This window comes from Chloroflexus sp., assembly GCF_034434295.1.
Classification (GTDB): domain Bacteria; phylum Chloroflexota; class Chloroflexia; order Chloroflexales; family Chloroflexaceae; genus Chloroflexus.
Window position 1 is genome coordinate 1 of the sequence record NZ_DAOTZQ010000125.1, and the last position, 57671, is coordinate 57671.

The 57671-nt window shown below is 56.4% G+C and carries 47 protein-coding genes, 1 tRNA gene and 1 riboswitch (1 of these 49 running past the window's edge); of the genes, 25 read left to right on the forward strand and 23 right to left on the reverse strand.

Annotation, left to right across the window (positions count from 1 at the left end; all coding sequences use genetic code 11):
- Positions 1 to 152: 152 nt before the first annotated feature.
- From murI to radA, 9 genes are all read right to left on the reverse strand, one after another.
- Positions 153 to 941, reverse strand: coding sequence for a glutamate racemase (murI, locus tag VAE57_RS16415; protein WP_322822936.1), 789 nt, complete (start codon positions 939 to 941; stop codon positions 153 to 155).
- 33 nt (positions 942 to 974) lie between these two features.
- A complete protein-coding gene (locus tag VAE57_RS16420; protein ID WP_322822937.1) occupies positions 975 to 1742 on the reverse strand; it encodes a gamma-glutamyl-gamma-aminobutyrate hydrolase family protein in 768 nt (255 codons plus the stop codon).
- 15 nt (positions 1743 to 1757) lie between these two features.
- Positions 1758 to 2510, reverse strand: a complete 753-nt coding sequence (locus VAE57_RS16425; RefSeq protein WP_322822938.1) for a gamma-glutamyl-gamma-aminobutyrate hydrolase family protein — start codon at positions 2508 to 2510, stop codon at positions 1758 to 1760.
- An 89-nt stretch (positions 2511 to 2599) separates the two neighbouring features.
- Positions 2600 to 5236 carry a GAF domain-containing protein gene (locus tag VAE57_RS16430; RefSeq protein ID WP_322822939.1) on the reverse strand — a complete coding sequence of 879 codons (2637 nt, stop codon included), beginning with the start codon at positions 5234 to 5236 and terminating at the stop codon, positions 2600 to 2602.
- A 21-nt stretch (positions 5237 to 5257) separates the two neighbouring features.
- Positions 5258 to 5836 (reverse strand): SpoIIE family protein phosphatase, encoded by a 579-nt coding sequence (locus tag VAE57_RS16435; protein ID WP_322822940.1) that lies wholly within the window; start codon positions 5834 to 5836, stop codon positions 5258 to 5260.
- 9 nt (positions 5837 to 5845) lie between these two features.
- Positions 5846 to 6256 (reverse strand): anti-sigma regulatory factor, encoded by a 411-nt coding sequence (locus tag VAE57_RS16440; protein ID WP_322822941.1) that lies wholly within the window; start codon positions 6254 to 6256, stop codon positions 5846 to 5848.
- Between the two features lie 74 nt (positions 6257 to 6330).
- Complete coding sequence (dtd, locus tag VAE57_RS16445) at positions 6331 to 6813, reverse strand: D-aminoacyl-tRNA deacylase (protein WP_322822942.1); 483 nt, start codon at positions 6811 to 6813, stop codon at positions 6331 to 6333.
- Positions 6813 to 7907, reverse strand: coding sequence for a PIN/TRAM domain-containing protein (locus VAE57_RS16450; protein WP_322822943.1), 1095 nt, complete (start codon positions 7905 to 7907; stop codon positions 6813 to 6815). Before VAE57_RS16450 ends, dtd begins: the two co-directional genes overlap by 1 nt.
- Positions 7908 to 7910: 3 nt before the next feature.
- A complete protein-coding gene (gene radA, locus VAE57_RS16455) occupies positions 7911 to 9314 on the reverse strand; it encodes a DNA repair protein RadA (RefSeq protein WP_322822944.1) in 1404 nt (467 codons plus the stop codon).
- Between the two features lie 492 nt (positions 9315 to 9806).
- Here radA and VAE57_RS16460 point away from each other — a divergent pair, with 492 nt between their 5' ends.
- The 11 genes from VAE57_RS16460 (at position 9807) to VAE57_RS16510 (ending at position 21337) form a co-directional block, all read left to right on the forward strand.
- Positions 9807 to 10559 (forward strand): sulfite exporter TauE/SafE family protein, encoded by a 753-nt coding sequence (locus VAE57_RS16460; RefSeq protein ID WP_322822945.1) that lies wholly within the window; start codon positions 9807 to 9809, stop codon positions 10557 to 10559.
- 172 nt (positions 10560 to 10731) lie between these two features.
- Entirely contained in the window at positions 10732 to 11211 is a 480-nt protein-coding gene (locus VAE57_RS16465) for an NUDIX domain-containing protein (protein ID WP_322822946.1), read from the forward strand.
- A 20-nt stretch (positions 11212 to 11231) separates the two neighbouring features.
- Positions 11232 to 11729, forward strand: coding sequence for an NUDIX hydrolase (locus VAE57_RS16470; RefSeq protein ID WP_416208469.1), 498 nt, complete (start codon positions 11232 to 11234; stop codon positions 11727 to 11729).
- Positions 11730 to 11806: 77 nt separating this feature from the next.
- A complete protein-coding gene (gene serS, locus VAE57_RS16475) occupies positions 11807 to 13078 on the forward strand; it encodes a serine--tRNA ligase (RefSeq protein ID WP_322822948.1) in 1272 nt (423 codons plus the stop codon).
- A gap of 33 nt (positions 13079 to 13111) precedes the next feature.
- The gene (locus VAE57_RS16480; RefSeq protein WP_012256349.1) at positions 13112 to 13474 is read left to right on the forward strand and encodes a hypothetical protein; all 363 of its coding nucleotides are present in this window, start codon (positions 13112 to 13114) and stop codon (positions 13472 to 13474) included.
- 2 nt (positions 13475 to 13476) lie between these two features.
- A complete protein-coding gene (locus VAE57_RS16485; RefSeq protein WP_322822949.1) occupies positions 13477 to 14286 on the forward strand; it encodes an alpha/beta hydrolase in 810 nt (269 codons plus the stop codon).
- Between the two features lie 281 nt (positions 14287 to 14567).
- Positions 14568 to 15014 (forward strand): hypothetical protein, encoded by a 447-nt coding sequence (locus tag VAE57_RS16490; protein ID WP_322822950.1) that lies wholly within the window; start codon positions 14568 to 14570, stop codon positions 15012 to 15014.
- Positions 15015 to 15671: 657 nt separating this feature from the next.
- Positions 15672 to 17165 (forward strand): cryptochrome/photolyase family protein, encoded by a 1494-nt coding sequence (locus VAE57_RS16495; RefSeq protein WP_322822951.1) that lies wholly within the window; start codon positions 15672 to 15674, stop codon positions 17163 to 17165.
- 503 nt (positions 17166 to 17668) lie between these two features.
- Positions 17669 to 17971, forward strand: a complete 303-nt coding sequence (locus VAE57_RS16500; protein WP_322822952.1) for a hypothetical protein — start codon at positions 17669 to 17671, stop codon at positions 17969 to 17971.
- Positions 17972 to 19082: 1111 nt separating this feature from the next.
- Positions 19083 to 20420: a GTPase HflX gene (gene hflX, locus VAE57_RS16505; RefSeq protein WP_416208468.1), complete on the forward strand. Its 1338-nt coding sequence runs from the start codon at positions 19083 to 19085 to the stop codon at positions 20418 to 20420.
- Positions 20421 to 20548: 128 nt separating this feature from the next.
- Positions 20549 to 21337 (forward strand): ABC transporter permease, encoded by a 789-nt coding sequence (locus tag VAE57_RS16510; protein WP_322822953.1) that lies wholly within the window; start codon positions 20549 to 20551, stop codon positions 21335 to 21337.
- A gap of 48 nt (positions 21338 to 21385) precedes the next feature.
- On the opposite strand, the gene VAE57_RS16515 is transcribed toward VAE57_RS16510, so the two are convergent.
- On the reverse strand, positions 21386 to 22702 hold the full coding sequence (locus VAE57_RS16515; protein WP_322822954.1) for a folylpolyglutamate synthase/dihydrofolate synthase family protein: 1317 nt from the start codon (positions 22700 to 22702) through the stop codon (positions 21386 to 21388).
- A 307-nt stretch (positions 22703 to 23009) separates the two neighbouring features.
- On the opposite strand from VAE57_RS16515, the gene VAE57_RS16520 reads away from it, so the two are divergent.
- The 6 genes from VAE57_RS16520 to VAE57_RS16545 all read left to right on the forward strand — a co-directional run bounded on the left by VAE57_RS16520 (position 23010) and on the right by VAE57_RS16545 (position 30017).
- Positions 23010 to 24221, forward strand: coding sequence for a DNA double-strand break repair nuclease NurA (locus VAE57_RS16520; RefSeq protein WP_322822955.1), 1212 nt, complete (start codon positions 23010 to 23012; stop codon positions 24219 to 24221).
- Between the two features lie 3 nt (positions 24222 to 24224).
- Positions 24225 to 24842, forward strand: a complete 618-nt coding sequence (locus VAE57_RS16525) for an HAS-barrel domain-containing protein (protein WP_322822956.1) — start codon at positions 24225 to 24227, stop codon at positions 24840 to 24842.
- A gap of 63 nt (positions 24843 to 24905) precedes the next feature.
- Positions 24906 to 25934, forward strand: a complete 1029-nt coding sequence (locus VAE57_RS16530) for an LLM class F420-dependent oxidoreductase (RefSeq protein ID WP_322822957.1) — start codon at positions 24906 to 24908, stop codon at positions 25932 to 25934.
- A 3-nt stretch (positions 25935 to 25937) separates the two neighbouring features.
- A complete protein-coding gene (locus VAE57_RS16535; RefSeq protein WP_322822958.1) occupies positions 25938 to 27080 on the forward strand; it encodes a pyridoxal phosphate-dependent aminotransferase in 1143 nt (380 codons plus the stop codon).
- Positions 27081 to 27218: 138 nt separating this feature from the next.
- Positions 27219 to 28115, forward strand: a complete 897-nt coding sequence (locus tag VAE57_RS16540) for a sortase (RefSeq protein ID WP_322822959.1) — start codon at positions 27219 to 27221, stop codon at positions 28113 to 28115.
- A 15-nt stretch (positions 28116 to 28130) separates the two neighbouring features.
- A complete protein-coding gene (locus tag VAE57_RS16545) occupies positions 28131 to 30017 on the forward strand; it encodes a hypothetical protein (protein WP_322822960.1) in 1887 nt (628 codons plus the stop codon).
- Between the two features lie 1190 nt (positions 30018 to 31207).
- On the opposite strand, the gene VAE57_RS16550 is transcribed toward VAE57_RS16545, so the two are convergent.
- Positions 31208 to 31645, reverse strand: coding sequence for a phage holin family protein (locus VAE57_RS16550; protein WP_322822961.1), 438 nt, complete (start codon positions 31643 to 31645; stop codon positions 31208 to 31210).
- A 101-nt stretch (positions 31646 to 31746) separates the two neighbouring features.
- Here VAE57_RS16550 and VAE57_RS16555 point away from each other — a divergent pair, with 101 nt between their 5' ends.
- The 6 genes from VAE57_RS16555 (at position 31747) to VAE57_RS16580 (ending at position 36364) form a co-directional block, all read left to right on the forward strand.
- Positions 31747 to 32553, forward strand: coding sequence for a methyltransferase domain-containing protein (locus tag VAE57_RS16555; RefSeq protein WP_416208470.1), 807 nt, complete (start codon positions 31747 to 31749; stop codon positions 32551 to 32553).
- Between the two features lie 35 nt (positions 32554 to 32588).
- Positions 32589 to 32663: transfer RNA gene (locus VAE57_RS16560), tRNA-Ile, on the forward strand.
- A 266-nt stretch (positions 32664 to 32929) separates the two neighbouring features.
- Positions 32930 to 33045: riboswitch (TPP riboswitch) on the forward strand.
- An 81-nt stretch (positions 33046 to 33126) separates the two neighbouring features.
- The gene (locus tag VAE57_RS16565; protein ID WP_012256333.1) at positions 33127 to 33420 is read left to right on the forward strand and encodes a thiamine-binding protein; all 294 of its coding nucleotides are present in this window, start codon (positions 33127 to 33129) and stop codon (positions 33418 to 33420) included.
- Positions 33413 to 34231, forward strand: coding sequence for an ABC transporter permease (locus tag VAE57_RS16570; RefSeq protein WP_322822963.1), 819 nt, complete (start codon positions 33413 to 33415; stop codon positions 34229 to 34231). The genes VAE57_RS16565 and VAE57_RS16570 overlap by 8 nt, the downstream gene beginning before the upstream one ends.
- A complete protein-coding gene (locus VAE57_RS16575) occupies positions 34231 to 35220 on the forward strand; it encodes an ABC transporter substrate-binding protein (protein ID WP_322822964.1) in 990 nt (329 codons plus the stop codon). The genes VAE57_RS16570 and VAE57_RS16575 overlap by 1 nt, the downstream gene beginning before the upstream one ends.
- A gap of 376 nt (positions 35221 to 35596) precedes the next feature.
- Positions 35597 to 36364, forward strand: a complete 768-nt coding sequence (locus VAE57_RS16580; protein ID WP_416208471.1) for an ABC transporter ATP-binding protein — start codon at positions 35597 to 35599, stop codon at positions 36362 to 36364.
- 445 nt (positions 36365 to 36809) lie between these two features.
- Here VAE57_RS16580 and VAE57_RS16585 read toward each other — a convergent pair whose 3' ends face one another.
- The 12 genes from VAE57_RS16585 to VAE57_RS16640 all read right to left on the reverse strand — a co-directional run bounded on the left by VAE57_RS16585 (position 36810) and on the right by VAE57_RS16640 (position 50356).
- Positions 36810 to 37055, reverse strand: coding sequence for a hypothetical protein (locus VAE57_RS16585; protein WP_322822966.1), 246 nt, complete (start codon positions 37053 to 37055; stop codon positions 36810 to 36812).
- Positions 37056 to 37069: 14 nt separating this feature from the next.
- Entirely contained in the window at positions 37070 to 38227 is a 1158-nt protein-coding gene (locus VAE57_RS16590; protein WP_322822967.1) for an FAD-binding oxidoreductase, read from the reverse strand.
- A 76-nt stretch (positions 38228 to 38303) separates the two neighbouring features.
- Positions 38304 to 39797 carry a replication-associated recombination protein A gene (locus VAE57_RS16595; RefSeq protein WP_322822968.1) on the reverse strand — a complete coding sequence of 498 codons (1494 nt, stop codon included), beginning with the start codon at positions 39795 to 39797 and terminating at the stop codon, positions 38304 to 38306.
- A gap of 1154 nt (positions 39798 to 40951) precedes the next feature.
- Positions 40952 to 42856: a magnesium chelatase ATPase subunit D gene (bchD, locus tag VAE57_RS16600; protein WP_322822969.1), complete on the reverse strand. Its 1905-nt coding sequence runs from the start codon at positions 42854 to 42856 to the stop codon at positions 40952 to 40954.
- Positions 42857 to 42910: 54 nt separating this feature from the next.
- Complete coding sequence (bchI, locus tag VAE57_RS16605) at positions 42911 to 44023, reverse strand: magnesium chelatase ATPase subunit I (protein WP_322822970.1); 1113 nt, start codon at positions 44021 to 44023, stop codon at positions 42911 to 42913.
- A 138-nt stretch (positions 44024 to 44161) separates the two neighbouring features.
- On the reverse strand, positions 44162 to 44356 hold the full coding sequence (locus tag VAE57_RS16610; protein ID WP_012660441.1) for a hypothetical protein: 195 nt from the start codon (positions 44354 to 44356) through the stop codon (positions 44162 to 44164).
- Between the two features lie 4 nt (positions 44357 to 44360).
- Entirely contained in the window at positions 44361 to 45113 is a 753-nt protein-coding gene (locus tag VAE57_RS16615) for a DUF169 domain-containing protein (protein ID WP_322822971.1), read from the reverse strand.
- 206 nt (positions 45114 to 45319) lie between these two features.
- On the reverse strand, positions 45320 to 46555 hold the full coding sequence (locus VAE57_RS16620) for a chlorophyllide a reductase iron protein subunit X (RefSeq protein ID WP_322822972.1): 1236 nt from the start codon (positions 46553 to 46555) through the stop codon (positions 45320 to 45322).
- Between the two features lie 52 nt (positions 46556 to 46607).
- Positions 46608 to 47597 (reverse strand): zinc-binding dehydrogenase, encoded by a 990-nt coding sequence (locus tag VAE57_RS16625; protein ID WP_322822973.1) that lies wholly within the window; start codon positions 47595 to 47597, stop codon positions 46608 to 46610.
- Between the two features lie 60 nt (positions 47598 to 47657).
- Entirely contained in the window at positions 47658 to 48149 is a 492-nt protein-coding gene (gene bchF / locus VAE57_RS16630; RefSeq protein ID WP_322822974.1) for a 2-vinyl bacteriochlorophyllide hydratase, read from the reverse strand.
- Positions 48146 to 48967, reverse strand: a complete 822-nt coding sequence (locus VAE57_RS16635) for a class I SAM-dependent methyltransferase (RefSeq protein ID WP_322822975.1) — start codon at positions 48965 to 48967, stop codon at positions 48146 to 48148. The genes bchF and VAE57_RS16635 overlap by 4 nt, the downstream gene beginning before the upstream one ends.
- Positions 48968 to 48997: 30 nt before the next feature.
- On the reverse strand, positions 48998 to 50356 hold the full coding sequence (locus VAE57_RS16640; RefSeq protein WP_322822976.1) for a BCD family MFS transporter: 1359 nt from the start codon (positions 50354 to 50356) through the stop codon (positions 48998 to 49000).
- Between the two features lie 1431 nt (positions 50357 to 51787).
- On the opposite strand from VAE57_RS16640, the gene VAE57_RS16645 reads away from it, so the two are divergent.
- Both VAE57_RS16645 and VAE57_RS16650 read left to right on the forward strand, forming a co-directional pair.
- Positions 51788 to 53707, forward strand: coding sequence for a hypothetical protein (locus VAE57_RS16645; protein ID WP_322822977.1), 1920 nt, complete (start codon positions 51788 to 51790; stop codon positions 53705 to 53707).
- A 38-nt stretch (positions 53708 to 53745) separates the two neighbouring features.
- Positions 53746 to 57671: part of an SdrD B-like domain-containing protein coding region (locus tag VAE57_RS16650; protein WP_322822978.1), annotated on the forward strand (this coding region is incomplete at its 3' end). 6335 nt of the annotated region lie beyond the right edge of the window; the window shows 3926 of its 10261 annotated nt.

A 57671-nucleotide genomic window follows, 5' to 3' on the forward strand; every position in this document is an offset into this window, starting at 1 on the left:
TTGCCAACGCCGACACCGCCACCAGCAGAACCGTTACCGGTGGAACAGCCACCGGTCGAACCGCCAACAGATGCGACGGGGTAAATTGTGTGGGGTAGGCTAGCAGCCTGCCCCAGTTTATTCCTGTACACGTTCACCGATAATTATAATTATTATTCGTGTACTACCACCGCTGAGTCGACCTGCACCCCTACTAGCGGTAGCGGAGCACCCCAGACATTGTACAACGCTGGTGCTACGAGTTGTGGATCGCCAGTTGTCGCACAACGGATGGTACCGCTCCCGGTGGGCAGATTGATCTGGCGGGCAATCCGCTCAGTCTGAGCGGCAACTGCCGGGCCGGTATCGATAACCGTCACGTGCGATCCGGCACATGCCTCTATCAACGGCTTGAGCGGGGGAAAGTGCGTACATCCTAACACGATCACATCAACCTCTGGCACTGTCGCCAGATGCTGCGCGATCAGACGCCGGGTTTGATCACTCTGCAATTCGCCGGCTTCAACCTGTGCTACGAGATCGGGACAGGCCAGAGGATACACTGCAACCCCAGCCGCATAGGCCTGCACGAGTGAACGAAAACGATCACTGGCGAGGGTGCCGCTGGTGGCCAGAACTGCTACTTTTCCATTTCGGGTCGCAGCTACTGCCGGCTTGACCCCCGGCTCCATGCCGACCACCGGCACCGGTAGCTCACGCCGGAGCAATTCAATGGCTGCCGCCGTTGCCGTATTACAGGCCACCACAACAATCCGGGCACCCTGATCGACCAGCCAGCGCCCACACGCCAGTGCCCGGTCGCGAATTTCCGATAATGGACGTGGGCCATACGGACAGTAGGCACTGTCGGCCAGGTAGAGCAGGTCGGTGTCGGGCAATCGTTCGTGAATAGCACGCATAACCGATAGCCCGCCTAATCCAGAATCGAAGATGCCAATCATAGCAAGGGGCGATGCTGCATGTAACGACTCATATCAGGAAGCCTGATGGGCATTCGTCGCTCGTTCACGGCACGTGTTGACGAAATCGGCAAACAGTGCCTGCCAGCGTGGTTCACTGCTATCCCAAAGATGTTCCGGATGGCATTGTACGGCCAGCAAGTAGTGGTCATCGAGCGCTTCAAATGCCTCAATAATGCCATCAGGTGCGCTGGCAACCGCACGCAGACCGGGCGCGAGCTGCTTGATTGCTTGATGGTGCATTGTATTACAGCCGATGTCGGTTGTGTGCAGAATGGTGGCCAGTCGCGAGTCGGCGCGAATGTGTAAGGAATGGGTCAATTCAGTCCAGGCTCTGGTACGGGTATTCGCCCGATGATCGATGGTTGTTGCAAGCTGCGCAGGTATATCCTGGTAGAGTGATCCTCCCAGGGCCACGTTGATCACTTGCAGCCCACGACAAATGCCCAGTAACGGTTTGCGTTCGGCATGTGCCCAACGCGCCAGAGCAATCTCGACCGCATCACGCTGGCGATCTACCGTACCGAGATTTGGATGGGGCGGCTCGTCATAATAAGCTGGATCAACATCATCACCACCGGGGAGCAGAATGCCGTCGCATTGGTCGTACAATCGCCGCACTGCACTCCTATCATCGGTCAAATAGATAATGAGGGGGATGCCGCCAGCCGCCTCGATAGCCCGCAGATAGGTCGGACGCACCGCCTGCAACTCGCGGCCATCGGCACTGGTACCGCTGTGCATGGTTGTAATACCGATAAGCGGACGGTATTGATGATTCATACAGCCTCACGGTGTTCAGGCAGCACGACTCTGCCGGTGGGTATCACTGCAACTTTGGACAAATGCCGTAAAAAGACCTTGCCAGCGTGGATCAACCGTAGCCTGAAGGGCTTCAGGATGGCACTGTACGCCAACAATAAAGTGCTGGCTATCACCCTCTAGCGCCTCAATCACCCCATCCGGTGCCCAGGCAACGGCACGCAAGCCCGGAGCAACCCGCCGCACCGCTTGATGATGCAGCGAATTGATCATCAGATTCGTTGTCCCCAGTGCCTGTGCCAGCCGAGAGTCGGCGGCTATGGTAATAGCGTGGGCCATATATGTCCAGTCTTCACGCGCATACGAGAGGTTATGATCGATGGTCGTATCGAGTTGTGAAGGAATGTCCTGGTAGAGTGAACCACCGAGGGCTACATTAATCAACTGCACACCCCGACAGATACCGAGCAGAGGCTTACCATCAGCAGCCGCCCAGCGTGCCAGCCGTAATTCCATCAGATCACGCGGGGGATCAATCGCGCCGAGGCGCTCGTGCGGTTGATCACCATAATGATTCGGCGAAATATCGCCACCACCGGCGAGGAGCAATCCATCCAGGCGTTCGTAGATTGTTCGTAGTGTTGCACTATCGAGGAGTGGTGGGATCAAGATCGGCGCTCCACCTGCCTGTAACACGGCGTCAACGTAGGTTTGGCGATGTCCGTAAGATGGTGGGCACCAGTCGCGATCACGGAAGGTACCACATGATATTCCAATCAGAGGCGTCATTTGGGCTTCCTCCGTAGTTGCGGTTATGTCGATGTTATAGGTGCGCATTATAGCATACTCTGCCATAATGCCCTCAGTCAGGAGACGGATCAGGCATGTTCGCCAGCAATCGGCATAATGATCGAGAAGGTGCTACCGACACCGACCGTACTCTCGACCCAGATCCGACCACCGAGCAATTCAACGAGGGGTTTAACGATAGACAGGCCAAGGCCGGTACCGCCAGCTTCTACCTTGAGCGAGTTTTCACCGCGGAAGAACCGATCAAAGATACGAGGCAGGTCTTCGGGGCGAATACCGACACCGGTATCGCTAATGCTGAGCAAAAGATAGCGACGATTGTCGCTCAGGGTACTGCGAGTCGGTTCTGGAATATCAATGTTCATCACTTCACGGGCAGCAATCGTGATCGAGCCACCAGCTGGTGTGTATTTCACTGCATTCAGCAACACATGGTACAGAATCTGATGCAACCGCATCGCATCTGCTCTAATCAAGGGCAATCCCGGCGGGATTGAGATCGTGAGTTGATGGCGGTGCTGGGTAATTTGCGGTTGCAACTCAGCAATCACTCCGCTCAACGCCTCAGCGAGATGTAGTGAACGCCATTCGAGATCAATACTGCCTGACTCGATCTTGGTGATCTCCAGTACATCATTGATCAGGTTAATCATACGCTCGGTATTACTGTAGATGGTGTTCACGAACTCGCGTTGCGTGTCGTTGAGCTGGCCGAGGCCACCCATGGCCAGGAGCTGGGTGAATCCCTTGATGGCCGTCATCGGTGTACGTAGTTCGTGCGACATTGTGCCGATAAACTCGTTCTTCATCCGGTCAGCTTCCACTTCACGCGTAATATCGCGCAACACCAGTAGTGCACCGAGCAGCTCATCATTTTCCTTGAGTACCGGACTGAGTGAGAAGTTGACCGTTTTGCCGCCGACGATAGCCGTTGTCGTGAAGGTACGTGCTTCACCATTGACAGACAAAGGCCGCCGCAGTAAATCGTCCAGTGGTAGTTCAGCCGCGTGACTGCCGAGGTAGCGTTGAATCACATCGCGCAGATTCCAGAGCAGTAACTCTTCGAGTGGTCGGTGCAGAATACGGCTGGCTGCCGGATTAATGCTAATTACACCACCGTACAGATCGCACACGATCACGCCATCGAGCAGGCTTTGCAAGATAGCCGCAATCTGGCTGGTCTCTTTTTGCTGACGATCAAGTAGCTCATAACGACGTTCAGCTTCGGTGCTAATCATGCGGAAGAGATTGGCATTGTTGATCCCAATCGCAATCGCACCGGCACAGGCATTGAGCAGGCGTACATGGCCTTCATTGAAAAAATGGGTCTGGGAATGGGAGAGGGTCATCACTCCGATCACCTCACCCTGCACGAAGAGCGGTACGGCGATCATCGATCCCTCACGCTTACGGCTGCTGCCGGGAATCGCGACCCAGCGCTCATCCCTGGAAAGATCAGCGGCGAGCACGGTCTGGCCGTGTTGAGCTGCCCAACCGGCAATGCCCTGCCCAATCGCAAAGCGTACCGTATTGTCGGGTGAGACCTTCGTTCCCAAAATAGCGCGTGTAACCAACAGACTGGGATTATCCTCTTCAGTGAGTAGAATTGATGCATGTTCGGCCTGCACAATACGGGCCAGCATCGTCAACGAGTTATTGAGGATTTGATCCAGATCGAGGGTCTGGTTTACCTGGGCCGCAATCGCGTGCAGGGTGGCCAGCCGATCCTTCTCTTCTTCAAGCTCACGGGTGCGCTCGATGACACGCTGTTCAAGATCGGCATTGAGCGTGCGAATGGTATGATAGAGTTCGGCATTTTGCAGCGCAATCGCTGCCTGGCTGGCGATGCTTTGGGCCAGGTCTTGCATAAAACGTAGATCGAGCGGATTATGAAGTTCCTGCAGGGTTACGGCGCCAATCAAACGTTCGCCGCCAGTCATCGGAATAATCAGCACGCTGCAACCGGCGATCATCCACTCCTGCATATTGTCGGCAGAAATAGCAGGCCAGAAAATACCTTTATGAAATGCAGCCTGAACAGTTGGATTAGCGTCCGGCAAAATGTAACCAACTGGCGGGCCATCATCACTCCCACGACCGGCAACAACCCTGATCTGCTGTTTATCATCGACCAGCCAGAGTGCGACGTGATGCGCTTCAGTGAGGCGATGAAGGCTATCGATGACAATTTCAATCAAGGTGTCGCGGTCGAGTGTCGCGGAGAGACGTTGAGAAATATCGTTGAGTGCCTTCAGTTGCAGTGCTCGTTGATCGGCTGCTGCTGAAGCAGCATCGAGACTGGCGGCGATAAATTCACGTTCGTGAATGAGCTGACTGGTGTGTTCAGTCCAGATTTCAACCAGTATCGCAATCGCCTGATCAAACAGATCGGCCAGCTCATCGATAAGAGTTAGACCGGATGTGTCCTGGATAAGTGAGGCCCGAATAGTACGGTGCAGGTTTTGGAAGTTCCGCACCATAACTGGTAGGCCAACGTCCGCTTCAGCTGCAATCCACTCACTGAACAGGTCACGCAGTGGCAACTCATTCCCCTCAGCCGCAGCAATCAGGGCCGATACCAGGCGTTGCGTTTCCAGACGTGGTTGGATAACCACGTTCCCTGTCATGGCTTCGTTTCGATCTGGCCAGTTGTCGAGGATCGCTGTCTGCCGGGTGTGCAGCCATTGACTGAGTGTGGGATTCATAGGCTGAGTCGGTAATTTCCGTTATTCACTGCGTACCACAACCACAGTTGCGTCATCATTATCCTTCCCAAAACGGTGTAGAATCTCATCGGCAATGTGTTGTGGTGACTGATGTAAATCAGGCGGCATCTCGGTAGCAAAGCGACTCGATATACCGTCACTGTATAAAACGAAGGTGTCGCCAGAATTGTAGGTATAACTCAGGCGCAGGAGTTGTGGCAGGCGATAACCGACAATCCCGTTTTTCGAGATAGGTTTTATCAGCAGATCGCTATACACTTGTGCGCCGATATTCCCAACACCCACAAATTCAGCAGTGTGTTGATCGGCATTGAGGCGAAGTAGCGCCATCACTGCGCCACGGCTACCGACAAGCGCCCGGTCGGCCTGACGCATCAACTCAGTTAATTCAAGCTCTGGATAGCGTTCCAAAATGGCAACAGCGCGCCGGGCTGCTTCCGCAGCCGCCTCACCACCGCCAAGTCCATCAATAACGGCAGCTAACAGTTGATTGTCGGCATAGGGTAAGACCAGATAAGCGTCGCCGCTGATGTGTTGGCCTGCTTTCGGTCGTAGCGCTGCTCCCCATGAAAGTTTCATAGTTCCTCATTACCGGCGTGTTGTCCGCCACTTCACTGCATGTACTGTTGTTCCGAGACCTGGTGTTGATTGGATGTGAAAATCATCCATTAATCGACGCACACCGGGTAGACCGGCACCGAGCGAATGGGTCGTGCTGTAACCATCCTGTAGGGCCAGCTCAATATCAGAAATACCGGGGCCGTTATCGCGTGCTTCGATTGCGATCCCTGTTGTCTGATCGTCGCGTCGCAGCACAGAGATCGTCATCTCGCCGCCTCCGGCGTGTCGTATTAGATTGTGAGCCAGTTCGAGAATACAGATCTCGATGCGGGTGCGGTCGGTTTCGCTAAATTGTAATTCGGTGGCCAGGCGACGACCACTGCTCAGCGCAACGTAGACATCTGCTTCTCGCTGGATGCGAAACGTAGTCGATTCCATACTCTCACATTATACTTGAAGGACATTAATTCGGATGTGACCGGGTTGTATATCAGGCTGTGAGAGTTGAACGACTAGCTATCAGCCCTGCTACCGGCCCGCCGCGGCAGGCGTAGTTCGGTGCTGTCGATGACCAGAGTGACGGGGCCGTCGTTGATCAGAGCGACCTGCATCATAGCGCCGAAGACGCCGGTGGCAACCGGGATGTGACGTGCCCGGAGTGCAGCGACAAAGGCATCAACCAGCGGTGCGGCCATCTCAGGCCGGGCAGCCGCCGTGAAGCTTGGACGACGCCCCTTGCGCGTGTCGGCATAGAGGGTAAACTGCGATACGACTAGCACGGCCCCACCAACATCGAGCAGAGAGAGGTTGAATTTCCCTTCGTGATCGCTGAAAATCCGAAGCTGAGCAATCTTCTCTGCCAGCAACTCCACATCTTCCGCTGTATCGGTATGGCACACGCCGAGCAAGATCAACAGGCCGTTGCCAATTGCTCCTACCGCTTCGCCTGCGACGGTGACGGATGCTTCGCGAACACGTTGAATGACTGCGCGCATCAAGTTTCCTCTGCCGGAATTGCAAAGACTAAACGTCCAGTTTGGGTTTGATGGATACGAGTGACCACAACCTCAATGGTGTGGCCAATGAGATGTCGGGCATTTTCAACGATCACTGGTGTGCCATCGTCAAGATAGCCGACCCCTTGCTGGCGGGTATTGCCTTCGTTACGAATCAACACCTGGAGTCGTTGATCCTGCATGACCGGTGGACGGAGGGCGTCGCTCAACTGATTGATGCTCAAGACCGTTACGCCCTGCAAACCGGCAACCCGATTGAGATTATAGTCGTTGGTAATGATTGGGCAGTGATACTGTCGGGCTAATTCGATTAACTTGTCATCCACACGCAGAGAGTCGGGAACATCGTGACTCACAATTTCAATTGGCAAAGGCGATGATTGTTGCATCTGATTAAGCAACTCAAGGCCGCGACGACCCTTCTGTCGCCGTAAGTCATCGTTTGAGTCGGCCAGCATTTGCAATTCGGTCAACACAAACGAGGGGATCAGGAGCGATCCTTCCATAAATCCGGTGCGCACCACGGCTGCAATCCGGCCATCAATAATCGCGCTGGTATCGATCAGGTAGCGACGCCCCGATGGGAGCGTAGAGGAGGTTTCTGGTGGCGAAGACTGGAGAGGAGTCGGCGGTTGTGAGCGTGGCTGTCGCCAGTGGTTCACCAGATCAACAAACTCACGTTTGCGTAAGTAAAGGATCGCAGCGCCAAAGTAGACGAGGATCGCCGTCACAATGCCCGGCAACAGATTGCCATACGGTGCCGGTAGCATAGCCAGCGGCACCGTGAACAATGCACCGAGAACGCCGCCAATGCCAATCCCTATCGTGATCAGAACAACTTCGTGCAACGGTATAGTACGTGCCTGACGAAAGAGGGAACGAAGTGGGTCGGCGATGATGCGAGGGGCCAGAATCAGGCCAAGGCCACCACCGGCAAGGGTGAGGAGCAGGGTAGCAAGTACTTGATCGGAAGTTGGTGTGGGGCCGGAGAGTGAATGGCCAACCCAAAACCCCAGATAGGCCATCCAACTAAAACCGAATAGGCGCACGATAAAATCGAGACTTAGTCTCATAGCTCACCCTTGTTCGATGGCTGGCGAGGATGAAGAAGCTATTCCTTTGCGGGTGAGGAGTTCGACCGCTTCGGATAGTGAGCGCACCGGTGTGATGGTGAGACCGTCTGCCCAGTCAAGTGTAGAATGTGCGGGTACAATTGCTCGCCGAAATCCTAGCTTCGCTGCTTCACTCAGGCGACGCTCAAGCTGACTGACACTGCGTAATTCGCCAGACAACCCGATTTCACCAAGACAGACAAGATCGGGATCAATCCGCTGGTTGCGGTATGAGGACGCAATCGCCAGAGCAACTGCCAGATCGGCTGCCGGTTCACCGATACGCAGACCACCGACAATGTTAACATAAAGGTCTTGATTGAATAACGGCAGCCCTACTCGTTTTGAGAGCACGGCTGTCAGCATGAGCAGGCGATTGAGATCAAAGCCATTGGTGGTACGACGAGGCTGGGCATTACCGGTATGGGATGTCAGCGCCTGCACTTCCACCAGTAACGGACGGGTTCCCTCTAGCGTCGCGGTCACCGTCGATCCAGGGCTTTGCGTATTCCGTTCGGCGAGAAAGACCTGCGATGGATTACGCACCTCACGCAAACCATCGCCGGTCATTTCAAAGACGCCCACTTCATTCGTGCTACCGAAGCGATTTTTGACCCCGCGTAACAGGCGAAACTGGTGAAACCGGTCGCCTTCGAGGTAGAGCACGACATCAACGATGTGTTCGAGGACACGTGGGCCGGCGATGGCTCCCTCTTTTGTTACGTGACCAACCAGCACAATCGGAATGGCAGTCTCTTTCGCCAGTTGCATCAGGCGAAGGGCACCCTCGCGTACCTGCGAGACACTACCGGCTGCGCTGGTTAATTCGGGGAGATAGACCGTCTGGATCGAGTCGACGATCACCAGTCGTGGCCGTAAATGACGGATATGTTCAATAATTAGATCAAGTGATGTTTCGGCCAGAAGGAAGAGATCGTCTGCGGTTAATCCCAACCGTTCGGCGCGTAACCGAATTTGTTGCGCCGACTCTTCGGCACTCACATAAAGTGCCGGCCCCACGCTGGTCGCAAAATGAGCCGCTACCTGACCGAGCAGTGTTGATTTTCCTACTCCAGGGTCGCCACCGATCAACACCACCGAGCCGGGTACCAGGCCACCACCGAGTACACGGGCAAACTCGTCGGCATAGACAGGCAGCCGCTGAAAGTCGGTCAGGGGAACATCGCGTAGTCGAACCGGTTGATTCTGACCGGCAGTAGCCGCTCGCTGACCGCCTGTTCCACGGGCAGGTGAAACAATCTGTTCAACCAGACTATCCCATGCACCGCATTCAGGACACTTCCCCATCCAGCGACTCTGCTGAGCACCACATTGTTGACAAACGAAGATAGTACGTATTTTCGCCATAGCTGCATTATACCACCGCATACGTAGGCCACGAATCGGTGCGAGGTGTTGCTGTTGAGAAGTCTCATAACGTATGCCAATTTGTATGAGGCACGCTGCACAACCAGATGAGGTTCAACAGGCTGAAGCGAAGCGACATCTGAACTGGCGGGTTTGTATACTGCACCGTGTGGTAGGAAGACACCGCACAGCTTTCCCCTATCGGCAGAATGACCGGCGCAGCACCTACCGGGCAGCGAGCACGGTGGGCGCGGCAGCATGGCTGCCGCACGCCAAACTACGCACTACGTGTGGATTGGCGGACGGGGAAAGGTTCGATCCGGAGCGTGATTTCTACGTAGATTTACGAAACAGGCTTTAGTATATATTGTAAGTTTTCAGTTGCGCATTGTTTATAAAACATTATGAAATATACACGTTTATTTGCAATATTATTGGATTAAACTGAAGAAGGTTGTTTGAGTTGCACGGTACTGAAATGGTAGGTACATTATGTATACAAATGAAACTATCCTGATTATTGGTCTTCTCATCCTTTCCATTGCTTCTGGTATGCTTGGATTGGGAGTAGCATTTGCAGCCGTGCCATTCCTTGGTCTATTTATGACCGATTTGGTGCATGAAGTTCAACCGTTATCACTGTTTCTCAATGGGATCACGGCAATGTTTGCCTTGTTCGGTTTTGCCCGTAGTGGTCTGGTTGAGTGGCGTCCGGCAATACTCTTAGCGATTGTCACGACGGTATTCGCACCAGTCGGTTCGTGGCTTGCGCAGCAGATAGATGCTCGCTGGCTGTGGATTTTCTATTTTGCTGCTGTAGCTTTTCTGGCATGGCGGATGTTTATGCCAGACAAATCAGCCGGTGGAACGAGATCAGTTGAGCCAAATCTGGTTCTTGCGCTGCTACTCGCCGCTCCAATTTCTGTATTGGCTGGCATGCTCGGTGTTGGTCCGGGATTTCTGCTATTGCCAACCCTGATTTTGCTGCACTACGAGCCAAAGCACGCAGCCGCAATTAATGCACTCGCGGTAACACCGCCTTCCTTCTCGGCATTGATCCCTCATATGACAACCGCAACCATTAATTGGACGCTTGGAGCTATTCTGGTGGTTGTCGGGGCAGCGGGTTCATTTTTTGGTGCACGCCTGACCAGTCTGTATGTGCCCGGTCAGCGGCTCAAGCAGGCTTTTGGGGTACTCATCGTTGTGATGACTCTGTATAAACTCTTTCAAATTTTAGGATAAATGTCGTGACCTGGTTATGTCTGGCAACAATCAGATACAGGTTGCCTCCATCGCTCGCACGTGTTATCATGTAAATTAGCATATTGAAAAGGCAGCAATCTGACGAAACGTATAATAGTACCCCTGTCCTGTTACAGGATAGGGGTGTTTGTATCACGAACGAGCGTATCTCATGCGCGAATGGTTGCTTTCAACGACCTACCAGTTTCTGATAAACTTGCGGTTTGTTGCCTGGCGTGTACTTCGTCCGCGTGCAATTGGGGTGCGGGTGATTGTACAACAGGGAGATTCATTTTTGCTGGTGCGGCATCGCGGAGGGGCAACGCCGTGGGGATTGCCCGGCGGCGCCATTGACCGGGGTGAGACGCCTGCCGATGCTGCTCGTCGTGAAGCGCTGGAAGAGAGTGGTTGTCCGGTCACTATCACGGCGCTGCATGGCGTCTTTCACTATCTGACAGACGGTCTTAGCGATTATATTATTGTATTTACGGCAGCAGCCGAGGGGCCACCGGTACCGCCAGCCGGTGATCTAGAGATTTGTGATGCGCGCTTCTTTCATCCTGATCAGTTGCCCGCAGGTGTGGAAGCCGGTAGTGCACGGCGCATCGCCGAGGCGCGGCGTGGCGAGCGCGGAATCTTTGCATCATGGTAGTTGTCATTGTTGAGGTGGTTATGCCCTACACACCAATTCTGGCCACACTTGGTTATGTGCTATCACCCGATCGGCAATCGGTATTGATGGTTCATCGCAATGCCCGTGCCGGTGATCAACATTTAGGTAAGTACAACGGCCTGGGTGGTAAGCTCGAACGCGATGAAGAGATTGTGGCCGGTATTCAGCGCGAATTGTATGAAGAAGCTGGTATTACTGCGCTCGAATTGACGTTGCGGGGTACGGTAAGCTGGCCGGGGTTCGGCAAACATGGTGAGGACTGGTTTGCATTTATCTTCTTAATTACTCGTTTCGCCGGCGAGCCACCGCCTTCCAATGAGGAAGGTACCCTTGAATGGGTACCGCTCCAGCGTGTCATGCACCTTCCCCTGTGGCCGGGTGATCGCTTTTTTCTCCCGCTGGTCTTCGACGACGATCCGCGTCCATTCCATGGCGTGATGCCTTATGCGAACGGTCAACCGGTGGCCTGGAACTTCTCACGGATCGGTACAGGCTGACGCATCGTGGTATAATTGCTCTCATCCTATCGTAGTGCGCTGTTATGCGACAGCGTCGTGGATTGCGGCAGAAGCCTATGCTTGACATTAAACTCATTCGTGAACAACCCGATGAAGTAAAACGCCGGCTCGCTCGTTGTGGGGTTGATGGGGCAGTCGTCGATCAGGTGTTGGCTTTTGATGAACAACGCCGGCGCTTGATTTATGAGGTGGAGACGCGCAAAGCTGAGCGGAACACTGTCTCGAAGCAGATTGGTGCGATGAAAGACCCGGTTGAGCGGCAGGCAAAGATAGATGCTATGCGCCAGTTGGGTGATGAAATCGCCGCACTCGACCGGCAACTGGCCGAGGTGGAAGAGCAACAGCGGGCAGTGATGCTCGAAATTCGCAATCTGCCCCATCCTGATGTTCCCGATGGAGTTGATGATCGCGATAATGTGGTGATTTATCAAGAGGGTGAAGAGCGGCAGTTGCCCTTTCCGGCCCGTCCGCACTGGGAATTGGGTGAGGCGTTAGGCATTATCGATTTTGAGCGTGGGGTGAAGCTGGCCGGTTCCCGTTTCTACGTGATGCGTGGGGCAGGCGCCCGCCTCCAGCGCGCTGTCATTCAGTGGTTGATCGATCTGCACCTGGAACAGGGTTACCAGGAAGTGTATACACCCTTTGTGGTCAAAGAATCGGTGTTGTGGGCATCAGGTCAGTTGCCAAAATTCCGCGATAACCTTTACCGCGACGAAGAGTCGGGTTTATGGCTGGTGCCAACCGCAGAAGTTCCGTTGACCAGTCTCTACGCCGATGAAATCCTCGACGCGAGTCAGTTGCCGATCTATCACGTTGCCTATACGCCCTGTTTCCGCAAAGAGCAGCTTAGTGCCGGGCGTGATGTGCGTGGTATCAAGCGCGGCCATCAGTTCGACAAGGTCGAAATGTATATGTTCGTGACACCTGATCAGAGTTATCAGGCGCTCGAAAAACTACGCCGCGATGCTGAAGAGTGTGCCCGCCGGCTAGGGTTGCCGTTCCGCACTAAACTGCTCTGTACCGGCGATCTCGGTTTTGGTTCAACCAAGACCTACGACATTGAAGTTTGGGCACCGGGTGTGGGCGAATGGCTTGAAGTCAGTTCGTGCTCGAATGTGGAAGCATTTCAGGCCCGACGTGCCAATTTGCGCTACCGACCTGAACCGGGAGCAAAGCCTGAGTTTTTACATACGCTGAACGGTTCGGGGTTAGGCCTCCCACGGACGATCATCGCGATTATGGAGAATTATCAGCAGGAAGATGGGAGTATCCTGATTCCCGAAGTATTGCGGCCATATATGGGTGGTATGGAACGGATCGGGCCATAAGCTGCGATCCGCCGCAAGCAGGAAACGATGCCTATGCCGGTTGTTATTCAACTCACCAGTGCAATGCACGGTGGTACCAGTCCAAGTTGTGGTACCGGTGATCATAGCAGTTGTGGGCCAGATTGTGGGTGTGGTTGTCCGTACACCGGGATGGTCGAACGTGGTCGGGTGGAGCCGGTAGCGCTGATTGAGCAGCGCTATCCCGGCCAATGGCTGGCATTGGTGATTCCACCCGGCGAAGACGAAGAACATCCTGAGCAGGCCATGCTGGTTGCTTACAGCACCGACCCCGATGAAGTCTGGGATGCGGTGAGTCGAATTACCTTCAATCAGGTTGTCCACGTCTATTTTAATGGCTCGCTGGCCGATTATCTGGCCTGGGCTGAAGCTGAATAATCATGCTGACAGTAAGCGATTATCTGGCGCAACCGCTTGTTTCGCCTGACGTTAGTATTCGTTACGGTGATCACCCCGATCAGTTTGGTGATCTGTATTTGCCTGAACAATTACTCCCAGCACCGGTCGTAATGATGATTCATGGCGGCTGCTGGCAGGTCGCTTACCCCCTTACCCCCCTTGGTGAGTGCTGTGCAGCGTTACGCGCACGCGGTTATGCCGTATGGAATCTGGAGTACCGTCGGCTGGGGAATGGTGGTGGGTGGCCGTACACGTTTCTGGACGTTGCTGCCGGCGCCGATCATCTGCGGATATTGGCGGAACACTATCCGCTTGATCTACGTCGTGTCGTGATTGTTGGTCATTCAGCCGGCGGGCACCTGGCGCTCTGGCTGGTTACGCGGCCAAAACTTCCTCCTACCAGCCCGCTGTACACCCCCCATCCGTTACCGGTACACGGTGTGGTGGCACTGGCGGCAGTTGCCGATCTTCACCGGGGTGTCACCGCTACGGCCTGTGGCACTGCCTGCCTGGAACTGATCGACAACGAAGAATCACGCTGCGCTGAAGCATCACCTCACGCACGTCTACCACTCGACGTACCACACTATCACCTCGTGGGTGCTGATGACTCGATTGTACCGGCCTCGTATGTAGCGGCCTTTGTTGACGCCGCCCGTCAGGCCGGCGATCTGACACACCTGACTATCGTGCCCAACTGTGGCCACTTTGAACTCACGACACCCCATAGTCAGGCCTGGCAAGCCGTCGTGCAGACGATTGACAAGGCATGTTCCCTAAATCGGTCTTAAGGCGGATAGACGCCCGTACCTTGATTTGCTATACTTTTCACAGGTCGAGCGATGGAGCAACAGACATCGCCCGACATGTATCCTCCCAATCCTCACTGTTGCTCCCCATAATCCCCTTACGGCCACCAGTAAGTGGCCGTTGCCACATGTGTAATGGGTCGCGGCGGCAATGCCCCGCGACCCGCACCGCTTTTTATGCGGTATAATAAAAAAGTCATGCCGGTTGTTCCAGGGTGCGTTATACTAAATACAATAGGAAGTGTACGGTAGAGGAGTGACGTGTGTTAACCTCGGATGAGTTAACGCCAACCAGCGACAGTTACACCCAACGGGAGATGGAGATACTGCGCCGTGAACTGAGTGAAGCTCAGGCGCTGATCCGAACGTTGCGTCGTCAGTTGGAGAAGGCGATAGCTGCGGCGCAAGAAGCCCAACGTGCTCATGCCAAGATGGTTGAGACGCTCACCGAGACGATGCGCGAAAACACTGTGCTCTGTCACGAGCGAGATATGTGGCGTGCCCGCGCCCAACGTCTCGAATCTTCGTTGCACGAAGAGATTCGACCAGGGGCAGCAATTGACATTAGTTCGCTGGTTGGTCAGATCAGTGAAGATGAAGCAAATGCCATTCGCAAAGCGATGGCACGCCTGCATCATCCAGATGTCGGTGGTGACCCGGAGCGGATGAAGGCGTGGAATGCAGCACTCGACCGGCTGTTTCGACAGTAGAGGCTGTCATATCCGTTGCCCACACCTGATGAACGCACAGTATGCCGTTGAATATTCCTCGTTACTGCAAGGTACCTCCTCATTCGTTGCGGTGTAGTCATTAGCTTTGTAATATCAAGCCTTGTTCATCACTAGCGGGCACCGGATACGCGGTGATCCACAATTAACTGTCCCCTCCGCGACGATCTGTGGGGTTCACCTGCATCATACGGATAGGCGGGTTCCGTAGGGGCGGGTTCTCAACCCGCCCTACGGACGTTGCATCGACCCATTCACAGTACCATACGCGGGATGCGACGAAAGCGAGAGTACGGCTTGGCGCATGCCATGCATTGAGTTGTATCAGGTGTGAGATAGTCTTTGACGTTCGGTGCGTGTGGCCGTAGAGCGGGTTCTGAGCCTGCCCCTGCTGCCCGTTTTCTCCGTGACGAGACGATCCGTGGGGTGCACCTGCATCATACGGATGGGCGGGTTCTAAACCCGTCTCTATGGACGTTGCATCGACCCATTCACAATGCTACACGCGGAATGCGACGAAAGCGAGAGTACGGCTTGGCGCGTGCCATACGATTTACGGTGCAGCGACTACCCTTTAGCTGAATTGATGTTATGATGAATCACAGCACGTGATCCGTTATACCCCTGGAATAACGCACCATGACTCTTGCGCACGAATCGGTCTGGATACTCGGTGATCAACTCAGCCCGCACCATCCCGGACTGGTAGCCGGAAGGCGGGTCGTGATGATCGAGTCGCTGGCCCGTCTCAATCAGCGACCGTATCACCGCCGTAAACTTGTGCTTATCATTAGCGCGATGCGTCATTATGCCGACGAGTTACGCGCCGCCGGTTATGAGGTTGATCTGCGCTCTGCACCGGATTTTCGCAGCGGGTTACGCGATCATATCGCGACCTTCGGGGTGCGCCATCTGATCTGCATGGCTGCCGCCGAGTACGCCACCCGCCAGTTTCAACAACGCCTGGAACACGAACTGGGCATTCCCGTCACCATTCTGCCTAATAGCCTCTTCCTGGTGGAACGCTACCCGCCGGCACGTTCACCGGCACTGATGGAGCCATTCTACCGGGCAATGCGCCGACAGACTGCTCTCCTCATCGAGCAAGATGGTGAACCGACCGGTGGCGTCTGGAATCTCGATCACGAAAACCGGCGGCGTTACGATGGTCGTCCGGTTCCAGTGCCGGTACGCTTTCCGGCGGATGAGATCACGCAGCAGGTGATTGCCGATCTGGTGCGCAGTTGTCCGAATGCAATTGGTTCAGCGGATGATTTCGATCTGCCGGTAACGCGAGCGCAGGCGCTGGTGGCACTTGACGATTTTATCGCGCAGCGGCTCGCCGACTTTGGCCCATTTGAAGACGCGATGAGTGCCGATCACGATCTGCTCTTCCACTCCCAGCTCTCGCCGCTGCTCAACATTGGCCTGCTCGATCCATTGGAGACAGCAACCGCTGCCATAGAGTCTTATCACGCGGGCAAAGCACCACTGGCGTCAGTCGAAGGTTTTGTACGGCAGATTATCGGCTGGCGTGAATACATCTACTATCGTTACTGGGAACTGATGCCTGATTTGTTGTCGGCCAATGCATGGCGGGCAGAACGACCATTGCCAGGCTGGTACTGGAATGGCGAAACACGGATGCGCTGTTTGAGCTGCGTGATCAAGCGGGTATTACGCAGCGACTATTGCCATCATATCGAGCGGCTGATGGTGTTGTGTAACTTTGCGCTGCTGGTCGGAATCCGTCCCCAGGAGGTGAATGCCTGGTTTCTCGAATGCTACATTGATGCGTATGAGTGGGTTGTCACGCCCAATGTGATCGGCATGGGCTTGAATGCCGATGGCGGGCGGATCGCGACTAAGCCTTACATTGCCAGTGCAGCGTACATTGACAAGATGAGTGACTACTGTCGGGGATGTTTTTACGACCGCAAAGCGCGTACCGGGCCACGCGCTTGTCCATTCAATACGCTATACTGGCATTTTCTAATCGTGCACGAAGCCACGCTCCGGGCCAATCCACGGTTGGGGCCGGCAGTGCTCGGCTTGCGCCGGATCGCTGAAGCGGAGCGCCAGGCGATTATGGCTCAGGCCGCGACCATTCTGGCGCGGATCGAGGCGTTGTGAGGGGTCTGGTATCGGCTCGAAGGAGATACCTGTTGATAAATGGCAAACCAATGACGGAAAATGCTTATGCCCAACAACTGCACTATCCTGGCGGGCATTGCTGGTAAGCTGAAGGTGTTGGCTTAACCCACGTTGCTACCTTTATCACCACAGAGGACTCAACGGATGGGCATCATCCGAGTGGCTACATCAAAGCGTGAAGTCGTGCGTCTACGGGAACTGGCTACTACCCACATGGTTCACATGGTTCATACGGTTACGCTTCACGGTGTTGTGCGCAACGTCGTGCTGTTCATTATAGCAGTCAGCTTACGTGGCCTGCTCTCAGCGTAGGTGGTAACTTGGGTTGGCTTAACTGACCGAAGTGTAGACATCGGCTAAGTAAACCCTGAATAATGACAGCACGATTTTTTGATAACACGATACATTATTTGCGAGGACGCAGTTTAACATTCTAACCTTTTAGAAGACAGCTAGTAGAATGGCTGTGAGGATTTAGCAAAATGGCAACAAATACTTGGCAGACACAAGCAGATTTGGTAAAAGCTATTACGGACATCGCTACTACTCTACCGATGGTGCGGGTTATGCAACTGTATCAATTTGCGCTATTCCTGAAGATGCATCCACTACCTGAAGAGATGTTTTCAGAAATACTGGCAGATGAAGCTTTATGGGAGTCTCAGTTCGCGTCGACTGACGATAGCAAGCTGGCTGAATTGATAGCTGCGGTTGAGACCGAAATCAATGAAGGTAAAACTTTGCCAATGTTCGATGAGTATGGAAAATTTCTGGAATATCAATGAAGTCGCAAACAACGACATTGTTTTGACAAAACTAGAACCTGTTTCAAAAAACCTCTACATACCCATAACCAGCCGGGTCAACGACGTGACACGCACCGGATTGTGTGTACGGCTGCTGCGGCAGCCATGCTGCCGCACGCTAAACGTTGCGACACGTGCATAACGAACGGGCACGGCCATCCATCCAGCGTGTGCTGGTACGACCGGAGCTGCGCTCTGCCAATGGGTCAGGAGCAGGGTAGGCTGTCGGCGGTGATTGGCAAGCGTGTCTACGCCTGGGCGACCGGCTAGGAGGACGATAGCACAGCGTTTCTAACATACGTTCGAGAACCTATGCCTGAAAACGTCTGGTGGCAGGTATCTCCTTCATGCCTGACCGACGCTCTGATCGTACTGATCCCATCTAGCAGCCCCATAACCAGCCGGGTCAACGGCGTGCCATGCACCGGATTGTGTGTGCGGCTGCTGCGGCAGCATGGCTGCCGCACGCCAAACGACGCCACACGCGGATGATGAGCGAGCAAGGCAACCAATGCAGCGCGTGCTGGCACCGGAGATAGTTATTAGAGCGCGACAGTACAGCTTTATTATGAAATAAGTTCTACTGTGCTCCGTACCGCAAATGCATAGCGTATGCCGATCCCCCCTGGTCGTGCAACTAAATTCCATGGGACTACTTTTCTATGTATAGGTGAGGTGAAGTCAGAAACCTTCCCGACGGCTTTTTGATGAGGTAGAAGGTGCGTTGGGCCAAACATTCTATCCGTCCCTGAACTGGCGCCAACACGGCTTCCACCCTCTCCATATGGACGGGCAGCGCTGTCTGGGTACGCGCATGCTATAGCGAGTTGTTGTATTGGTGCCTGGATGGGGCCGGCTCCGATCATTATTTGCAAAATCCGTCCGAAGAAGGTTCATGTCTGGTTGCGCGGATGCTATATTGAGATTGTTGCACCACATGATTGGGATGGGTTTGCATGCCAGGTGTGGATCGGCTGCCTCCAGGGGAGGAATGCCGACTGAAGCTCTTGAAGATGCAAACCAAACAGTGCTATAATCCAGGTAACAGTTATATCGTCATATTTAGTCAAAGGAGACAGCTATTAACGAGTTGCGCACCAACGACGGAAAACGCTTATACCCAACGGCTGTACCACGCCGGCGTGCATTGCTGGTAGGAGCTGAAATTGCCAGTATGCGCAGTCCCTGGCCGGTCGAAGACTCGCTCGATGAGCTGGCATTGCTTGCTCAGACGGCGGAGCTAGAGGTGGTCGGTCGGATTTTTCAACGTTTACCCGAACCACAACCCAAGTTTTTCATCGGCCCCGGTAAGGTCAAAGAGGTGGCTGCGTTGCGCGAGCAGACGCAGGCTGACCTGATTGTGTTCGATGATGAACTTAGTCCGGCGCAGACCCGCAACCTTGAAGAAGAGCTTCAGACCCAGGTCATTGATCGTACCGGGTTGATTCTGGACATCTTTGCCCGCCATGCGCGTACCCACGAAGGGCGGCTTCAGGTTGAGCTGGCGCAGTACCAGTATCTGCTGCCCCGTCTGCGTCGTCAGTGGACACACCTTGAACGTCAGGCCGGTACCGGTGGTACGGCAGCAGGTGGGGTGGTTGGTCTCCGTGGCCCTGGTGAGACGCAGCTTGAAATTGACCGTCGGTTGATCGAGCGGCGAATTGCGTGGTTGAAAGATCAGTTGGCCGATGTCCACCGCCACCGGGAATTGTACCGTCAGCGTCGTCGGCAAACCGGCATTCCGGTAATTGCCCTTGTTGGCTATACCAACGCCGGTAAGAGCACGCTGCTCAACGCAATGACTGGGGCTGATGTGCTGGCAGAGGATAAGCTGTTCGCCACGCTAGACCCAACAACCCGCCAGGTGCTGTTGCCCGGCAATATTGTGGCGTTGATGACCGATACGGTCGGTTTCATCCAGAAGCTGCCGCCGCAGCTTGTGGCTGCATTTCGGGCTACGCTGGAGGAGATCGAGGAGGCGGATCTCTTGCTGCACGTGGTTGATGTCACGCATCGCAATGCCCAGGAGCACGCCCAAACGGTTGAGCAGACATTACGGGAGTTGGGGGTAGATCATAAGCCGGTTTTGACCGTGCTCAACAAGATTGACTTGCTCGCAGGAGCGACGGCGGAGGATGTCGGGCAGATTGCGGCTGAGATGGGTTTGCCAACCGATATTGTCGCTGTTTCGGCCCAACGCGGGTGGGGGCTGCAAACGTTGGGTGAGCGTATTGTGATGATGCTGGCCCAGCGTATGGTGCGGGTTGATGCCTATATTCCCTACCAGCGGAACGATCTGGTGGCGCTCTGGCGGCAGCGCGGCGTTATTGAGGTAGAGGAATTTGAGGGTGATGGTGCCCATATCGTCGGGCGCTTGCCTCCGGCTCTCGCTCCCCAGTTTGCCCGCTTTGCCCGTAGCTCGTTGTGAGTAGAAAAACGGTCTGTTTCCGCACTGAGTAATGAAATAGAATGCACGTCAATTGTGGGATGTGGTTCGACGATTGACGTGCGTTCTGTGTTATCGTGAAGGGTACCGATTAGAAAATCTGGCCGGTTATGCTGCGCTATCTCCGCCTGTTTGTCCTCTTCGTACATAACAGTTTACAGATCGCGCTAGAGTATCGGGTCAACTTTTTGACCTCGCTCTTCCAAAGTGTGCTCTGGTTGTTGTGGGGTGTGCTGGGCACGCTGGTCTTTTTTCAATTTACCGGCACCCTCGGTGGCTGGACGCTGCCCCAGGCGCTGCTGGTGGTCGGTATGTTCCGCATTTTTGAGGGTTTGATTGACGGGATCATGCGACCTAACATCACCCGGATCGTTGAACACATTCAAAAAGGAACGCTGGATTTTGTGCTGGTGAAGCCGGTTGACAGCCAGTTTATGGCGTCCCTGCGCCAGATCAATCTGATGGTGTTGCCTGATTTTCTGGTCGGGTTCGGTCTGATTGTCTACGGTCTCTGGCTTGGTCAGATCTGGCCGACGCCATTCCAGCTCCTTGCCTTCCTCTTCTTGCTGGCCTGCGGTATGGTGATCGCGTATGCGATCTGGATGTTGCTGGTCACCACTGCCTTCTGGCTGGTACAGGTCGAGAATGTCACCGAGCTGCTCACTGCGATCTATGAAACCGGTCGTTTTCCGGTGACGGCGTACAGCCAGTGGCTTCGTCTGGTGCTGACCTTCGTGATTCCGATTGCCTTTTTGACCACCTTTCCGGCGGCAGCCCTAATTGGCTTACTCGATCCCTTCTATCTGTTGCTGGCGCCGATTATCGCCGCTATCCTCTTGCTGGCGTCACGCGCTTTCTGGCGGGTTGGTCTGCGCTCGTACACCAGCGCTTCGTCGTAGCGCTGCTCCGTTACCGCTGAACAACCCGCCGCTACCGACCGTTCACCCTCAATCTGCGACCGCCAGACTCAGGGCTTCGCGGGCTGCACCGACGACGAACAGCGAGCCGGTGACACAAATCAAATCGTCCTGTTCGGCCAGCGCCTGTGCGGTCGCCAGGGCTTCAGCCACAACCGGCACAATCTGAATCGGTGCATTGGTGAAGGGGGCAACCTCGGCGGCAATCCGGTCGAGATCCATCGCTTTGGGGTGGTTCGAGCGCGTGATAATCACGTGGGCTGCCTGTGGCACCAGGGCAGCGGCGATAGCCGCAATGTCTTTATTGCGTGAGGTGCCGAGCACGAGAATAAACTGCCGATGCGGTAGCTCATCGCTAATGGCCTGCCACAGTTTCTGCGCCGAGTCTCCGTTGTGGGCACCATCGATAAGGATGCGGGGAGGGCCGGCAATCAACTCGAAACGCCCCGGCCACCAGGCTTCAGCAAGCCCACGCCGGATTGCCTGACCATCAATCGGCACTCCCTGCTCACGCAACAGCAGAGCAGTTCCCATCGCCAGACGAGCGTTTTCGCGCTGGAAGCCACCGCGCAGGCGCACCGGTTGCGGCGGGCCTGGGTAGGTGAGCGGTTGACCAGACGCCAGCCACGGTTCAACCGCGTGTTCGGCGGCCAGCCAGAGTGGGACGCCGACCGCCTGGGCTTCGGCGGCAAAGACCGCGGCTGCTTCCGGGTGTTGTGGTACGGTAATCGCCAGTCTGCCTGGCCGCATAATACCCGCTTTGTTATAGGCAATGTCGTGCAGCGTTGGCCCCAAAATCGCCATGTGGTCGTAGCTGATCGACGAGATCACCGCGACGAGAGGAGTGATGGTCGCCGCCGCATCGAAACGTCCCCCCAGACCGACCTCAACGACTGCCAGATCGACGTGAGCTGCTACAAAATGGTGCATTGCCATTACAAATCCGATATCGAATGTACTGGGACGGCCATAGGTAGTGGTGTCAAAGGCGTCAACAATCGGTTGGACATCCCGCACAAGCTGAACCAGCGTCGCCTGCGAGATCGGTTCGCGATCAATCTGGATGCGTTCGCGGTACGAGCTAAGGTGAGGCGACGTCCACAAGCCTACCCGTAGACCGGCGGCGCGGGCCATAGCTTCAATCAAGGCGCAGGTACTTCCTTTTCCTTTGGTACCGGCAACGACAACCGCCGCCAGTTGTTGATGTGGATTCCCGGCAGCGTCCAGTAAGGCTGTGATCCGGGTCAGCGCTCGTGCCGCAATCGTCGGATCGGGCGATCCCTGACGGGTAGGATCGATGAAACTGTAGATGTAATCGAGTGCTTCCTGATAGGTTGTAATCTGCATATCCTGCTTTTCCTGCCCTGTGCTTGCCCGGAACCAGCCGGTACACTGCAACAATATGTTAATCCATCATACCATTGACCGGAAGGTGGTGGTTGTCTGAGATGGCATTGATCGCGATCCGTCAGTGCCATCAGCCGTAGGGCGCACGGGGGTAAATGTTCGCCCTGGGCCAGGGAGCCAGAGCACGACTGGCGCTGAATGTTACTCCTGCACGTGCAGGCACATCCTGAGCGAGGCGGAACGGGATTGACAGGCTGCGTCATATCGTCTATGCTGAACGATACGAACAGGTGAGCGGAGGAGAGCGATGACACTCAATCTGGCTGCGCTGAGTGAACAATTGCGGGCAATGGGGCAGAATGCCGCCCGTTCGGTTGCACAACGGGAGACGCGGATGGTGCAGATTGCCACACGTTATCTGAACGAGGTGGGGTGTGAGCAGCGTTGGGCGGATGCTGTGCGCCTTAGTGCAAGCTCGGCGCACTGGTTGCTGGCTGAACCGGTTGAACCGCTCGATACCATCGGTCGGATAGCGACCCTCCCTAGCGATTATGCAGTCGTGGCCACTGACGGCTCGCATATTGATGTGGATCGGCACGGCGAGGTCAGTTGCTATCTGATCAACATCGGTCAGGTCTACCTGCGCTACGGTGTGCAACCGGAAGCGTACCTGGAGTCGTCACCACGGCTCTATTTCAGTGAGGACGACCTGTACCTTCACGAGGATACTCATCGTATCCCGGTAGAGGGGGCGGTGTTAAGCGTGCGTCGTGATGTCGAAGAGGGCGTGGCATTAGGCCGGTTTGCGGCAACGCACCTCAACGATACAACCATTCCCCGGCTGGCGCTCCAGGACGGCACATTAATCCGTTGGGCACTGGCAAATGCTGACGAGTTCATCCGTGATCATTTTTTAGGTCAGTACCTTGATTACCTGGAGCAGATGCGGAAGATCGGTATCCCGGTAGCATCGTATATCAGTCGCACCCGCTCGCCAGAGGTGATGGGACTGATGCGTCTGATGTTCTGCCCGGATGTGAATGTGCCCGCGCAGCGCGGGGCAAATTGTGCGCAGTGCAGCGATGCGAAGCAAGGCAGGACGCCATCGTGTATGATCTGCCAGGATGTCATCGATGCCGATCTCTTCGCGACCAGATTGCAAGAAGGTGAGCGCAGCCCGATCTTTCGCTCGTGGAGTCGGATCAGCATCGAAGGGTATGGCGATCATCAAATTCATTTCTTCTTCCTGCGGATTGGGCGCGAGCTGGCGCGGATCGAAATACCGGCATGGGTTGTCGACCAACCAGGCATGGTTGCACAGGTGCATGCGCTGGTGTACGATCAGGCAATGCGTGGTCAAGGCTACCCGGTCGTGTTGCAACGTGCCCACGAACAGGCCGTCATACGCAGTGCCGAGCGGCGGGTCTTCGAGCAGATGGTAGCCGGGGTTTTGCGCCAGGCTGAGGTGCCGACCGGTGTTTCAGCAAAACGTGAGCGTAAGCAGTTTATTCAGGGATAACCTATGCAATCAGAAGCACAGAATGGTCGGATCGGCGAGGTCATCGAGTCGTCAACCATCCACTTCGTGGCTGCGACGTATGAACTCCTCGCCTCGCCACCGTTTGGATCACTGGTACGGGCAACCACGACCGATCAGGGATTACACGTCTACGGTTTGATCTACGACATTCATACCGGCAGTCGCGAGCCGGGTGGGCGGGCAATCGTGCGTGGGAGAACGTACACTGGGCGTTATCTGTACGACGATGAGATTTATCGCGCCCATCCTGATCTGAGGGTCGTGTTGCAAACCGAATTTACGGCGTTGATGGTCGGCTATACTCTGCATGGGCGCTTGATCCAGCGCCTGCCACCACAACCGCCCCCCGTCCACTATTCGGTGTACCCATGCCCGAATGAGGAATTAGCGGCGTTTGGTGATCATCTGGACTTCTTGCGTACCGTGCTGCTGGCACCTGGCTTACCCGCCGACGAGTTGCTGACGGCGGCGGTACGGGCGATTGCTCTGGCCCGGCGTGATGGTCCGGCCTATCTGGTGCGGGTTGGCCGTGAACTTGCCCGGTTGCTGAAAGATGACTATGATCGGTTAACGGCATTATTGCACCGTTTGCGTCCCTGAGGTGATAAGACATTTCCTTAACAGAGTTGTGATCGCTTTGCAAGAGAATGAATGGAAAAAGCCATGCTTCTCCTCGATGCTGCCTTTCAGGTTGATGCCAATCCACTGCCCGGTGCTGCGGACGTCGCAAAAGCTGCGGAAGCGCTCGGTTTTGCCGCACTTTGGTCACCAGAAACAGCGCATAATCCGTTTCTGGCCCTGACCATCGCTGCCGAGCATACGCAACAGTTAACCATTGGCACGGCAGTGGCAATCGCATTCCCGCGTAGCCCGATGGTCACGGCACAGATTGCGTGGGACCTGGCCGGCTTCAGTGGTGGACGCTTTATTCTCGGCCTGGGCACCCAGGTCAAAGCCCATATCGAACGTCGCTTCAGTAGCGTATGGGATTCGCCCGTCGGGCGGCTGCGCGATTATATCGGTGCGCTACGCGCCATCTGGTACTGCTGGCAAACTGGGGGGAAGCTCGATTATCGTGGCCAGTACTACCAGCACACACTCATGACGCCGTTCTTCAGCCCTGGCCCTATCGCCCATCCTGACATCCCGATCTATATCGCCGGTGTGAATACCGGGCTGGCGCATCTGGCCGGTGAGGTTTGCGATGGCTTTCACGCCCATCCCCTCACCAGTGCCCGCTATCTACGCGAGGTGTTGCGTCCGCAAATCGCCGCCGGCGCGACGGCTGCCGGTCGCGATCCCTCAGCCTGTGCGATAGCCGGCAGCGTACTCGTCATCACCGGGAACGACAAGACCGAACGCGAGCGGATGCGGGCGATGGTACGGCAGCAGATTGCCTTCTACGCTTCAACCCCAACTTACCGGGCCGTTTTATCCTGTCATGGATGGGATGCGGTCGGTGAAGAATTATCACGTCTGGCAGCCCAACAGCGTTGGGCCGAGATGACCGGTCTGATCGATGACACCATGGTAGCAACCTTTGCCGTCGAAGCCGATCCTGCCGATCTGCCGGCGGCTCTCAAGGAACGCTACGAAGGGCTGCTTGATCGAGTTGCCCTCTACATACCGTTTATTCCCGGGGAACGAGATGACTTCTGGCGTCATCTGACAATGTCACTGAATGGTCAGTAGGCGATGGCTGGTGTCTTCTCACAACTTGACCTGACCCCGACGCGGCTCGAACTGGCACGGCGAGCGCGAATGGCACGAGGCGATCTGATCGATTTGACCAGCAGCAACCCGACGACGCAGGGATTGATCTTCCCTGCCGACATCCTGGCGAATGCAGCCACACCTTACTGGTCAACCCGCCGCTACCATCCCGATCCACGGGGCGATCTGGTGGCGCGCACGGCCATTGTAACGTACTACGCCCGCCGCACGCCGCCCCTGATCGTGACGCCCGACGATGTCTTTCTCACGGCCAGCACGAGTGAAGCCTACAGCCTGCTCTTCGCATTGCTGGCCGACCCCGGCGACAACCTGCTGGTGCCGAATGTCACCTATCCGCTGTTCGAGTACCTTGCCGCCCTGCGCAACCTTGAATTGCGTTCCTATCAGCTTGACGAAGAACGAAACTGGCGGATCAATGCCCGTTCGCTCCGTCGGCTGGCCGATGAGCGAACACGGGCGATTTTGATTGTGTCGCCCCACAATCCAACCGGTGCCATCATCGATGCGCCGATAGCGACGCTCGATCTCCTGGGTATTCCAGTTATTTGTGACGAGGTCTTTGCGCCGTTTACCTATGCTGCACCGACCACGCCCCCCCTGGCGGCGCTCCATCCAGAGCTACCGGTCTTCACCCTCAACGGCATCTCGAAACTCTTTGCCCTGCCCGACCTGAAATTGGGTTGGATCGCGCTCAACCAGCCGGCTCGCCAGTTTGCCGCCCGGCTGGAACTGTTAAACGATACCCTGCTGGGTGCGAATGCGCTGAGTCAATATCTCTTGCCAACCCTGTTTGCTCAGGGCGAACCGTTTGTACAGGCGATGGTCGAACGGGTACGGACAAACCTGACTCTGGCGCTGCAACGGTTTGCCGATCATCCGCGCATTCGTGCCCGCCCGCCTGCCGGCGGCTACTATCTCTTCCCGGCCATTGACGGGTGGGAAGACGAAGAGGCACTGGTACTTTTCCTGCTCGACCATGGGGTCTTTGTCCATCCCGGCTACTTCTACGGCGACGTGCCGGGTTGCCATCTCATGCTGTCGGCACTCAGTGAACCTGAAAGCTTTGCGTTGGGGGTCGAACGGCTCTGTGCGGCGTTGGCGTAAACACTTTCTTTTACACTTGACGACGATTGATCGTAGAGAATCGCTCATTCTATCGGTCAGACTATTGCAGATGATCCTATCGTCGTGTATAATGCTTTCAATCGACTTGCCGGTACTGGCTTCAGAGACAGTAAAACAATGACCACTTTTTCGCAGCGCCGATCTGCCAGTCAACGGTCGTCAACCTCGTCCTCGCCGGTACAGCGTACCGGTGACAATGATCTGCTGCAACATTTGCTCTTGAACGATCTGCCTGCCCGGCGCGATCCGTTTCGTCCGCTGCGCCTGCGTTCACGGGATGCGTATCGTGAAGAAGCCTTACGCGGCTTCCTGTTGCGCAACTGGGTGGATCGCACATTGCTCATCGCCGAAATCTTGCTCTTTGCCACAATGGTGATCGTCTTTTCCTACTGGTTCATCGACGGCTATGGCCGCGACTGGTGGCGAGCCTGGCGGGGTGAGAACCAGCCGGCAGAGGTAATCACTCCACCTCCTCCAGCCCCGGTTGCACCGCCGGCAGCCGCACCGCACTTACCGGCACTACCCTTCACCGACCCTGGTCTGGCGGTTGAGCCGGCTGATTATCTTGCCCCGCAGACCAATGTGAAGCCGCTTCCAAAGACCGATCCGCGACCGCAGCGACTGCGTATTCCCAGTATTCAGCTCGACACGCCGGTGTACGAGGTCTTTGTCGTTGATGGCGCATGGCAGGTCGCTGAATATGCTGCCGGGTATCATCACGGCACGGCCCTACCAGGCACGACGGGCAATACCGTGCTGGCCGGACATGCCGGCTTGCGAGGTGCCGTATTTCGCGATTTGCCGGCACTGCGTACCGGCGATGAGATATTTCTGGAGACGGGCGGTTGGGTATACCGATATCGAGTGCGCGAGATGCGTAACGTCTGGCCGACCCAGGTTGAAGTGATGGATCCGACACCGACCCCTGTTTTGACCCTGATAACCTGTACCAACTGGGACACGCAGCGCCTGGTCGTCGTTGCCGATCTGGTCGATTCGCGTCCACTCAGTTGAGATTGAGGAGATCGTATGCCACCAAAGCCGTCACCTGCAACCAGACTCCCTCCCGGTCGTGGACGCGCACCGGCACCATGGACAATCTGGGAGATCATGGCAATTACGGTGAGTGTGTTGATGATCGTGGTGCCGCTCACACTGGAAGGGCTGAACTGGATCAGGCCACCGGTTGCGCCTGCCCAGGAACTAATGGCTGCGACCGAAACGTCGGCCAGCCTCGAACAACGACCACCGACATTTACTCCACTGGCGACGAATACACCAACCTTGACGGCTACACCGGGTTCGCCGGTGCCGACCAATACACTAACACCGACCAGTACTCAGACCGATACCACGGTCACACCGACTAATACCCAGACCGAGACCACGGTCACACCGACCAATACATCACTCCCAACATTCACCCCCTCACCGACACCGGGTACGACCCGCGTGAGCAAATTTGCTTCGTTGAGCACTGTCAGTATCGGGCAATCGTTCAGCTACAGTCTGGCAGTCACCACGCAGAGTGATAGCCCGATTACGCTCACCTTGCGCGATGTACTGGATGCGAATCTGGAACCGGTAGAGGCGTCCGCTTTTGGGGGAACATGTTTTACAGGTCAGACCGTACTCTGCACCCTGACGGTAAGTCGATTCAACCCGGCGTCGGTGACGTTGCAGGTGCGGGTACGTTCATCGGCAACTGAAGGGTTGATTATTCCGAATCAGGCTGTTCTGGAACAGGGTAGTTCGCAGGTTGGGGTTTCCAATGTGGTTAATGTCACCGTTGCCGGGGGGGCTGTCCCTACCAGTCCTTCCATCGAAACACCGATAGTAACGGCTACGGCTACTACCACCAACACCCCAACTGCCACACCGGTCACGTTAACACCTGTCCCTACGACATCGAACCCAACGGCAACAAACACGCCGGTCGTTCAGCCAACATCACCACCGCGCCCGACATCACCACCGCCACCGCCACGTCCGCCCGAACCACCACCGGCACCAACATCACCGCCACCACCAACTGCGCCACCGCCGCCGGTAATCTTGCCCACCGAGCCGCCACCATCGGCACCGGTAGCAACAGTTGCGCCACGGCCAACGGCGACACCACGGCCACGTCCGCCGGCACCGCCAACGAATACGCCAACCGCGGCAGCTTCACCAACACCAACCGAGCCGCCGGCACCGGCTGCGTTCGCCGAGAGTGATCTGCTCTTACGGCTCGCCAGTGATTGGGGAAGTGCTTACGCCGGGCAAGACATCGTGTTTACCATTGTGCTCGGCAACACACACCCGGCGCAGACGGTGAGTGCCGTGAGCCTGCGTAGCGTTATGCCCTCGAATCTCCAGGTGCTGGGTGCAAACGCGAGTCGGGGTGCCGACCCGACGATCAACGGTCAGACGGTAACCTACCTTGCGCCAGATTTAGCACCCGGTGAACGGGTCGAGGTGACCATCGCTACCCGCATTCGCTCAGATGTTGCTGCCGGTACCCTCCTGGTCGTGCAGGCGCAGGCCAACCAACGCGACCTCAGCCGACCAGTCTTCTCGAATATCAGTACGGTACTGGTTGTTGGTGATCAACAGGCCACTACAGCAACCGCAACCCGTGCGCCGGCCACCCTCACCGCGACGGTGGTTTCGCCGACGGCTGGTACAACCGCAACCTTTGCACCGGCCACGGCTACGGCAACCGCGACACCTGATATTGTGCTGGGTGGAGGTGCGATGCCAGCCGCAACAACCACGCCGACCACAACACCGCCAGCGGCAGGGGGCGCGAGTAGCGACCAGGCACCTTTGCCCAACACCAGCGCCGGTATTCCGTTCCTGGGAGTGTTGTTACTTGGTGCAACCCTGCTCACCCGCACCATCCGGCTGCACCGTGCTCGCGAGCGGATTTGACGTTAGAGGAAGATAGGAGATTGGTACCAGCTCCTGCACAGCGATGTGCATCTTTCCGGCGTCATCTTCGTACCGAAGGGGCGTCGAGCGTGCTAATGGCAATCTACCTGTTGTTCGTCGCTGTGCAGGAGCGCTGATTCCGTGATCGGGCGCAGTGCTGGTGGTGATGGCTGGCTGGTTGCCACGGGTTTCCTAAGCTGCCAGATGTAATATCAAATCTCGCTCAACAATGTGCATCGTTCAGGTGTACCATCGGCAAGTCGGTTGGTTGTCGTCGGCAGTGTAGGGGCACGGCATGCCGTGCCCCTACTGGTGCCTGGCAGTGCATCGTTCAGGCGTGGTATCAGGATCATACATCTGATGGCGAGCACATCCGGCGCGGCGACATGGCAGCCACACGCCAAACCTTGCGCCACAGGCAATGCTTCCTGACATCGACACAGGCGCACGAACCGGTTCACAGGCTGTCTTGCTCAGGCACGGTGCTGGCACGATGGATGATGAGCGGATGATGATGGTACTGTGTCCGGTGATGTTATGCGACCCACCCTCACCCCCGGCCCCTCTCCCGCAGCGCGGGCGAGGGGAGAACGGCGAGTAGCTCTGGGGCGTGTTGATGCATTCGACGGCGGGTTTGCGCTGAGGTTCTGTTCATTCCTCAGCGTTTCCCAATACCGATCAGTTGGCGATAGTTGATCGTCCGTGTATTCAGCATTGTACCCAGACTCATAGTGATGATCCTTATGTCTGAGCAGTCCGCTCTGCTTCCTGCCGGCTATGATCGGTGCTTTCAAGAGCAGGGTACGGATTCGTTCATCTAACATTTAACACCCTGATCGACGCATGGCTACATTGTACGCTATTCCGCGCAGAGACGTGGTGTACACAGGCAAAAATACGTTTCCGGTCACGCCAGCGCTCATGCGCAGGCAGATTACCGTATGGTAAAGTGACGGACGTACTCTGTACGCAGGTTGTCTCCATAACTCGCGGGGAACCCCCCGCCCCCCGCTCCTGACCGTAAGCACGGCTGGCGCGGCATCCACGCTGCCGCACGCCTCACAACGCGGTAAGGACCATCCGGTCTGGCAATGATATCCGTTCTGAAATGTGAGACCACTACAGTGACAATGATCTGGTGGCCTGGTGTCTAACCCGTGCAATGCTCGCGTGAGTTCAAGCGCAAACTGCTACTCTGGTGGTCGTCGATCCACCACAATTCGCACCTGCACATCACCGGCAAGGTATTGCAGGGTCGTGCTCACGATAGCGATGACCAGACCGCCGAAGAATGCCGGCCAGAACCCATCAACGGTGAAGGCGATGCCGAGCTGATCGGCCAGGGCTGAGGTCAGGCCAAGTAACAGGGCGTTAATCACCAGACCGAACAAGCCGAGGGTGAGAATAACGAGCGGGCAGGTCAGTAGGTAGAGCAGTGGGCGCAGCAAGGCATTGAGTAGCCCAAACAGCAGAGCGACAATGCCAATCTGCCACCCCGGCCCGCTGAACTCGATCCCCGGCACGATCCAGACTGCGGCAAAGATGGCCAGCGAATAGATGAGCCAGCGCAAGAAGAGCCGGCTATAGTCAATGCGTGATGGTCGTGAGGATGGAGGTGATGAATTCACGACTTGCTCCTTCCATCTCTGTACAAATCGGTACGACTCGCTCATCTGCCGTGAGTATGATACTATACGGCGCGGCATTACGTGTGCTGACAACCGCTATGATGATTGACGAACAGACAATGACAAAAGTTGACCAGACAGCATTGTTTGCCCGTGTCGAGCAGAGTGCGCGGGCTGATGGTAAAGAGGCGTATTTTCGCCTGCACCGCTATCGGTTCGCCGCCATGTTGCAGGCGATGGGGCCGGCCAATGGTGCGCGTGTGCTGGAGGTAGGGGTCACGCCTGGCCATTTCACCGAGCTGCTGGTGGGTGCTGGCTTTCAGGTCAGTGGCGCCGATCTCGACCCCTTTACCCGCAAAGCACTCTGGGATCGGTTGGGTGTCGAGGTGCGCCAGGTGAACCTGGAACGGGAGCCGCTCCCCTACCCTGATACCAGCTTCGATTGGGTCGTTTTCTCTGAAGTGATCGAGCACATGGTCTACTCACCACTGCCGATCTTGCGCGAGTTTTATCGCGTGCTGCGGCCCGGTGGTCGGGTGTTGATCACCACCCCGAACGAGCTGTATCTGAAAAGCCGGGCACGGGCAATCCTGCGCATGCTGCTCTGGCAGAGCCTCAGCACTCGTGAGGAGTTTCGCCATCAGATGTTGTTAGAGGGTGAGGCGCGCTATACCACCCACAGTCGCACCTACACGATGGAAGAGTTGAACTGGCTGGTCGAGCAGGCCGGTTTTCGGATTGAGTCGCGCCGGTTCGAGGCGCCGTGGGAGCGAGTTGGTCTTGAAGCAGGCCGACTGCTGCGTGCCCCGCATCGCGTGCTGGCAAAGGCACTCTTCTTTGCCCTCACCGCAGCGATTCCGCCGACACGTTCGATGTTGCTGGTGGTTGGCCAGCGTCCGTTGAATTGACGACAGGGCCGATCTCTGGCTATAATAGGGTTGACGGGCCGCTAGCTCAACGGCAGAGCAATCGGCTCATAACCGACAGGTTCTCGGTTCGAATCCGAGGCGGCCCACCAGGGGCGACCGATAGTGCGGTCGCCTGTTTTTTTGCTCTCTCTACATCAGCAGCGCCTCGCCAGCCGGGTGCCGACTGCTACCGTTCATGCATACCGGGCCGCAACACAATCCCAGTCTATCATCCACTCATAATCCCTCTCCCCTCCCTCCTACTTCCTCTCTCCTCTTCCCTATCTTCTATCTCCTATCTCCTATCTCATAATTTCCTACGCTTGACATCCGCACCAGTTCCTTCTATCATTCCTTCCAAACTGCATAAGCGCATACGCGCTGCCAGGGGAGCCGGGTAAGCCCGGCTGAGAGTGCGGCCCGATTGATGCCGCTGACCCTTTGAACCTGATCTGGGTTATGCCAGCGGAGGGAAGGCGTATTGATGATACCCCGTCATTCCTTAGCGCTGGAATGGCGGTTTTTGTTTGTACGTGGTTTGGTTGGCTGTGAGATGGGGAAAGGAGTGCAGTGATGGCGTCGGTAACGGTAAGTTTTGAAGTGCTGCCTGGCGGATTACCTGATAAGGCAACGACCTATGCCGCTGTAGATGCTGCGATTGCGGTCGTTGCCGCCAGTGGTCTGACCTACCGTGTCTGCCCGATGGAAACCACGATTGAAGGCGATTACGATGCAATTATGGCGGTGATCAAACAGGCGCAAGAAGCGGTACTGGCAGCCGGTGCCAGTCGGGTCTTTACTCTCATCAAGGTGGATTACGACCCCAATGGATCATCAATCGCCGAAAAGCTGGCCAAGTATGAGTGACAATGTCTCGCAATCGATGCCTGCGGCGTCGGTCATGGTAGCAGTGCGTCCTTCGTGGCGGGCCGGTCTGTTCGAGTATGGCCCGCCGACATTGCTCGTTATCAGCCTGCTGCTCCTGTGGGAGGGACTGGTCTGGTATTTCGCGATTCCCGACTGGTTGCTGCCGCCGCCCTCGCGGATTGTCCGCACGTTGTTCGCCAGTCTGCCGGTGCTGACCGGTCACACGCTGGCGACGTTGACGGTGACCATCCCTGGCTTCGCGCTGGCACTGGTTGCCGGTTTTAGCCTGGGAATTGCCCTCGACGCCTCGCCCGTCCTGCGGCGAGCGATCTATCCGCTACTGGTCACCTCGCAGACGGTACCGATTGTTGCGATTGCGCCGCTGCTGGTGGTTGGCTTCGGCTTTGGACTATTGCCGAAAGTGCTGGTCGTGGCGCTGATAACCTTCTTTCCGATTGTGGTCAATACGATTGATGGCCTGCAAAGCGCCGACCGCGATCAGCGTCGCCTGTTAGAGGCGATGGGAGCAAGCTATTGGCAACTGCTCCGTCTCTTGCGATTACGGGCTGCGCTGCCAGCCATTTTCACCGGAATCAAAGTCTCCATTACTTACAGCGTGATCGGGGCAGTCCTCGCCGAATGGATCGGCGCCAGTGCCGGATTGGGGGTCTACATCGCTCGCTCACTGCGGGCGTTTCGTACCGATCAGGTCTTTGTGGCCGCGCTGGTCACTTCCTTGCTCACAATTGCCCTGTTTACGCTGGTCAGTCTCCTCGAACGCTGGATTGTCTTCTGGAAAGGAGAACGTTGATGCGCAGATGGTTACTCTTAGGGCTGATCGTCATCCTGACAGCCTGTGGCGCGGCAACGACACCGGCAGATTCTGAGCCGTCGTTGACTACCGTGCGCGTTGGTCTGGACTGGACGCCAAATACGAACCATACCGGTCTGTACGTGGCGCAAACGCAAGGTTACTACAACGATCAGGGATTGCAGGTTGAGATTCTCGGTGCGCAAGAGGGTGGTACGGTCGAGCAGCTGGTAGCCGCCGGTCGTCTTGATTTTGGCATCTCGTACCAGGAAGGCGTCACCCAGGCGCGGGTGGAAGGAGTGCCGATTGTCTCTATCGCCGCGATCATTCAGCACAACACCAGCGGATTCGCTAGCCGGATCGAAGAGGGCATCACCAGTCCCCGCGATTTTATCGGCAAAAAATACGGCGCCTTCGGTTCACCGATTGAAGAGGCGGTAATTCGCGGTCTACTCGAATGCGCAGGCGTAGGGGATCAGTTCAACCAGGTACAATTCGTAGACATCGGTAGCTCCGACTTTTTTGTCGCGACCGAACGCGATGAAGTCGATTTTGTCTGGATTTTCAAGGGCTGGACTGGCATCGAAGCCGAGGTGCGCGGTGTACCGCTCAACATTGTGATGATGAACGACGTGCAGTGCATTCCCGATTACTACACACCGGTAATCATCACCAGCGAGAAGATGATTGCCGAACAACCCGATCTGGTACGTCGTTTCCTGGCTGCGACGAGTGCCGGCTATCGCTTTGCCATTGATCGATCCGCCGAAGCAGCCGAGATTCTGTTGCAGGCTGCACCTGAGCTTGATGCCGAACTGGTGCGTCGCAGCCAGGAGTATCTGTCCACCCAGTATCAGGCCGATGCTCCCCGCTGGGGTGAACAGAAGCTCGAAGTCTGGCGAGCCTATGCCCAATGGATGGCCGAGCGTAACCTGATTGCCCGCATGATCGAACCGGAAAAAGCATTTACCAATGAGTTTCTGCCTTGATAGGTGACGAGGTGGTATGTGGTGCGGAAGCTCTGCTGCCGCACCACTGCCCTCGATCCAGGTGTGACATTTTTTACAGGAGCTGGACTGTCGTGCTACCCGACCATCGCATAGGCTTATGAATGGCTTGCTAATCACCAACGACAGTATACCCTGCTCCCGGTATGCTGCCATCACGCGCTGGCTGGGCTGCCTTGCCCGTTCGTTATCCGCGTGTCGCGGCGGTTGGCGTGCGGCAGCCGTGCTCACGATCCAGCGCGGGTCACGCCGATTACCCTGCTGGTCGCGGCGACGACATAAGTTCTCGTCACAATCATCTGGCTCATCTTAGAGGATCAAATAGCATATGCCGGACCTACCGGCACCAGGTGTGCATATGGCAACGCTTGAGATACGGGCAATCCGTAAAACCTTTCCAACCCCTACCGGCCCGGTCGTCGTGCTTGATGGCCTGAATATGCAGGTCGCGGCAGGCGAATTCGTGGCGGTAATCGGGCCGAGCGGTAGCGGCAAAACGACCCTTTTCAACATCATCGCAGGACTGGAACCCCCTGATGCTGGGGCAGTGGTAATTGATGGGAACGATGTTACCGGTTGCCGCGGTCAGGTTGCCTACATGCCACAGCGCGATGCTCTGCTACCCTGGTTGTCGGTGGTAGAGAATGCAGTCCTGGCGACCGTCGTGCAGGGCGGCGATGTTGCAGCCGCTCGCCGGGAAGCGCGGGCGCTCCTGGCCGATTTTGGCTTACAAGGGTGGGGTGATGCCCGACCGGCAATGTTATCTGGCGGCATGCGGCAACGGGCTGCATTTCTGCGCACAGTGCTCTGGCACCGGCCCGTCATGCTTCTCGATGAGCCATTTGGTGCCCTCGATGCGCTTACCCGTGCTCAACTACAGCAGTGGTTACTGTCATTGTGGGATCGTCTCGACCGTACCGTGCTGCTGGTGACGCATGACATTGATGAAGCGATCATTCTGGCCGATCGCATCTATGTGCTCACTCCCCGGCCAGCCCGGATTGCCCTTGAGGTACAGGTCGAACTTCCTCGCCCACGCTCGTATGCATTGGTGACAGATCAAGCGTTTGCGCGACTGAAACGCCAGTTGCAGACTGTCTTGATGGCGGGAGAGCGCTATGTGTAGCACTGCGTTCGAGCATCTCCGTCAGGACGCCTTTGCGGTCTGGTAGCAGAATACCGTCGACCGGGCGTGCAGCAGCCATGCTGTCGCTCCTCCTGAACTCACCGCCGCACTTTCACCGGCAGCGTTAGCCAATACATCACCGTCTGTATGGAGTGCGGCAGCCATGTTGCCGCGCCGCCCGTGCTCACCGCCGCACTTTCACCGGCAGCGTTAGCCGATACATCACCGTCTGTATGGAATGCGGCAGCCATGCTGCCGTGCTGCCCGACCTCACAACCTCTATGGCGTGCGGACGCTACCCTCGCCGGTGTCAGGATGTCAGATGCTCGCAGGTAGCGCCGACAATGGCACACCCGATCATCCGGCGTGGCCCATAGCAATAACGGAGGGGCGACCTGTGTGTCACCCCTCCCTGTTCTTCCCGTGTCTGTTTTTTACGTAGGCCCTACTCATCTGGTGGCAGAGAAGTCGTAATATCGTACACCAGCACCTGCACCTCAAGCCCTTCATTCGTCAAGAGCGATAGCGTGAATTCGTTGGTGGCATTCTTAATCGCTTGCTCGTCGGCAGCGGGAGCGTAAGCGCGGATGCTGGCCTCTTCTGCGGAAACCCGAGTGACGCGCGTGACTGCGCTGGGACTAACCTCGGCGATCCGGCGCTTGATCTCGGCAATTGCTTCATCGATTGTCATTGGAAATCACCTCGCTAAATCACATTAAACTCAGATGCCAGATGACCACTACGGAATCGGTTGATCCGCAATTCGTCGATGTTGATCGTATATGCTCGACCGTCAATCACCTCTTCGGCGATGAGTAAGCCAGTAGCCGGTGCGTGCATAATGCCGTGACCGCTAAAGCCACTGGCATCAATGTAACCGGCCAGATCGGGATGACGACCGAGAATCGGGTTATGATCAGGCGTAATCTCGTACAACCCGGCCCAGCACTGCTGCTCGGCCAGTCCGGCTGTTTCGAGAATGGGGAAGCGGTAGATACCGGCTTCGATCACTGCCTCCAACCAGTCCCAGTCCACGTTCGTGTTAGTACTGCTTGGCTCATTGGGGTTTGAACGGCCCATCAGAATGCTCTGTCCTTCACGTCGCATGTAGAAACCGCTGCCCACATCTATCGTCAGCGGAATTGGGGCACTAATCGCGGGGAAGGGTGTCGTCATATACACATTGCGTCGGTATGGCCGTACCGGTAGATCGAGACCTGCCAGTGCCGCGACTTCACCGGCCCACGGCCCGGCGCAGTTGATCACGAACTCACAACCCACCGTACCGGTTGGTGTTTCGACGGCGATCACCCGGCCGCCCTGGATCTGAAAGCCGGTGACCGGTCTCCCCCGGTACAACCGCACGCCATGGCGCTGCGCAGCACGTAGATAACCCAATGCAATACCGTAAGGATCGCAGTATCCGTCATCGGGACCAAACGTGGCGCCGATCAGATCGTCAGTCCGCATCTGCGGGATAAAGCGGGCTGCTTCAGCGGGTGTTAAAACCTCGACCCGCACCCCCAACTCGCGCTGCATAGCCACATTGCGCATATATTGCGCCCAGGTTTGCTCGTCGTTGATCAAAAACAGATAGCCAACTTGACGTAATTCGGCGTGGCCGCCAACTTCTTGCTCGAAATGGCGTAAACGCTCGATGCTATAGCGTGACAACAGCACGTTGGTGCGCGATGAAAATTGATGGCGCACTCCCGCCGCCGAGCGGGCCGTACTACCGCTGATTTCGGTCTCTTCACGCTCCAGGATGATCACATCGCGCAGGCCACGTTCGGCCAGATGAAAAGCAATGCTGGCTCCAATCACACCTGCACCAATAATAACCACTTGTGCCCGCTCAATCATACGTCTCACCTCGCCTGCTGTGCGCCACCATTGGCGCGTCCTTTGTTTTTGTGTTTTTCAATGCATCGTTCACGTGCTATACCTTACCCCGCTTTTCGCGCCGCCGTGATGCGGAAGCAGCGGGTGGTAGTTGCGGCTCTTCACCAGGTGCCAGCTCGTCGGGTGGCAATTGCGATTCTTCGCCGGGTGCTGGCTCTGATAATGGTGACGGGGCCGGTGGCGTTTGCAGGCGTCGCTCCTCACGCCAGGCCAGCCGTTCACGCGCCACAGCTTCAAACCCTCGCCCAGTCGGCTCGTAATAGATGCGTCCGGCCAGATTGGGCGGGAGATGCTCCTGATCCGAACGCCCTTCTGGCAGGTCGTGAGCGTATTCATACCCCTTACCGTAGCCTAACCGTTTCATCAATTGTGTTGGCGCGTTTCGTAAATGGAGCGGTACAGGTTCGTTGCGCGTCTCGGCAACATCGCGTTGTACCGCACCATAAGCCCGGTAGAGCGCATTACTCTTCGGTGCCAGACAAAGATAAACGACGGCCTGCGCCAGTGCCAGTTCACCTTCCGGTTGACCGAGAAAGTGAACCGCTTGTTGGGCTGCGACTGTTTGCGGGAGTGCCTGTGGGTCAGCCAGCCCGATGTCTTCGACGGCGATCCGCACCAGGCGCCGCGCAATATAGAGAGGGTCTTCACCGCCATCGAGCATCCGTCCCAACCAGTAGAGTGCGCCGTCGGGATCGCTATCGCGGACACTCTTGTGTAACGCCGAAATCGCATCGTAATGCAGTTCACCGTGCTTGTCGTAGCGCACAGCCCGGCTTTGCAGCGCATCACGAATATCATCAACTGTGATCAACCGGGTTTCGCCAATCGCCGGCGGTTTCGAGCGCACCGCCGCTTCAAGGGCATTCAGTGCAGTTCGGGCATCACCGTTTGCCATGTTGACCAGGTAGTCACGCGCATCACGGGCGAGCATAATTTTCAAATCACCCAGACCGCGTTCGCGATCGGTGAGTGCCCGGTCAATCAGAACCCCAATCTCTTCATCGGTCAGGGCTTCGAGTTTGAAGACCCTGGCCCGCGAGAGGAGCGCTGAATTGACCTCGAAGGATGGATTTTCAGTCGTTGCCCCAATTAAAATGATGGTACCATCTTCGACGTAGGGCAAGATGGCGTCTTGCTGGCTCTTGTTAAAGCGATGAATCTCGTCGATAAAGACTACCGTGCGCTGCTGGAACATACCGAGCCGGTCTTGCGCCTCTTGCACCACTCGCCGCAAATCGTTTACTCCGGCACTAACTGCACTTATCGGCTCGAAGTGGGCTTTCGTGCTGTGTGCAATAATTTGTGCCAGCGTGGTTTTCCCACTACCGGGTGGCCCCCACAGAATCAGCGAAAAGAGCTGATCATTCGCAATCGCTCGTCGGAGTAGTTTGCCTTCACCGACGAGATGATGCTGTCCAACGAACTCTTCGAGTGTGCGCGGACGTATACGGGCAGCTAGTGGCGCCTGTTGTTGCAGCGCCTGCTGTCGTTGGGCATCGAACAGAGTTGTTCCTCGTGGTTTAGGTGGCATAGCCAACGCTTCGGTAAGTCCCTGGTTGTACTATCCTTGATTGTAGCATATTCGGCGAACTGCCCGGTGCTGGTTTGATTGGATATGTTAATACCAGTATATGCAAACCACATGGGTCATCGAAGGGGGGAGTAAAGAACTATTGTCTGGCGTAACTCTGCGTCGTATGCTATAGGTGTGTAGAGAAGGCAACACCCGTCGTTGGGGGGGCAACTGTAGCGAACCTCAAAAAAACAACTGTGCATTACCTCTGTTGTTCCCCGCTAACCCTCTTCCGCCTTCCTCATAATCCCTCGGCGGCGGGTTGCCGAATACACGACACCGGTAGCCGGATTCGGTTACCGGTGTTGTTATTTCAGTAGCAGTCGATCAGAGTTCTGCCATCGAATAGACTGCCAAACCTACCTGTGCACGCTGATTCATCATCGCCGTATGGGATACGGAAGCCATGCGTCTGTGCAGCCGCGCCGATTCATCCTGGACCGCGATGGGAAGACTCGCCGGTCGTCAGCAGTGTGCATTGTCACTCCTGCGTTAGGGTAAGATGGTGGGCCGAGGGCAACTGATGATACCAATCATTCCAAATCTGGTGTCATAGCGTTCATCATCCGTGATCCGACAAGCGCCCCGGCACCACCCCTGATCACAGACGCGCAGAACCGGCATTGTCACTCCGCAGGTAGTGGGAGCACGTTTCAGAGAGAATACCGTTGCCAGGCAGTGTTGCCCATGGCGCATCGTTTGGAGTGCGGCAGCCACGCTGCCGCTCCAATCGTGCTCACAATCATGCGCGGGTCGTGGCGGTTTCCCTCGCCAGTACGTGACCCTGGTGAAAGGGAAGCATGAACATGGGCTGGAAGTCCGCCCCACGGGGAACTGCACCGATGCATCGCTAACAACGCAACAAAACACGGTGAAAGGGATGACTGATGACGATTGATGTCGCAGCGATGATGTACGGTATTGGTTGAGATTTGATATCATACCCTCCTCACAAGCGAAGAGGGTGTGCTTATGCACAAATGTGGGGCGACAACCGTGTCGCCCCTACACCTCATGCTTCTGGCGCGGCATCGCGGCTGTTCGGTACACGCCGGTTCAGATGGTGTATGCCGGTTTGATGATGTCAACCCCAGGAGCCTCTCTCTACAGTTTTAATCCTCCTCACTGGCAGCAATTACCGCGTTAGCAATCTGATCACCTCGTCCGTTGGGTAAGTAGACATAACGTCCGCCTAACCAGGCCGCCAGTTGTTGTGCTTCACCACGCGACACAAAGCTGCGCTGGGTGTCGATCACAACTGCGCCAACACCGGCGGCACGCAGCCGACCAGCCAGCTGCTGCACTTCTTGCCGGGCCTGTTCGAGCCGCCGTGTTTTGTCCATCGTCGGATCGGCTTTGAGCGGGACGTTTGGCCGTCCATCGGTGATCAAGACGATAGTTGTGCGGAAGATGCCTCGTGAGCGGGCCTGTTCGCTAATCTGGTACGCAGCGAGGAGGGCTGCGGCCAGTGGGGTACCACCACCGGTTGGCAAGACATCGAGGGCGCGTTTGGCTAGCTCGACGCTTTGTGATGGGGGGAGTAGCAGGTCGGCGCGCTCTCCACGAAATGCCAGCAACGCTACCTGGTCACGGTGTACGTAGGCCTGTTGCAAGAGGGCATTAACCGCTCCTTTGGCCTGGCGCATCCGGTGGAGCGCCATCGAACCGCTGGCATCAACCAGAAAGCAGAAGAGCGTTCCTGCCTTCGAGCGATATTTCTTGATATGCAAGTCATCGGCACGCAAATGGATGCGCCCGCGTCGGTGGGGGTGGTATTCCGCTGCCCGAATCCGTTGCCATGGTGCGGCTGCCCGCAGTGTGGCAATGACATCGAGCCGTCCCTGAGCCGGTTTCCCCGGCACCGAACGGATATGTCGCCCGCGCTGACCCGAAATTGTGCCACGTGAGCCGCTTCGTCCTCGTCGCCGCACGGTAAACGGTGTTTCGAGAATATCTGGCGGCACATCAGTCTCCATCGCCGCCAGAATCAGCTCTTCGATGGTCAGCTCGTCTTCAGGCGGCTGCGGTGGTTTTTCCTCTTCATCGTCGCGCTGCTCATCGTCACTATTCTCTGGTGATGGCGGAGGTGGTGCCGGTTCCGGCGGTGGCGGTGGTCCGGCCTCTTCCGGCGTCATTTCGGGGAGTCGGGTGGCGCGTGGCAGCATGACCAATCGTACTGCCAGTTCGAGATCGTCGTTATTCACCTCTTCCCGTCCGGCCAGCGCAGCGGCGGCGCGGGCTGCACGTACTGCAAACAGGTCGGCGCGATGACCTTCAATACCGAGCGCCATCGCTGTCAGGCTCAATTGCTGAATCTGATCATCGCTGATTCTGACCGTCGGCAATAGCTCGCGCGCAGCCAGGATGCCGGCTAATACCAGCGCTTCGTCATCTTCATAATCAGTACTGGGTTGCAAGTTACGGCGCACCACTTCGGCTCTGGTGGTTGCCGGCGCTTTCCCAATCGGTGCCACAATCAAGCCCAGACGGTCGAGCAAGTGACGACGAGGTGGTCCTTCTGCCGGATCGTAAGTTACCAGCAGTACGAAGCGTGCCGGTTCAACGACCGAAATCCCCTCCCGCTCGACCCGCACGACACCGCTATCGAGTGCGCTCAAAATATGGTTGATCGTGCTGTCATCGAGTAGATTCACACTATCTACGTAGAGCATGCCGCCATTGGCACGGGCCAGCAGGCCACTGCGATGGACACGCTCACCCGTCGCCAGGGTTGCTTCAATATCTATCCCCCCTAGCAGTCGATCTTCGCTCACGCCGACCGGCATCTCGACCAACTGCCAGGGGATGGTTGGGTCAAATTCACGACCACCGGCCAGCATACGGGCAAAAGCCCGTACCAGGGCGCTTTTACCGGTGCCGGCGCCGGCCCCAATCGCAACCCCGGCCAGTGATGGATCAACTGCCAGCAACAGCAGCGCCTGCCGGGCCGTATCCAGGCCAACAATTGCTGTGAATGGCAGAGACGCTGCCGGTAATGCAGTGGCTTTTTGCACCATATCAGGTTCCTTCAACAGCGACTGTGATGATAATGTTACCAGGCTCACGTCGCGTTACGGTACCAAAATCTCTTCAACGGCGCGCTCAATCCGTACCGCGTCGTCCTGGGTTTCGAGCGGGTCTTTGCGCAACCGATGGCGCAATGCCAGTACCGCGATTCGGCGCACGTCCTGTATGGTGACCTCATTCCGACCTTCGAGGGCGGCCAGGGCGGTTGCTGCTCTGGCCAGGGTGAGTTCACCGCGGTGACCATCAACCTCAAGTTTGACGCACAGTTCGGCAATCTTGTAGAGCACCGGATCGGGCAAGATCACCTCTGGTAGGCGCCGTTGGGCTTGCTTGATTTTACGTTGTAGTTTCTGGGTCTCTTTCGCCCATTTTTCAACAAACGCAAACGGATCGGCGTCGTATTCACGTCGACGCTTGACGATCTCGACCCGCTCGCTCACATCGGTAATGGTGGTGATGCGGGCATGTAGACCGAACCGGTCGAGGAGCTGGGGACGCAGATCGCCTTCTTCAGGATTGCCCGATCCTACCAGTACGAAGCGGGCCGGGTGGCGTACGCTGACACCCTCTCGTTCTACCACGTTGACGCCTGACGCCGCGACGTCGAGTAACACGTCAACCAGATGGTCTTCGAGTAGATTCACTTCATCAATATAGAGAAAGCCGCGATTGGCGCGGGCCAGCAGGCCAGGGGCGAATGCCTGTACACCCTGAGTCAACGCCCGTTCAATGTCGAGGGTACCGCAGACGCGATCTTCAGTAGCACCGAGGGGTAGGTCTACCACCGGCACCGGAATATTTATCACCGCAGGCTTTTTCGCTTTACCGGACTGCTGTTCTAACGCCCGACACTGATCGCACAGACCAGCCGTGCGGTCGGGTGCGCACGAATACGGACAGCCGGCAACCGCTTTGATCGGTGGCAACATAGCCGCCAGCGCCCGCACAGCGGTTGATTTGGCCGTCCCGCGATGCCCCATCACCATCACGCCGCCGATAGTTGGGTTGACCACACATAGCAATAGCGCCAGCTTTAACTCAGCCTGACCAACAATTGCCACAAACGGGTAGGGAGGTGTTGAGGCGTTTGTCGGTGGGGTGTGTCCATTCTTCGATACGTCGTCGGTTGCGATTGTTTGCTCGTGTTCTTTGCTCATCTGGCGTTACCTTTTTGCACAATAAAATGGCAGGCGTGAAGCAGCCTGCCTGCAACGAACCAGACCAGGCAGGACGGACAGAACTATGCTGTGCTTCCTTCCTGGCGACGGTATTCCGTTATCCTGTGTGAAGCCGGTCTAACGCTGTGATTTAATCACGGAGCCGGCCGTCGGCTTGCGTCCGGTGCGAGTACGACGTGCGTAGGCAGTGATATTCGTCCACAAGAACGTCAGACCAAGACCCAGAACGGTCAAAATCAAACTGGCCCAACACAGGATTGCCGGCGTCAACGGACCAATCATTTGGGTGGCTTCTCCGAGTCCGCTTGGCATAGGTTCACTCCTCTCGCGACTGTTGAGCTTTTGCAGCATACGACGGCATAATGACTTCACGCATTTTCTGCGGATCGATACGGAAGTTCTCTATTAATTCTACCACGTAGCGCAAATGTGATCGCGGGATGGAAACGAACATTTCACTCGGATCGAGCCGATTATGCATTCGTCCGCCGCCGTCACCAATGGCAAACACTGAATTTTTGGTGTGCCAGGGTGCAGCAAAAATTGAGGCACACGCACTGGCACCCAGCTCACCGACCGGAAATGTCCCGATGCGCACACTGGCTGCACCGGCAATCTGCATTGCCCGTTGTGGATCAACCACGCAGACCATCAGATCAACCCGCACTCCATCTGGCACATCGTCGAGTGGTGCCGCCGCCAGTGCCTTGATCATTCCTGCCGGTAACGAGTAGCTTTGCTGTTTATTGCACGCCGCAGCTTCCGGTGTGTAAAAGCCCTGCGCATCGGTCAGATAAATACCCTGAGTAATGTACGGCCCCGGATCGGGATTGAAACCGAGGTGGTACTGCCCTACCCAACAGTCATGGTGGTTTGCATCGACATACACGCGCCGCCCCTGTTCGGCTTCACGGACAATTGCACAGGCGACCACATTGACCGGCTCGTATCCCGGTGGTGGCCCATCGTAACAATAGGTGATTGCGACCGGTCGCCGTTTGACCCGCATCCGTTCCACCAGGAGGCGATTGAGCAGTTTCAGATCGGGGATTTCATCCTGGTCACTCATCAGCGCCTCCACAGCGGATTTTGCAGATCGGGGCTTTCCGCATGCAGTGCTGCCGTAGTCTGGCCCCAGCGCCATATCCATCCCTCGATCCACCAGCGTATCCGTAACCTGAGCGGCGCGACCCGGTACTCAGTGGTTTGTCTGGCAAGGCGTAGCCACATTGCCCACCTCCATCATCCAACCTGCGGTTACAATGCTGCGCCCGCTTACCGGTAGAACGGGCTGGCCGGTCGGCGCAGATCAACGTAGCGGAATGGCTCACCTGAACGCTGCAAGGCCGCCAGGATGGCAATCTTGCTGTCCAGATCGTCGGTGTTGCCCATACACACCGTCGTATGCCCATCGATAGTTAATGTCATGCCCTTCTTCGGATCGTGGTTGGCTTCGGTGACGTACATACCCAGTTCTTTGAGCAACCGGGTGACAACCAGCCGGGTTGGGGCATCCATCTCTGGCTTCTCGCCGACGGCTCGCTCCATCAGGCCAAGCGTGATCACCGGCGCTGGCTGGCGTACCTGGTGGTCACCGAACAATTCTTCAGCGGTTGCTCCGGTCGGCGTAATATCTGGCTCTTCGGCTCCAAAGACGCTGAGAAATTCTTTGTATGGAAGGGGTCGTACCTCTTCCATCTTGACCGTCGGCAACGTGCGGTCGATGATCTGACGCGCCAGTCGGTCAAAGAGAGCATCAAAACGCGGCTCTTGCAAAGCTAACTGACAGGCATCGGCTAGCTCGCGCACTTTACGATCCAGGGGAATACTGGCCAGCACTGGCAGATTGATCTTTTCGGCGAAGCGGGCCGCCACACCGCTACCGTCGTCGCGATTGACCACCAGCCCCAGCAGTTTGGTGCGCCCACCCATACTGGCGAAGTATTTGGCCGCGCTGGCAATGTTGTTGGCAGCGTAGAGGCTTTGCCGGTCGTTCCCGCAGAGAATGATGACCTCTTCGGCCAGTGAACGTGAGAGAGGTGTTGCAAACCCACCACAGACCACATCGCCGAGAAAATCCATCACCACATAGTCGAGCGCCCATTGGCTGAGGCCGAACTTTTCGAGCATATCAAAGCCGAACGTGATTCCACGTCCACCACAGCCGCGCCCCACTTCTGGTCCGCCAATCTCACAGCCATAGACAGTTGCTGCACCATTCATGATGGTGGTCTTAAAGATGACGTGATGGGCGGCCAGCTCCTCTTCGCGTCCGGCCTCTTTGAACTCGCGCCAGACATCACCGAGCGTGGGTAGACTGATACCGCCGAACAACGCATTACAACTGTCGTGTTTGGGATCGCAACCGAGCTGAAGCACGCGATTCCCCAACAGGGCCAGCTTGCTTACCAGATTAGTGGTGAAGAATGACTTCCCCATACCGCCTTTGCCGTAGACGGCGAGCATTCGTGCTGTTGAACCTGGTTGTTTCGTTTTTGGATGGGCGGGCATAGAGCCATCTCTCTTTCCAGGCTGATGCGCACTGCTTCTCTGCAAGTGAGTACTACGCTGCGTCGGCACCGTTTTGCGGCCACGTGACAACAACCTTCAAACAGGCCGGGTCTTCCAGGGCCAGGCGATAAGCAGCCTGAATGCGTTCGAGCGGGACTTGATGGGTTAACAGACCATCAACCTGCAGATCGCCATTAGCCAGTAAATCGCGTACCCGTGGCAGATCACCGTCGGGGCCGAATTCCCACTCGCGTGCGACCAGAATCTGCGCCTCACGCATAAAGACCGGGGCATAGGGAATGTTGATGTGGTCGTAGTAGCCCAATAACACGACTCGTCCATGATTGGCCAGGAGCGGTAATGCTCCCGACAACGCACCCATCGAGCCGGTGGCCTCGATCAGCACATCAACCTTGGCTTCGCCGATAGCTTCGTCAAGCGACTCGCGGGTAACATCAATAACCTGGTCGGCCTGGCTGGCTTGTAAGCGCACTGCTACGCGGTCGGCGACGGCAACATGCTGGGCGCCGGCATATTTGGCCAGCCGGGCTGCCAGTTGCCCGACAATACCTTGCCCCAAAACCAGTACCCGATCGCTGCGGCGAATCTGGCCGATTTTGATACCGTGCAGTGCTGTGGCGGCCAGGGCCAGCAACACCCCGGTTGCCGGATCGAGCGAACCAAGGGGTACAACTCGTTCGTGTTCGGCGGTAATGTACTCACTCTGTCCACCCCAGGCTGCATTGACACCGCGGAAGCAACGGGCACCGCCGATATACACCCACTGACCAAGCAGCTCTTTCGGCGCTTTACTACCAACCTGCACCACCTGTCCAACCGTCTCGTAGCCGGGCACAACCGGGAAGAGCAGTTGGGGCTGGGGCAGCCGGCCATCAAGCAACATCCGTTCGGTACCGGCGCTAATCGACGTAAAGGCGGTCTTGATCAGCACATCGCCAGCCTTTGGTTCGTTGACCTGCACCGTGCGAATCTCGATTGTGTTTCGCTTTGGAATAACTACTGCTCGTGACTTGATCGGCATACAGTCGATCCGCTTTCTAGTACGCCGCAGCGTAATCTTCACCCAGAGAATCGGTTGGTGTTATGATGTTTTAGCCGCACCTGCCGATTGTGCCTGCAATTGCGCCTGTAACAGACGCCGTTCCTTTGCCGAACGGATGCCACGCCAGAGAAATTGACCGGCGTTGAAAAAATATGTGACGTAGGCGAAAACCATCACCCACATAACCGTGCGACTGTCGAGGTGCAGCCATACGGCAACGAAATAGGCATTGTGGGTCAGAATAGCGATCAGGTTACCCAAATCTTCCCAGAAGAACTCGCGGGCCATGAAATACTTACCGTAGATGTCGTGTTCCCACAGCATACCGGTGATGGTCAAGGCCCAGATCAATGCAATCTTGATCCACACGCTCACTGTCGCAATCCAATACCCCTCTCCAGTGGCGAGATAGCGGATAACCAGGGCAAAACTGATGATGAACACGATGAACTGGATAGGGGCCAGGATGAACTGGGCTTTCGTCCAGGGTGATCGGTTGCGGCGTTCCAGTTGTTCGGGAGTATACATCATCTTCCTCCAGGTTGATCGTTAGCCGGTACTGCGTTAACGCGACTCACGGTGAGTAGAAATCGATGTTCGATTTCTTGTGTCTCGTTGAGATCAGGCCATTGCTGCACAGCCCAACGTTGGACACGCTCAATAGCTGCCTGCAATACCTCATCACTCAATGCCCATGTTTCTGCATCGCTGCGCACTGCCATACCGGCAATAACCTCTGCGGGACTCAGCGTACGTTGCCAGCGTGCCGCAACAATGCCTTCTGCAACCACCGGTGCGCCCAGCTTCGCCAGATGCTGGCTTACTGCTGCCCCTGCGCCTGGTGGACGGGCACCGGGGAGCAAATCCATCACCGCCTGCCGTAGTTGCCCGCGTAGCAGACCCACGCATGATGCCGGATCGCGCCAGTCAATGCCCTGGATGATCACACCGCCGGGGCGAGTCACGCGCACCATCTCAGCCAGGCCGGTGCGCCAGTTCGGGAGCAGATGAAGCACGTGTACCGCCAGCACCGCATCGAAGGTTGCCGTGGCAAAGGGAAGGTATTGCGCATCGGCCTGCACTAGATGAAGTGGTGTGCCGGTCTCGGTGACCCGTCGGTGGGCAACGTGCAACATACCTGCCGAGATGTCAATCCCGATGACAGTGGCACCGGCAGCGGCAACCGGCAGGGCAATACGCCCACTCCCGATCCCGATTTCCAGCACTCGTGCCCCACTGCCGACCTGATCGATGATGGCCTGCCCAATCGTGGTCGATACCTCGGCGGGATGCGCACGTTGCGCATCGTACACATCAGCAATTTGATCAAATGTGATCGGTAACGGCATGCCAGGTCTCTTCTCTCCAGGCGCTGCAAGCTATGATGCCGTATCCATTGCCAGCGCAGTCGTAATCTCCTGGCGGGTCAGGCCCTTGAATTCCTGTACCGAAATACCGCGCAAGATACCGATAGCCAGCACCATGAGCAGGGCCTCCAACCCGAACACCAGTCCATAGCCGATTGCTGGCGTGACCAGACCACCTTCGATCATCACTGTATGACCAAGACCACTGATCACATTGGCAAACCCATTGCCAAGACCTTGTGCCATACCCCACATCCCCATATACAGACCGGCCTGCCCTTCAACGGTCATCTCCATCATCATCGCCAGCGCACCAACGTTGAAGAGACCAATACCCAACCCCATAATGAGTAGTGCCGGGCTGATGATTTCGCGGTGCAGGGTGATGGCCGAAATCATCAACATTGCCAGCCCACCGGCTACACCGAGGCCGCCGAGAGTGGCGATAGTCTTCTTCTGGATGGGGAAGATACTGGAGAGAATGCCAATGCCGAGCATACCAAGCAGGGCACCGGCCCCCCAGGCTTGCTGGAATGCAGCCGTGTCTTTCTGCGGCATGCCGAACACCTCAGCCCCAAACGGTTCGAGGATTGCATCTTGCAGGAAGATACCGAGAATTGCCAGCAGCACGAAGGCGAAAAAGCCACGCACCTGGGGATTCCGCTTCATCAGACCGGTAGCAACCCGCCAGGTCTCCAGCGGCCCGGCTTCACCCTTCTCTGGAGCCTGCTCCAGCAGCTTGCGATGCTCTTCCTTCGCGATGGGCTTCTCCATCCCGATCACGCCCAGCAACACAGTGACAGTCACAATAATTGGGGTCAGGTTATAAAGCTGCTGCATCGCCTCCGGTGAATAGACCGGCATAATCACGCGCGAAATACCCGCCGAGACGATACCGCTGATAATTACCGTGGCCCAGATAAAGGCAACGACGGCCCCACGCTCTTTCGGTGTGGTGACCTCGGCAATGAGTGCGTTCGATGAGCTGCCGTTCATCGCCATCAGCACACCGAATAGAAAGATCAGGGCAAAGGCTTCAACCGTTGCGATGAAGGAGCGCTCACCCAGGCCGATAGCAATACCCGGCAAGGCGAGGAAGATAAGGGCAGCGCCTACGTTCGATAAAATAACGTAAGGTGTGCGACGTAACCCGAAGATGGGATAACGGTCGGTGAATCGTCCCCAGTACACCTGAAAGAACGAGATGAAGTGGTGCAGACCAATCAGGGTGGTAACAATCACCGCTACTGCGCCGAGGTCTGAAATTGATACCCGGTTAAAGTTGAACGTGAGCAGGGCAAACATCCATCCGGCGCCTACCCGCATCAGCGAGAGGCGAAAGGCCTTGACGGCGAAACGGAGCAGGCCCATTGCGCACACCTTTCTAGTTCTTTGTCAAAGGCGAACCAACGTGTAGCACAGAGTTTGCACTACATTTTTTCAGGGCGTCTTACCCATTGCTTCCGGCAGACTCGGCGACCCTTCCTGGATATGTTGAGGTGTTCGGGATATTTCGTTCAGCGTGAGTATAGCATATAGAACAGACATATGCAATATTTGCAAAATTTGTGCAATCGCTTGTCAACTTCAAAAATTTGCATATATGTCTTAAATGATGGCGTGGATCGGGCTGGTAGTACTGATTTTCCCTTCAAAATGACCTATTAGATGTCTGAAACCTCAATTGACAATGTATGATTGTCAATTGCATAGTACATGGAAGTATTGCAATAAGTAATTGATGCCCGCCATGGTTATGAATTCTCTACCCGAAATCCCTGATTATTGCACAGGGTGACAAGACCTGTAGAGATACCTTGGGAGCGTGCGCCTCCGGTGTGCATCGACCGAGATACCCTGGGGGTACGCTCCTCTGGTGCGCACCGACCGAGATACCCTGGGGGTACGCTCCTCTGGTGCGCACCGACTGAGTTCCCTTGGGAACGTGCGCCTCCGGCGCACATCAACTCTATGATTGTTATGAGCATGAATGCGCAGAATCAGCGTTTCCGCTCTGCAAACCGTAGTCTCACGGTTCAGAACGGATACCGTTGCCAGATCAGGTTGCCCTTGTCGCGTCGTATGGCGTGCGGCAGCCATGCTGCCGCGCCAGCCGCCCTCACGATCAGGTGTGGATTGTAGTGGTTTTTCCGCTGGTCACGGGGAGACCGTTGCCAGATCGGATTGGCTGTGTCGCATGGTATGGCGTGCGGCAGCCATGCTGCCGCGTCAGCCGCGCTCACGATCCGGAGCGGGTTGTAGGGGTGTCTCCGCTGGTCACGGGGATGCCGGTGCGTAGGGCTTGGCCGTCTGGCTTAGCTGACTGCGAGTGATTCAGTAGCGTAGATCGTGGAGCAGGCTTCCAGCCAGCCCGTTAGTCGCCTTTCCCGCTCGGCCCGTGACGGTTGTCCAGGCGATAGACAAGCGCCAGCGCGAGTCTCCCCCTGGAGCGATGTCCCTCATCACCGGGTTGACGAACACTGGTGAGTGACATCAGCAGTGATGCACGGTAAAGACCGAACACTACCCGATAAGCTGCCTCTATGTCCTCTGTGGTGATCGTAGAGGGTGATGCAGGATCATCATATCCTCTGTGCCCTCTGTGCCTCTTTGGTGATATGCCATCCACGCTACATCGGAGGTGATATAAAACCACTTTCCCTACAAAAGAGAGGTGCAGCTCTTTAGGTCATAGCAAGTGGTAATGCTCTGGTTCGTGCTGTCGATATACTTCATTATGACTTTTCGGTTGCACTTCGGTGTTGCCGGGTTATGCACTTATTCTTATTTGAGGTTGAACCTATGTTGCGCCAGAACATCGTTGCCGTTCGTCGCACGCTGCTTAGCCTGTTGCTGATCCTCTCCGTGGTTTTGGCAGGGCTACGCCCGGATGTCGCTTTTGCTAATGCCACGACTGATGTAGTACTCAGCACCAATTTTCCTGTCGTTAACAGCGGTGACTGGTCGGTCATCAATGTTGACTATAGCTGTTCGAGTGTGCTGAACACGCCCTGTGAGAATGCCACAGTGACGGTAGTGTTGCCATCAACCCTGGCCGGTGGTGCCGGCGACGTGCAGGCACTGGGTGCTGGAACGTCGTCGTCGTATAATCCTGCCACCCGCACCGTCACCTGGACGTTCAATGCGCCATTGGCCGCTGGTGACAGCGGTCGATTGGAATTACGGGTGCGTTTTCCTGCCGGCAGCACGCCCGACGGTACTACGGCTACTCTCCGGGCCGAGATGCGCTCGACAACCGCGCCTCCCGATCTCTCGAACCCGCTGACGATCACCGCCCGCGCTGAGCCGAACGCGGTCGTTACCAAGACCTTTGTCTCCGGTGGTGCTCCTGATGTGCCAACAACCTATCAGCTTCAGGTGTGTATCCCCAATAACGGTTCTGGTGCATTGAACCTGACCAATGTCCAGATTACCGATACCCTGCCAGCCGGTGTTACGTTTGTCAGTGCTTCCGATGGTGGTACTTTCAATGGTGCTACCAACACCGTTACCTGGCCGCCGACCAGCCTGACGGTGCCGGGTAGCCTTTGTGCCACACGCACGGTGACGGTGATCTTTCCATCTGCTACCTTCACTGTCGGTACTGAAGTGCGGAATGTGATGGATGTGACCGCCCAGGCCGGCTCGGTAACGATAACGCTCACCGATGACGATGTGCGCCGGATTCAACCGCCCACGCCCGGTTATGGTTTCACCAAGAATGGCCCCACCACGGCATTGGTTGGCGATACAGTGACCTACACCTTCAACACGGTCAATACCGGCACCACCCCATTAAATGATGTCGTGGTGACCGATCCGGTACCACCAGAGTTGCAGGTGACCCGGATTACCGCTGCCGGCGGCAATATTGCCGGGGTACGGGTTGAGCTGGAGTACACGACTAATCTCAATTCTACCTTCACTGCCGTGCCTGGGAGTCCATTCACGACCACAAGCTGTGTGAATATTGCGCCCAATACCGGTGGTGGCTGTACAACGCTGACTTTGGGGTTAGGTGAGCAGATTACGGCGATCCGCTGGCGCTACCTCGATCCATTGCCGTTTGGTTTTAGTGCGACCGGACATAACTTCAGTGCTGTGGTCACCGCCAGTCCGATCAATGGGGTGGTTGTTAATCAGGCCACCAGTACCTTTACCTACAATGGATTTACGGCAACTCGCACTGACGAGGCACGCACGCGCATCATCGAACCGGGTGCTCGCGCCGAAGTCGCCAAGTCGGTGAGTCCGGCGGTGGCGTATGCGGGTGATACGGTCACCTATACGATTACGCTGGCGAATACCGCAGTTGGTAGTTCGGCTGCCGATCTGGTCAATCCGATGCTGGCCGATCTGCTGGTGCCGGCTCTGATCTATGTGCCGGGAAGTGCAACGGTCGTTTCCCGTCCGGCAGGCGCCCCCGATCCGGTACTCGACGTGATTGAGGATTTTAATGGTACCGGTCGTACTCTACTGCGCTGGCGCTGGATAGCTACAGTCTGCCGCCGAATGCGTCGTTTACGTTACGATTCGAGGCCCAGATCGATCCGGCAACTCAGGCCGGTACCATCAACAATACGGCATCGCTGGCCAGTTTTGCCAATCCTGCCGGTGAAATCTTTATTGATCGGTGCAGTCAGCAAAACCCCGACAGCAACGATGTTGATGGTGATGGCAATATTACCGAGCTACTCTGTTCATCATCAATTACCAGCCTGAGCCTGGCGGCGGCTGCAAATGCCAGTTCGGCGAAGTGGGTGCTCGGTCAGCTCGATACCGAGTGGACGCGCGATCCCGATACCGGTTTGACCACACCCGGTGGCATGGCCGATTATCGACTGATTATCACCAATACCAATTCGGTGCCATTGACCAATCTGGTGCTCATCGATATTCTGCCGTGGGTCGGTGATGTTGGCGTCGTCCGCTTCAACGATCCGCGTGGTAGCGAGTGGCAACCCTACCTGGCCGGCCCGATTGTGGTGCCCGACGGTGCCACTGTCTATTACAGCACGACCAACAACCCCTGCCGTAATCCCGATCTTGGTCTCACCGATGCGAATGGTGATCCGATTGATGCACCGGGGTGTGTCGATCCCCAGTGGTCTACTGTGCTACCGTCTGATATAACGGCAGTACGGTCGGTGCGCATCGATTTCGGCAGTCGCGTGCTTTATCCGCAAGACTCGATTGTCATCACCTGGCCGATGCGCGCACCGCTGGGTGGTACACCGGGTGAGATTGCCTGGAATACGTTCGGCTATCGCGCTTTTGATATCAATGGGAATCCGTTGCTTGCGGCTGAACCGCCACGGGTTGGTATTGCGCGAGGGCCGGTTATTCCGCCATCGTATGGGAACTACGTCTGGCTGGACGCGAATCTGAATGGTGTGCAGGATACCGGCGAGGTTGGGGTCAACGGGGCACGGATTGACTTCTACCAGGACACCGATGGTGTTGCCGGGCCGAGCATCGGTGATCGCTGGGTGGGCTTTACTATCTCTGGCCCGGATAATGATGGAAATCCCGGTTATTATCTCTTCTCCGATCCTGACGACATTCTGCCCGGTGATTACTACATTCGCGTCACGCCTCCGCCTGGATACGGCTTGACCACTCCTGATCAGGGTGGTGATGATAGCCGCGATTCAGATATTAGCCCGACAACGCACTATAGTGCAGTGACTACCCTTAGCTCCGGTGAAAATGATGACACCTGGGATGTGGGATTGATCACCGACACGGCAGTCGGGGATTATGTCTGGATTGATCGCAATGGCAACGGTGTGCAAGACGAGCCGCCGGGCGATGGCGTGAATGGGGTTACGGTACAGCTCTATACAGCGAGTGGCACGTTAGTTACTACAACCGTTACGGCTGACGACCTGCTCGGTAATCCCGGTTACTATCTCTTCAGTGGTTTAAGCGCCGGCAATTATTACATTGAGTTTGTATTGCCTGCCGGTCTGAATTTTACGACTGCCGATAGTGGCAGTAATGATCAACTCGACTCTGATGCGAATCCGATGACTGGGCGCACAGGTGTCTTCACCCTGGCTGTCAATCAGTTCGACCGTAGCCGCGATGCCGGTTTGCTAGTGCTGGCGGGTACGCTCGCGCTGGGTAATCGGGTCTGGCATGACCGCGATAATGATGGTCGCTACGAGCCGCAGAATGGTGAAGCTGGTATCAACGGGGTTCGCCTGAGTCTCTTCCGTGATGTGAACGGCAATGGCCAGCCCGATGCCGGTGAGTATGTCGGTAGCTCAACGACGGCAACAGTTAGCGGTGAAGCCGGGTATTATCAGTTCACGAATCTGGTGGCCGGCGACTATATTGTGGTGATTGACGATGACAACTTTGCACCGGGTGGCGCTCTCTTCGGCATGCGTTCGAGCAGTGGGAATGATCCGGCCCCTGATCCCGATACCAATGTCGATCACGATGATAATGGTGCGCTGTTTGGTGCAACCGTTCGCTCACAGCCGATTACCCTCACGATCAACGGCGAGCCGACCAGTGATGGTGATGGCACGAATGGGAACCAGACCCTCGATTTTGGTTTTGTGAATGGCGCTGCGCTCGGTGATAGGGTCTGGTTTGATACGAATGGCAATGGTATTCAAGATGCCGGTGAACCAGGGGTTGCCGGTGTGACGGTTGAGCTGCTCGATGGCAGTGGTAATCCTATTGATAGCGATCCGATAACATCCGGTGTGCAACCAACCATCACGGTGACCGATGGCGCCGGTCGGTACGGCTTCAGCGGGCTGGTTGCCGGTACCTACCAGGTGCGCTTCAGCAATCTGCCTGCCGGATACAGCTTCACGACTGCCGATCAGGGTGCGAACAACGACCTGGATAGTGACGTTGACAATGCCGGTTTGACGCCGGTCATTACGCTTGCCGCAAACCAGATTGATCTGAGCTGGGATGCCGGTCTGGTCGCAACACCGGCCAGTCTGGGTGATCGAGTCTGGAATGATCTTGATTATGACGGTATTCAGGACATCGGCGAGCCGGGTGTGAGTGGGGTACAGGTACAGCTCTACCGGCCCGGTTACGACGGTGTGGCGGGTACTGACGATGATGAGCTGGTGGATACTACAACAACTGACGGTAATGGCAATTATGGTTTTACCAATCTGCCGCCCGGTCGCTATTTTGTCGCGTTTGGGTCGCCACTAGCCGGTTTTGCCGTATCGCCTACCGATCAGGGCGATGATACGCTCGACAGCGATGCCGATCTTACCACCCGTCGCACCGCGATTACTGAGCTAGTGCCGGGTGAGAACGATCCCAACTGGGATATGGGGCTGTTTGTCTTTGCATCCATCGGTGATCGCGTTTGGAGTGATACCAATAATAACGGTATTCAGGACATTGGCGAGCCAGGTGTGGGTGGTGTGCAGGTACGGCTCTACCGTCCGGGCAGCAGCGTGCCGGTGACCACCACCACCACGAATAGCAGTGGCTTCTACAGCTTTACTAACCTGATCCCTGCCGACTACTACGTGGAGTTCGGCCTGCCCGGCGGTTATCGGGCCAGTCCACAGAACCAGGGGAGCGATGATACGCTTGACAGCGATGCCGATCCCATCACGCGCCAGACGGCAACTACGACCCTCGATCCAGGCGAGAATGATCCAAGCTGGGACTTCGGTATTGTGCCGACGGCCAGTATCGGTGATCGGGTCTGGCTCGATCTGAATGCCAACGGTATTCAAGATGCGGGTGAAACAACCGGTGTGCCAGGGGTGCAGGTTGTGCTCTACGACAGCGCAGGCAACCCTCTCAACACCACGGTGACCGATGTTGACGGCTTCTACCGCTTTGAAAACTTGCTTGCCGGTGACTATTACCTGCGGTTCGTGGTACCGGCCAGCTTTATCATCAGCCCCCAGGATCAGGGCGGGAATGATAATGCCGACTCTGATGTCAATTCGACGACGTTCCAGACCGTATCGACGACGTTGAGCGCCGGTGAGAACGATCTGCGCTGGGATCTCGGCCTCTATCAGTTGGCCAGTATCGGTGATCGAGTCTGGCACGATGTAAATGGCAATGGCCGGCAGGATGGTGGTGAGCCAGGAGTGGCCAACGTGCAAGTAAGGTTGTACCAGCCGGGCAGCGATGGCCAGGCCGGCACAGCCGATGATGTGCCGGTTGCCTCAACCACAACCGACAGCAATGGCGAATACCTCTTTAACAATCTCCAGCCCGGGCGGTATTTCGTCGAATTTGATGCGGCTTCCGGTTACAGTCTGCTCAGCCCACGCGATGCTGTGGTTGCCACCGACGAGACCGATAGCGATGTTGATGCCAACCGGCGCACGCCAATTGTCGAACTACTCTCCAGTACATCCAACCGCACGCTGGATATGGGTGTGCTGAACCCGGCCAGCCTGGGCAATCAGGTCTGGTTTGATGCCGATGTTGACGGTGTGCAAGACTCGGGCGAGAGTGGTGTGAGCGGAGTGACCGTGCAGCTCTTTGCGCTCGACGGAACACTGGTTGCCACGCAGACGACCGATGCCAACGGCGAATATCTCTTCACCAATCTGTCACCCGGCGAATACTATGTCGTCTTCAGCAATCTACCGGCCAATCGATCATTTACCCGCGTCGATCAGGGTGGTGACGATACTGCTGATAGCGATGCCAATCCGCTCGATGGGCACAC

Excerpts from the sequence above, each read along its gene's own strand:
- VAE57_RS16570 (WP_322822963.1), top strand. The coding sequence starts at position 33,413 with ATGAGTGACAATGTCTCGCAATCGATGCCTGCGGCGTCGGTCATGGTA.
- serS (WP_322822948.1), top strand. The coding sequence starts at position 11,807 with ATGCTTGACATTAAACTCATTCGTGAACAACCCGATGAAGTAAAACGC.
- VAE57_RS16585 (WP_322822966.1), bottom strand. The coding sequence starts at position 37,055 with ATGACAATCGATGAAGCAATTGCCGAGATCAAGCGCCGGATCGCCGAG.
- VAE57_RS16500 (WP_322822952.1), top strand. The coding sequence starts at position 17,669 with ATGGCAACAAATACTTGGCAGACACAAGCAGATTTGGTAAAAGCTATT.
- VAE57_RS16540 (WP_322822959.1), top strand. The coding sequence starts at position 27,219 with ATGACCACTTTTTCGCAGCGCCGATCTGCCAGTCAACGGTCGTCAACC.
- VAE57_RS16465 (WP_322822946.1), top strand. The coding sequence starts at position 10,732 with ATGCGCGAATGGTTGCTTTCAACGACCTACCAGTTTCTGATAAACTTG.
- VAE57_RS16430 (WP_322822939.1), bottom strand. The coding sequence starts at position 5,236 with ATGAATCCCACACTCAGTCAATGGCTGCACACCCGGCAGACAGCGATC.
- murI (WP_322822936.1), bottom strand. The coding sequence starts at position 941 with ATGATTGGCATCTTCGATTCTGGATTAGGCGGGCTATCGGTTATGCGT.
- VAE57_RS16555 (WP_416208470.1), top strand. The coding sequence starts at position 31,747 with ATGATTGACGAACAGACAATGACAAAAGTTGACCAGACAGCATTGTTT.
- VAE57_RS16625 (WP_322822973.1), bottom strand. The coding sequence starts at position 47,597 with ATGCCGATCAAGTCACGAGCAGTAGTTATTCCAAAGCGAAACACAATC.
- VAE57_RS16470 (WP_416208469.1), top strand. The coding sequence starts at position 11,232 with ATGCCCTACACACCAATTCTGGCCACACTTGGTTATGTGCTATCACCC.
- VAE57_RS16530 (WP_322822957.1), top strand. The coding sequence starts at position 24,906 with ATGCTTCTCCTCGATGCTGCCTTTCAGGTTGATGCCAATCCACTGCCC.
- VAE57_RS16480 (WP_012256349.1), top strand. The coding sequence starts at position 13,112 with ATGCCGGTTGTTATTCAACTCACCAGTGCAATGCACGGTGGTACCAGT.
- VAE57_RS16515 (WP_322822954.1), bottom strand. The coding sequence starts at position 22,702 with ATGCAGATTACAACCTATCAGGAAGCACTCGATTACATCTACAGTTTC.
- VAE57_RS16510 (WP_322822953.1), top strand. The coding sequence starts at position 20,549 with ATGCTGCGCTATCTCCGCCTGTTTGTCCTCTTCGTACATAACAGTTTA.
- bchF (WP_322822974.1), bottom strand. The coding sequence starts at position 48,149 with ATGATGTATACTCCCGAACAACTGGAACGCCGCAACCGATCACCCTGG.
- bchI (WP_322822970.1), bottom strand. The coding sequence starts at position 44,023 with ATGAGCAAAGAACACGAGCAAACAATCGCAACCGACGACGTATCGAAG.
- VAE57_RS16610 (WP_012660441.1), bottom strand. The coding sequence starts at position 44,356 with ATGCCAAGCGGACTCGGAGAAGCCACCCAAATGATTGGTCCGTTGACG.
- VAE57_RS16615 (WP_322822971.1), bottom strand. The coding sequence starts at position 45,113 with ATGAGTGACCAGGATGAAATCCCCGATCTGAAACTGCTCAATCGCCTC.
- dtd (WP_322822942.1), bottom strand. The coding sequence starts at position 6,813 with ATGCGCGCAGTCATTCAACGTGTTCGCGAAGCATCCGTCACCGTCGCA.
- VAE57_RS16450 (WP_322822943.1), bottom strand. The coding sequence starts at position 7,907 with ATGAGACTAAGTCTCGATTTTATCGTGCGCCTATTCGGTTTTAGTTGG.
- VAE57_RS16635 (WP_322822975.1), bottom strand. The coding sequence starts at position 48,967 with ATGCCGTTACCGATCACATTTGATCAAATTGCTGATGTGTACGATGCG.
- VAE57_RS16425 (WP_322822938.1), bottom strand. The coding sequence starts at position 2,510 with ATGACGCCTCTGATTGGAATATCATGTGGTACCTTCCGTGATCGCGAC.
- VAE57_RS16595 (WP_322822968.1), bottom strand. The coding sequence starts at position 39,797 with ATGCCACCTAAACCACGAGGAACAACTCTGTTCGATGCCCAACGACAG.
- VAE57_RS16435 (WP_322822940.1), bottom strand. The coding sequence starts at position 5,836 with ATGAAACTTTCATGGGGAGCAGCGCTACGACCGAAAGCAGGCCAACAC.
- VAE57_RS16590 (WP_322822967.1), bottom strand. The coding sequence starts at position 38,227 with ATGATTGAGCGGGCACAAGTGGTTATTATTGGTGCAGGTGTGATTGGA.
- VAE57_RS16580 (WP_416208471.1), top strand. The coding sequence starts at position 35,597 with ATGGCAACGCTTGAGATACGGGCAATCCGTAAAACCTTTCCAACCCCT.
- VAE57_RS16640 (WP_322822976.1), bottom strand. The coding sequence starts at position 50,356 with ATGGGCCTGCTCCGTTTCGCCGTCAAGGCCTTTCGCCTCTCGCTGATG.
- VAE57_RS16565 (WP_012256333.1), top strand. The coding sequence starts at position 33,127 with ATGGCGTCGGTAACGGTAAGTTTTGAAGTGCTGCCTGGCGGATTACCT.
- VAE57_RS16520 (WP_322822955.1), top strand. The coding sequence starts at position 23,010 with ATGACACTCAATCTGGCTGCGCTGAGTGAACAATTGCGGGCAATGGGG.
- VAE57_RS16485 (WP_322822949.1), top strand. The coding sequence starts at position 13,477 with ATGCTGACAGTAAGCGATTATCTGGCGCAACCGCTTGTTTCGCCTGAC.
- VAE57_RS16535 (WP_322822958.1), top strand. The coding sequence starts at position 25,938 with ATGGCTGGTGTCTTCTCACAACTTGACCTGACCCCGACGCGGCTCGAA.
- VAE57_RS16460 (WP_322822945.1), top strand. The coding sequence starts at position 9,807 with ATGTATACAAATGAAACTATCCTGATTATTGGTCTTCTCATCCTTTCC.
- VAE57_RS16495 (WP_322822951.1), top strand. The coding sequence starts at position 15,672 with ATGACTCTTGCGCACGAATCGGTCTGGATACTCGGTGATCAACTCAGC.
- VAE57_RS16645 (WP_322822977.1), top strand. The coding sequence starts at position 51,788 with ATGTTGCGCCAGAACATCGTTGCCGTTCGTCGCACGCTGCTTAGCCTG.
- bchD (WP_322822969.1), bottom strand. The coding sequence starts at position 42,856 with ATGGTGCAAAAAGCCACTGCATTACCGGCAGCGTCTCTGCCATTCACA.
- VAE57_RS16575 (WP_322822964.1), top strand. The coding sequence starts at position 34,231 with ATGCGCAGATGGTTACTCTTAGGGCTGATCGTCATCCTGACAGCCTGT.
- VAE57_RS16620 (WP_322822972.1), bottom strand. The coding sequence starts at position 46,555 with ATGCCCGCCCATCCAAAAACGAAACAACCAGGTTCAACAGCACGAATG.
- VAE57_RS16420 (WP_322822937.1), bottom strand. The coding sequence starts at position 1,742 with ATGAATCATCAATACCGTCCGCTTATCGGTATTACAACCATGCACAGC.
- VAE57_RS16525 (WP_322822956.1), top strand. The coding sequence starts at position 24,225 with ATGCAATCAGAAGCACAGAATGGTCGGATCGGCGAGGTCATCGAGTCG.
- VAE57_RS16545 (WP_322822960.1), top strand. The coding sequence starts at position 28,131 with ATGCCACCAAAGCCGTCACCTGCAACCAGACTCCCTCCCGGTCGTGGA.
- radA (WP_322822944.1), bottom strand. The coding sequence starts at position 9,314 with ATGGCGAAAATACGTACTATCTTCGTTTGTCAACAATGTGGTGCTCAG.
- VAE57_RS16440 (WP_322822941.1), bottom strand. The coding sequence starts at position 6,256 with ATGGAATCGACTACGTTTCGCATCCAGCGAGAAGCAGATGTCTACGTT.